43 protein-coding genes and 1 riboswitch (1 of these 44 running past the window's edge) are annotated in these 57,671 nt (G+C 53.6%); of the genes, 13 read left to right on the top strand and 30 right to left on the bottom strand.

Annotation, left to right across the window (positions count from 1 at the left end; genetic code table 11):
• The 13 genes from N0M98_RS11610 to N0M98_RS11550 all read right to left on the bottom strand — a co-directional run.
• Positions 1–344, bottom strand: the 5' end (the start) of a protein-coding gene (locus N0M98_RS11610; protein ID WP_249861565.1) for a FecCD family ABC transporter permease. 694 nt of this gene lie to the left of the window's left edge; only the first 344 of its 1,038 coding nucleotides appear in the window; it begins with the start codon at positions 342–344; its stop codon lies off the left edge, out of view.
• A gap of 1 nt (position 345) precedes the next feature.
• Positions 346–1,395, bottom strand: coding sequence for an ABC transporter substrate-binding protein (locus N0M98_RS11605; RefSeq protein WP_249861564.1), 1,050 nt, complete (start codon positions 1,393–1,395; stop codon positions 346–348).
• A 195-nt stretch (positions 1,396–1,590) separates the two neighbouring features.
• Positions 1,591–1,793, bottom strand: a riboswitch (cobalamin riboswitch).
• 22 nt (positions 1,794–1,815) lie between these two features.
• Positions 1,816–2,349 carry a hypothetical protein gene (locus N0M98_RS11600; protein WP_259617948.1) on the bottom strand — a complete coding sequence of 178 codons (534 nt, stop codon included), beginning with the start codon at positions 2,347–2,349 and terminating at the stop codon, positions 1,816–1,818.
• Positions 2,350–2,631: 282 nt separating this feature from the next.
• Positions 2,632–2,898: an aspartyl-phosphate phosphatase Spo0E family protein gene (locus N0M98_RS11595; protein ID WP_249861562.1), complete on the bottom strand. Its 267-nt coding sequence runs from the start codon at positions 2,896–2,898 to the stop codon at positions 2,632–2,634.
• Between the two features lie 125 nt (positions 2,899–3,023).
• The gene (locus N0M98_RS11590; RefSeq protein WP_283942785.1) at positions 3,024–4,229 is read right to left on the bottom strand and encodes an aminotransferase class I/II-fold pyridoxal phosphate-dependent enzyme; all 1,206 of its coding nucleotides are present in this window, start codon (positions 4,227–4,229) and stop codon (positions 3,024–3,026) included.
• A 12-nt stretch (positions 4,230–4,241) separates the two neighbouring features.
• Entirely contained in the window at positions 4,242–4,733 is a 492-nt protein-coding gene (locus tag N0M98_RS11585; protein ID WP_249861561.1) for an Lrp/AsnC family transcriptional regulator, read from the bottom strand.
• Positions 4,734–5,109: 376 nt separating this feature from the next.
• The gene (locus N0M98_RS11580; RefSeq protein ID WP_249861559.1) at positions 5,110–5,391 is read right to left on the bottom strand and encodes a hypothetical protein; all 282 of its coding nucleotides are present in this window, start codon (positions 5,389–5,391) and stop codon (positions 5,110–5,112) included.
• A gap of 151 nt (positions 5,392–5,542) precedes the next feature.
• A complete protein-coding gene (cysK, locus tag N0M98_RS11575) occupies positions 5,543–6,472 on the bottom strand; it encodes a cysteine synthase A (protein ID WP_249861558.1) in 930 nt (309 codons plus the stop codon).
• A 138-nt stretch (positions 6,473–6,610) separates the two neighbouring features.
• Positions 6,611–7,936, bottom strand: coding sequence for an MFS transporter (locus tag N0M98_RS11570; protein ID WP_259617947.1), 1,326 nt, complete (start codon positions 7,934–7,936; stop codon positions 6,611–6,613).
• A 133-nt stretch (positions 7,937–8,069) separates the two neighbouring features.
• Positions 8,070–8,582, bottom strand: a complete 513-nt coding sequence (locus N0M98_RS11565; protein ID WP_249861556.1) for a hypothetical protein — start codon at positions 8,580–8,582, stop codon at positions 8,070–8,072.
• 200 nt (positions 8,583–8,782) lie between these two features.
• Complete coding sequence (locus tag N0M98_RS11560; protein ID WP_249861555.1) at positions 8,783–9,202, bottom strand: DUF350 domain-containing protein; 420 nt, start codon at positions 9,200–9,202, stop codon at positions 8,783–8,785.
• Positions 9,203–9,345: 143 nt separating this feature from the next.
• Positions 9,346–10,023, bottom strand: a complete 678-nt coding sequence (locus N0M98_RS11555; protein ID WP_249861554.1) for a PspA/IM30 family protein — start codon at positions 10,021–10,023, stop codon at positions 9,346–9,348.
• Between the two features lie 133 nt (positions 10,024–10,156).
• A complete protein-coding gene (locus N0M98_RS11550; RefSeq protein WP_249861553.1) occupies positions 10,157–12,523 on the bottom strand; it encodes an endonuclease MutS2 in 2,367 nt (788 codons plus the stop codon).
• A 248-nt stretch (positions 12,524–12,771) separates the two neighbouring features.
• Between N0M98_RS11550 and N0M98_RS11545 the strand changes: the two genes are divergently transcribed.
• The gene (locus tag N0M98_RS11545; RefSeq protein ID WP_249861552.1) at positions 12,772–13,140 is read left to right on the top strand and encodes a phage holin family protein; all 369 of its coding nucleotides are present in this window, start codon (positions 12,772–12,774) and stop codon (positions 13,138–13,140) included.
• A gap of 232 nt (positions 13,141–13,372) precedes the next feature.
• On the top strand, positions 13,373–13,768 hold the full coding sequence (locus N0M98_RS11540; RefSeq protein WP_249861551.1) for a cupredoxin domain-containing protein: 396 nt from the start codon (positions 13,373–13,375) through the stop codon (positions 13,766–13,768).
• Between the two features lie 167 nt (positions 13,769–13,935).
• Here the strand turns inward: N0M98_RS11540 and N0M98_RS11535 are convergent, their stop codons facing one another.
• The 4 genes from N0M98_RS11535 to pheS form a co-directional block, all read right to left on the bottom strand.
• Positions 13,936–14,487: a CvpA family protein gene (locus N0M98_RS11535; protein ID WP_249861550.1), complete on the bottom strand. Its 552-nt coding sequence runs from the start codon at positions 14,485–14,487 to the stop codon at positions 13,936–13,938.
• Between the two features lie 18 nt (positions 14,488–14,505).
• Positions 14,506–19,338: a hypothetical protein gene (locus N0M98_RS11530; RefSeq protein ID WP_259617946.1), complete on the bottom strand. Its 4,833-nt coding sequence runs from the start codon at positions 19,336–19,338 to the stop codon at positions 14,506–14,508.
• 295 nt (positions 19,339–19,633) lie between these two features.
• Complete coding sequence (pheT, locus tag N0M98_RS11525) at positions 19,634–22,075, bottom strand: phenylalanine--tRNA ligase subunit beta (protein ID WP_249861547.1); 2,442 nt, start codon at positions 22,073–22,075, stop codon at positions 19,634–19,636.
• A gap of 23 nt (positions 22,076–22,098) precedes the next feature.
• Positions 22,099–23,133 carry a phenylalanine--tRNA ligase subunit alpha gene (pheS, locus tag N0M98_RS11520; RefSeq protein ID WP_249861546.1) on the bottom strand — a complete coding sequence of 345 codons (1,035 nt, stop codon included), beginning with the start codon at positions 23,131–23,133 and terminating at the stop codon, positions 22,099–22,101.
• Between the two features lie 534 nt (positions 23,134–23,667).
• Between pheS and N0M98_RS11515 the strand changes: the two genes are divergently transcribed.
• The 3 genes from N0M98_RS11515 to N0M98_RS11505 all read left to right on the top strand — a co-directional run bounded on the left by N0M98_RS11515 (position 23,668) and on the right by N0M98_RS11505 (position 26,287).
• Positions 23,668–24,213 carry an MCP four helix bundle domain-containing protein gene (locus N0M98_RS11515; RefSeq protein ID WP_249861545.1) on the top strand — a complete coding sequence of 182 codons (546 nt, stop codon included), beginning with the start codon at positions 23,668–23,670 and terminating at the stop codon, positions 24,211–24,213.
• Positions 24,167–25,369, top strand: coding sequence for a methyl-accepting chemotaxis protein (locus N0M98_RS11510; protein WP_249861544.1), 1,203 nt, complete (start codon positions 24,167–24,169; stop codon positions 25,367–25,369). Before N0M98_RS11515 ends, N0M98_RS11510 begins: the two co-directional genes overlap by 47 nt.
• A 231-nt stretch (positions 25,370–25,600) precedes the next feature.
• A complete protein-coding gene (locus N0M98_RS11505) occupies positions 25,601–26,287 on the top strand; it encodes a helix-turn-helix domain-containing protein (protein ID WP_249861543.1) in 687 nt (228 codons plus the stop codon).
• Between the two features lie 28 nt (positions 26,288–26,315).
• On the opposite strand, the gene N0M98_RS11500 is transcribed toward N0M98_RS11505, so the two are convergent.
• From N0M98_RS11500 to N0M98_RS11485, 4 genes are all read right to left on the bottom strand, one after another.
• On the bottom strand, positions 26,316–26,825 hold the full coding sequence (locus N0M98_RS11500; RefSeq protein ID WP_249861542.1) for a hypothetical protein: 510 nt from the start codon (positions 26,823–26,825) through the stop codon (positions 26,316–26,318).
• Positions 26,826–26,858: 33 nt separating this feature from the next.
• Positions 26,859–27,314, bottom strand: a complete 456-nt coding sequence (lspA, locus tag N0M98_RS11495) for a signal peptidase II (protein WP_249861541.1) — start codon at positions 27,312–27,314, stop codon at positions 26,859–26,861.
• 16 nt (positions 27,315–27,330) lie between these two features.
• The gene (locus N0M98_RS11490; RefSeq protein WP_249861540.1) at positions 27,331–27,498 is read right to left on the bottom strand and encodes a hypothetical protein; all 168 of its coding nucleotides are present in this window, start codon (positions 27,496–27,498) and stop codon (positions 27,331–27,333) included.
• A gap of 640 nt (positions 27,499–28,138) precedes the next feature.
• Complete coding sequence (locus tag N0M98_RS11485) at positions 28,139–28,585, bottom strand: hypothetical protein (protein ID WP_249861538.1); 447 nt, start codon at positions 28,583–28,585, stop codon at positions 28,139–28,141.
• A 217-nt stretch (positions 28,586–28,802) separates the two neighbouring features.
• Between N0M98_RS11485 and N0M98_RS11480 the strand changes: the two genes are divergently transcribed.
• Complete coding sequence (locus N0M98_RS11480; RefSeq protein ID WP_249861537.1) at positions 28,803–28,904, top strand: YjcZ family sporulation protein; 102 nt, start codon at positions 28,803–28,805, stop codon at positions 28,902–28,904.
• Positions 28,905–29,005: 101 nt separating this feature from the next.
• Here N0M98_RS11480 and N0M98_RS11475 read toward each other — a convergent pair whose 3' ends face one another.
• On the bottom strand, positions 29,006–29,392 hold the full coding sequence (locus N0M98_RS11475; RefSeq protein ID WP_249861536.1) for an SET domain-containing protein: 387 nt from the start codon (positions 29,390–29,392) through the stop codon (positions 29,006–29,008).
• Between the two features lie 153 nt (positions 29,393–29,545).
• On the opposite strand from N0M98_RS11475, the gene N0M98_RS11470 reads away from it, so the two are divergent.
• From N0M98_RS11470 to N0M98_RS11440, 7 genes are all read left to right on the top strand, one after another.
• Entirely contained in the window at positions 29,546–29,668 is a 123-nt protein-coding gene (locus N0M98_RS11470; protein ID WP_259617945.1) for a hypothetical protein, read from the top strand.
• Between the two features lie 17 nt (positions 29,669–29,685).
• The gene (locus N0M98_RS11465; RefSeq protein ID WP_259617944.1) at positions 29,686–32,955 is read left to right on the top strand and encodes a glycosyl hydrolase; all 3,270 of its coding nucleotides are present in this window, start codon (positions 29,686–29,688) and stop codon (positions 32,953–32,955) included.
• Positions 32,956–33,115: 160 nt separating this feature from the next.
• On the top strand, positions 33,116–34,087 hold the full coding sequence (locus N0M98_RS11460) for an ABC transporter permease (RefSeq protein ID WP_249861534.1): 972 nt from the start codon (positions 33,116–33,118) through the stop codon (positions 34,085–34,087).
• Between the two features lie 12 nt (positions 34,088–34,099).
• On the top strand, positions 34,100–34,966 hold the full coding sequence (locus N0M98_RS11455) for a carbohydrate ABC transporter permease (protein WP_249861533.1): 867 nt from the start codon (positions 34,100–34,102) through the stop codon (positions 34,964–34,966).
• 84 nt (positions 34,967–35,050) lie between these two features.
• Positions 35,051–37,378, top strand: a complete 2,328-nt coding sequence (locus N0M98_RS11450) for a helix-turn-helix domain-containing protein (protein ID WP_249861532.1) — start codon at positions 35,051–35,053, stop codon at positions 37,376–37,378.
• 211 nt (positions 37,379–37,589) lie between these two features.
• Positions 37,590–39,131 (top strand): type 2 periplasmic-binding domain-containing protein, encoded by a 1,542-nt coding sequence (locus N0M98_RS11445; RefSeq protein ID WP_249861531.1) that lies wholly within the window; start codon positions 37,590–37,592, stop codon positions 39,129–39,131.
• A 62-nt stretch (positions 39,132–39,193) separates the two neighbouring features.
• Positions 39,194–41,371 carry a glycoside hydrolase family 88/105 protein gene (locus N0M98_RS11440; RefSeq protein WP_249861530.1) on the top strand — a complete coding sequence of 726 codons (2,178 nt, stop codon included), beginning with the start codon at positions 39,194–39,196 and terminating at the stop codon, positions 41,369–41,371.
• Positions 41,372–41,477: 106 nt separating this feature from the next.
• Here the strand turns inward: N0M98_RS11440 and N0M98_RS11435 are convergent, their stop codons facing one another.
• The 8 genes from N0M98_RS11435 to N0M98_RS11400 all read right to left on the bottom strand — a co-directional run bounded on the left by N0M98_RS11435 (position 41,478) and on the right by N0M98_RS11400 (position 57,467).
• The gene (locus N0M98_RS11435) at positions 41,478–43,847 is read right to left on the bottom strand and encodes a helix-turn-helix domain-containing protein (protein ID WP_259617943.1); all 2,370 of its coding nucleotides are present in this window, start codon (positions 43,845–43,847) and stop codon (positions 41,478–41,480) included.
• A 79-nt stretch (positions 43,848–43,926) separates the two neighbouring features.
• Positions 43,927–45,045: a glucuronyl esterase domain-containing protein gene (locus N0M98_RS11430; protein ID WP_249861528.1), complete on the bottom strand. Its 1,119-nt coding sequence runs from the start codon at positions 45,043–45,045 to the stop codon at positions 43,927–43,929.
• Between the two features lie 58 nt (positions 45,046–45,103).
• Positions 45,104–46,702, bottom strand: a complete 1,599-nt coding sequence (locus N0M98_RS11425; protein WP_249861527.1) for an extracellular solute-binding protein — start codon at positions 46,700–46,702, stop codon at positions 45,104–45,106.
• Positions 46,703–46,937: 235 nt separating this feature from the next.
• Positions 46,938–47,819: a carbohydrate ABC transporter permease gene (locus tag N0M98_RS11420; RefSeq protein ID WP_249866446.1), complete on the bottom strand. Its 882-nt coding sequence runs from the start codon at positions 47,817–47,819 to the stop codon at positions 46,938–46,940.
• A 20-nt stretch (positions 47,820–47,839) separates the two neighbouring features.
• Positions 47,840–48,694, bottom strand: coding sequence for an ABC transporter permease (locus tag N0M98_RS11415; RefSeq protein ID WP_249866445.1), 855 nt, complete (start codon positions 48,692–48,694; stop codon positions 47,840–47,842).
• Positions 48,695–48,979: 285 nt separating this feature from the next.
• The gene (locus N0M98_RS11410; protein ID WP_259617942.1) at positions 48,980–50,845 is read right to left on the bottom strand and encodes a stalk domain-containing protein; all 1,866 of its coding nucleotides are present in this window, start codon (positions 50,843–50,845) and stop codon (positions 48,980–48,982) included.
• Positions 50,846–51,928: 1,083 nt separating this feature from the next.
• Positions 51,929–56,848 carry an NHL domain-containing protein gene (locus tag N0M98_RS11405; RefSeq protein WP_259617941.1) on the bottom strand — a complete coding sequence of 1,640 codons (4,920 nt, stop codon included), beginning with the start codon at positions 56,846–56,848 and terminating at the stop codon, positions 51,929–51,931.
• Positions 56,849–56,873: 25 nt separating this feature from the next.
• A complete protein-coding gene (locus N0M98_RS11400) occupies positions 56,874–57,467 on the bottom strand; it encodes a TetR/AcrR family transcriptional regulator (protein WP_249861524.1) in 594 nt (197 codons plus the stop codon).
• Between the last annotated feature and the right edge of the window lie 204 nt (positions 57,468–57,671).

Below are 57,671 nucleotides of genomic sequence, written 5' to 3'. Positions count from 1 at the left end.
AGAAAGGCCGCGCCGACGGAAGCCCCGGAAGATACTCCCAGCGTATACGGGTCGGCGAGCGGATTGCGCAGCACCCCTTGGAACGCAGCGCCGGCAATGCCCAGCGCGGCCCCGACCAGCATGCCGAGCAGAACGCGCGGAAGCCGCACCTTCCAGATGATTTGCTCGGCCGCCGGCTGCCAATCCGCCTGCACCGAACCGCCGATCACCGGCAGATGATGAGCGAGTATCCCCCAGACGTCCCGCAGCGGCACATGCACCGTCCCGATGGACAAGCTTATCGTTACGGAAAGAAAAAGGAGCAGAATGCCCGCTCCTCCCCACATCGTCAGCTTCCGCTTCATACTACTTCACCAATTCCGGATATATGCCTTTGGCTATCTCCACCAATCCCGCGGTAATGCGGGGACCCGGGCGGCTTGTCGTGTCCTTATCCACTCCGGCCAGCCGATTGTTTTTGATCGCATCCACTGAAGCCCAGCTGCTGCGCTCCTTAATAATTTGATCCAGCGATTTCTTCGAATTTTCGTCGATCAAATTTTTCGGGTACAGAATGACCTGCGGATTATCCGCTATGACCTTCTCCTCATTCAGCTGCGCATAACCGGTTATATCCGCGGAGACGTTGATGCCCCCGGCCAGCGTGATCAGCTCGTCGAGAAACTCGCCCTTGCCGACCGTCCAGCCCGGGGAAAACTCCATAAGCACCCGCTTCTTTTGCTCCGGCTTTAAGTCTTTGACCGCATCCGTTACTTTTTGGCGCTCGGCTTTCATCGAAGCGACCACTTTCTCCGCCTGCTCCTGCTTATCGAAAATTTGCCCGAACATCAAAATATTGTTCATCACATCGTCGATCGTCTTCGGTTCGACCTTGAACATATTGATATTTAGCCCGCGCAGCTGCTCCACGGCCGCCGTCTTGAGCGATACGCCGGAGAGCACAAGGTCGGCGTTGGCGGCGATCAGCGCCTCCTCGTTCGGCTTCACGATACTGCCCATTTTCGGCTTCTGCTTAGCCTCCTCGGGATAGTCGCAGAAGTCCGACACGCCGGCGATCTTGTCGCCCAGCCCAAGGGCAAACAGCGTTTCCGTCTCGCTCGGGGAAACGGAAACAATTTTGGAAGGCGCCTTTTCAAACGTAAACTCTTTGCCGGTCGCATCCTTGACCTTCAGCGGATAAACCGTCGCCTTCTTCTCCCCGCCCGCCGGAGCGGCGGTAGGAGCCGGCGATGCTTGCGTCCCTGACCCCGCCTTGGGAGGGTCGACGAGCTCGCCCTTAGCTGGTTGTTTCGCCTCGTTCGTTCCGCCGCAGCCGGCTGCGCCGAGCAGCAAAGCAAGTCCCAAAGCTGCCGCCAGCCAACGTTTCGATGATATGCGTTGTACGATTTTCTTCATTATCGGTGTTAGCTCCTCAAATTTATTTTCACGCGCTTACCGCGCGCTCGCTTCCTGCTTCCGTACAAGAAAAATCCCTCTGAGCTCCGGGGGCGGCCGGAGAAACCAGAGGGCTCACGATTGATCAAACGGCAATCAGGCTCTCCTGAAAGGCGAGAACCGTATGCGCTCGACACCCCTTTTTCCTCGAAAGGCCGGTCTTCCATCGAACAGGCAGGTTTCCTGACTTATGGGCATGATGGAGCGCCTCGCCTTCCCATTCTTGCATCCAAGAACAGTGGCATGCGGAGGCGCTTGCTCCCATATACAGTGGCGGGACCGTGCCGGACTTGCACCGGCTTCCCTTTTAACCTGCAAAGCTCTCGGCCTTGGCAGGCACCTGTTCGATACATACTATAAAGATGTTTATGCCTTAGATCCTTACTTCTCGGCAATCACTTTGATCACTTGCATCACTTTATCCTGATTCTTCGCATTGGCCGGCACGAAGGCGACCAAGTCTTTGCCATTCAATTTCTGCTCCGTGAACCATTTGGTTTTCTCTAGCGGAATGCCGTACAGATGCTTCTCGGTTTTTCCGCTTTCCTTGCCGTCCACCGGCAGGTCGAGCACGCCCTCCGGGTAGTCGTCGCCTTTGGCCGCATCGTCCAGACTGACGTATCCGCCCTGCTGCCCTATCGCCTTGAACTGCTCCATAGGAACAACAATGATCCCGTTGTCTCCGGCAGCAATTTCCACGATCAGCTTCTCCATCGAAAATATCGGAACCGTCTGCACGTTAACGGTCGGAGCTTGTCCGAGCTTCGCCTGCAGCGCAGTCTGCAGCTTATCTCCCACCTCCGTCGGAATCCCGTTGGCGCCCATCATAAAGATCGGCACATCCGACTTCGGTCCGCCGCCGCAGCCGGCCAGCACCAGCAGCAACAGCATGATTAGCATGAATTTTCCTCTCATGTTCCCTCTCCTTACAGTCATCATACGGTACGCCTCGCGCTTCTGCAGTTACTACCCTCCATCATATCATAAATGCCGACGGTCTATCAAAAAGACGAAGAACAAATCCCCCAAAAGTGACGTGATGCTCTGAAGCTTATTCCGTCCGCATCCAGCCTAGGCTGGATCGGCGTCTAACCCTTCCTCTGGGATCGTTCTATGGGTAGACTTTACTTTCGGGGGAGACCCCGGATTTCCACAGGATATGGCTGCGCTTCATTTCCTAAACAAAAAAGGAGCCGACTAACGGCCCCTCTTGCTACGGTTCATATATTCGTTAATTTTTTGATCTAACAGCATGCTGATCTCCACAACATTCGGTGAGGTCAAACTCTTCTCGGTCTGGACCAGCTGCTCCAATTTCAGACGCAGGTTATAAATCTCTTCTTCTAAAGAAGCGGTAGAAGAAGACTGTTTCTTTCTTCCAAAAATCCACTTCGGCTGCTGGTTATTCTCGCGAATCCAACCGATATTGATGTACTGTCTTAGCTGATATTCCGGAAAGGCCATTCTTCATCCCCCCTAACGCCTATCTCTAGATTCGGAAGTCTCATAAATGATCAACGATATGAAACTTCTATACTATTAAAGATACCAGTTTTTAGTTGGGATGGAAATGACTTTTTTTGTCGAATTTACAATTTTCGTATAAAATTCCCTATTCTGTCGATTGCTTCAAGCAGCTGATTGACCGAAGTCGCATAGGAGCAGCGTACAAAGCCTTCTCCGCCTAGGCCGAACACCTGTCCCGGCACCGCGGCAACCTTGGCTTCATAGAGCAAACGCTGCGCGAATTCCTCCGAGCTTAGGCCTGTAGACGCAACCGATGGGAAGGCGTAAAATGCTCCTTGCGGCTCATGGCATTCCAAGCCGATGTCTCTAAAGCCCTGCACCACAAGGCGGCGCCGCTGGTTATAGGACTCTACCATGCGATTTTTTTCTTCCATGCCGTTTTTCAAAGCTTCAAGCGCAGCCACCTGCCCCATCGCCGGCGCGCACATGACCGTATATTGATGGATTTTGAGCATGGCGGAAATCAGATCGCGATGTCCGCATGCATAGCCCATTCGCCAACCGGTCATCGCAAACGCCTTGGAAAAACCGCTGACCAAAATCGTGCGGTCCCGCATACCGGGAATCGAGGCGAAGCTGACATGTTTTTGCTCATACGTAAGCTCGGCGTAAATTTCGTCGGAAATGACGATCAGATCATGCTCTTCCACAATTTTGGCGATCGGCAGCCAGTCCTCATAGGTCATAATGCCGCCCGTCGGATTGCTTGGGTAACAAAGAATGAGCACTTTCGATTTCGGCGTAATGCTCGCTTTGAGCGCCTCCGGCGTCAGCTTAAAATTATCTTTGGCGAACGTCTCTATCCCGACCGGGATGCCGCCGCCGATCCGGGTAATCGGAGAGTATGAAATATAGCAAGGCTCGGGAACGAGCACCTCATCCCCCGGCACGACCAATGCGCGCAGAGCCAGATCGATCGCTTCGCTGCCGCCGACCGTTACCAATATTTCATCGGCCGGATCGTACGGAACTTGGAACGAATCGTACAAGTACTCGCCGATCGCTTCGCGAAGCTCCGGCATGCCGGCGTTCGGCGTATACTTCGTATTGCCGCGCTCAAGGGAATAGACGCATGCTTCGCGCACATGCCAAGGCGTGCAAAAATCCGGCTCGCCTACGCCGAGCGAAATAATATCTTTACTTGCGCTTACCAGATCAAAAAATTTGCGGATGCCCGAAGGAGGTATCTCTCTTACAAGAGGGGCCAAATAGCCCGACATCGATTTGGAGGAAGCTCCTTGATCCTGCCCTTGTTGTTGTTTGATCATCGCTTATCACCTTCACGGAGAGATTAACATACGGCGATCGTCTTCATGGTCTTCAAAAGTGATGCCGTCCTGCTTGTATTTCTTAAGTATGAAATGCGTTTTGGTCGAAAGCACGCGGTCGATCGGCGATAGTTTATTCGAAACGAAAGAGGCGACTTCCTTCAACGTTTTCCCTTCAATTTCCACGAGAAGATCGTAAGCTCCGGACATTAAGTAGACGGATTTCACTTCTGGATATAAGTAAATGCGCTCCGCAATCGCATCGAATCCGCGGCCGCGCTCCGGCGTAATCTGCACTTCGATCAAAGCGGTCACTTTCTCGTTATCCACCTTCGCCCAATTGACGATAGGCGCATATTTGATAATGACATGCGAATCCTCCAGCTGTTTGATCGCTTCCGTCACTTCCGCTTCGGAGGAACCGAGCATCGTCGCTATAAGCGCCGGAGTCCTTCTCGCATCTTCCTTAAGCAGCTCAATAATTCGTACCTTAAACTGTTCCATCGGTGGTTAACCCTCCTAAGAGTTTTGCCTTTGGCAAAACTGTCTTCGTAAGCATAAGCTTTGTTTTGCCTTTGGCAAAACTGTCTTCGTAAGCATAAGCTTTGTTTTGCCTTTGGCAAAACTGTCATCGTAAGCATGAGCTTTAAGTTTTGCTGTAGCAAAACTATCTTCGTAAGCATAAGCTTTGTTTTGCCGTAGCAAAACTTGTCTTTTCAAGCGCCGCTTACACAATCAATTTATTATTTCATATTACACCCAATGGCAGACTTTTTGCAAAATAAAATTAAGGGTGCTCGGCAAGCAGGAACAAAAAAAAGCCTGCGAGAACCGCTTCAAGTTCCCAGGCTTTCCGTCATATGATGAATGATTAACACCGTTACAGCCGATGCATCGATAACAGTTTGCGCATATAAGTTTCGATATCGCGGCTTTGATAATCCTGCAGCACCGTAATTTGATATTCGCCGCAGGTCCCCGATTCGTCCGTTACCCTGCCAAGCCCGACAAGCCGTCCCTGATCGTATGCGGCGACGACATAGCGGCTTTGGCAGTACGTTTCATACAATAAACCGGCATTCATGCCGTCCTCCGTGACAGTGGCCAACAGCTCCTCAAATTGTCCTTGTGCAGGAGGTTCATTTTCCAATGCAATAATCACACCAATCACCTTCCCACTGAATTCTTGTTACTTATAATTATACATGTATTTGTATTTTTATTCAACCTATTTTCGCTCACGCTCGTCTTCTAAGAAAAAAAGCATCCCTCGTAAGAGAGATGCCTTATGGCCGCAAGCGGAAACGAAGCGATTACGAAAAAATCCCCATGCTCAGATAACGCTCCCCCGTATCCGGAGCAATGCACAGCACGCGCTTGCCCTTGCCGAGCTTCTTGGCTACCTGCAGCGCCGTCCATACCGAAGCGCCGGAGGAAGGGCCTACAAGAATGCCTTCCATTTTCCCGAGCTCCCGCGTCGTTCTAATCGCATCCTCATCGGCTACCTGGATGATTTCATCGTATACGCCCGTGTTGAGAATTTCCGGAATGAAACCGGGGCTTGTCCCGACCAGCTTGTGCGGGCCCGGCTTGCCTCCCGACAAAACGGGCGAACCCTTCGGCTCCACTACGTAGATTTGAATGCCGGGCAGCTTCTCGCGCAGCACCTCGCCGGTGCCGGTAATCGTCCCTCCCGTGCCCGAGGTCGCCACGAACGCGTCGAGCTTGCCTTCCATTTGCTCGATAATTTCGAGCGCCGTCGTCGTCCGGTGAATGTCCGGGTTCGCTTTATTCTCAAACTGCTGAGGGATGAAGCTGTCCGGAATTTCATTTCTCATCTCCAGCGCTCTGCGGATCGCTCCCGGCATCCGTTCTTCTGCAGGGGTCAGCTCGACATGCGCCCCGTAAGCTTTCAATATGTTAATGCGTTCTTTGGTCATATTGTCCGGCATCACGAGAATTGCCTTGTAGCCTTTGGCCGCGGCATTCATCGCCAGTCCGATGCCCGTATTGCCGCTGGTCGGCTCGATAATCGTCGAGCCCGGCTTCAGCAGCCCGTCCTTCTCCGCTTGCAGGATCAAGTTATACGCCGCGCGATCCTTGACGCTGCCGCTCGGGTTGAAATATTCGAGCTTTACGTATACATCGGCGTCGTTTTCCCCTGTCATTCTGCCGAGCCGGACCGCCGGCGTCTCCCCAATCAATTCCGTAATGCTGCTTACCATCAGACGATTGTTCTTCATCCTCTTCTGCCGCTCCCTTCCGCGCCGTGTGCAGTACCGACACCTTTGGCCGCACACTTATCGTCCTTAATTGTAACGGCATGGCTCGTTTTGTCAAGGCGGGCGGTTCCCGATCTTCGCTCCTCATGAGCCTGAGCGTCAAGCTCCTCCGGCTGCTTTAGCCTGCTTGGCGGACGCGACTTTGCGCATAAAAAACCATGCTGCCAGCGGCGTGCTGCCGATGCCGAGCAGCAGCCAATTCATCGCCTGCGGCGCCGAGGTGAAAGCGACGACAACGATAAACACCGCCGTCCCCGATATGCGTCCGACGTTCAGCGCCAGCTCCCTCATGACGATGTACTCCTCGCGATGCTGCACGCTGTCGGCATTGCCGCCGATCAAATCGAATACCGACGACGTCATCGGAATCGAGTACAGCGGGAAGAACAGCCCTACGCCTATTCCGAATATAAGCAGCGTCATGAAATTAACCTTCCAGAAAAAAGGGACAATAACCAGCACTATCATAACGGCTCCGATCAGCATAGCGGCTTTGCGGTATCGCGGCTTCAGCAGCCGTCCGGCGATCATGAAGCTGACCAAGGAAACGGCGGAGGTCACCAGCGAGAAATTGCCCAGCTTCATCTCGTTTCCCGTGTGCACGTAGACGAGCAGCGCAATCATGAAGCCGAAGACGCCTTCGCGAAAGCCTTGAGCGATCAGCCCGAGCGAAACCGTGCGCCACATCGTTTCCTTTTGCCTCAAACAGCGGACGGTCAGCATCCATTCGTAATTCCCTTCGGATTTTCTTTTTTTTAGAAAAAAGCTAAAAATAACCCCAATCACAAATACGATCAGCGAGATCGTAAAAATAACGCGGTACCCGTTCGTCTGCTTCAAGTGAACGATCAGAAAACCGGATATCCATGGAGCGATCATCCCCGCCCCCGAACCGAGCAGCCCCGCCCAGCCGTTAAAGCGGTCCCGGTTGCCGGGATCGGTTACTTCAAAATAAACTACGTTGAAGGCAAGCCAGAAAAATCCCGCCGACATGCCCTGAATGACGCCCAGAAGCACATAATAGTTCACCGCCGAGGCGCCGAACCACAACACAAGCAAATAAAACAGCGCCGACACGGCGACCCCCGCCCTCAGGCAGTTCATTTTGTTATGCTCCTTCACCCATTTGCCGGCAAGCCAAAAGGTCAGCGCCATCGCCACATGATTAATCAGCGTGAACCAGCCGATGAGGGAGAAGTCCTGCTTCGCTTTCCATAAATAGACGTTCACAAACGTACCCGACAAGGCGTTAGCCGCCGCAACGAGTCCTTGAACCGTCAGCAGGAGCCGGGATTGTCCCAGAAGACGGCCTTCTTGCTTGCCGCCGTCCCGCGGCTTGCCACATTCTCCTCCGTAGTGCCAGCTCGGCCGTTCCTCTTTGCTTCTCAGCCATTTCTGCGGAAAATTCTTGATTCCCGATTGCATAAGTACTCACCTGTTATGTAGGATGTTGACGTCCTTGTTAAGCTTCCCCTTAGCTTGAAAATCATGAGGGAATGCAAAAAAAGGAAATTCCGCCTACTTTGCGAAATTCCCTTTTTCTCATTGCCGCATATCGTTATTCATCCATGCCGTGCCGCTTCAAAAGCTCGATCATGGCCATACGATCGGCCTCGGATAGCACATGCTCGACCTTGAAGCAGGACGGGCAGACGAATACCTGGGTGCCGTATCCCGCCTGCAGCAGCGGCTGCCCCAGGCCCGGCGCAGCGTTCGGAGCATAATCGGAAGCCGCTTTACGGCTTCCCGCCAGCAGCATGTAGCTGTGGCAGGTCGGGCACTCCGGCGTAACCTCCTGATGATCGAGCACCCGCTGGACGCCTTCCTCGTATTCGTTCATTCCGTCAAAATCCTCATATTCTTCTTCAAAGCCCTCGAATCCCTCGTCTTCGCCTTCGTCATCCTCTTCCGCTTCTTCGTCTAAATCCTCGTCTTCAACAGTCAAGTTGATGCTGCGGTAATCTCCGAGCTCGTTAAAGCAATGCGGACAAGTTTCCTCCGGTCCGATTTCGGGGTCCCACACAATCTCGGTTTGACACCAAGGGCACACTTGGTCATGCGATTGCGTCACCTTACATTCCTCCGCTTCGGATCTCTAGTAGCACGGCGTTTTTTATGTGCGGTTTACGGCCGCTATTCACCATGTATCTAGCCATGTTTAATAAAATAATAAGTGCCCCAGGCGAAAAACACAAGCGCCAAGGCAAGCAAACTGCCCCATAAATATTTCATAGCAAGCCTCCCGATTCATTACCGCAAACGCTGCATTTTTTAAATGACGCAGGCGCCGATGACATAAGAAATGGATACGGAAATAACCATCGATAAAAAGCCTACGGCTTTGTTATCCCGGGCAATTTGCTCGTCGATTTTGAAATACGGAGTCAAAAATTCAAAAATAAAATACGCCGCCAGCAGCAGTATGAATCCGTATCCCGCCCAAATCAGCGAATGCAGCACGGAATCGTTATTCAAAATCGCAAAGCGGAACAAATTGCAAATTCCGAATATTTTGCCTCCCGTCGCCATTGCGACCGATAAATTGCCGTTCTTGATCTCTTCCCAATCCTTATACTTGGTCACCGCTTCGAATATCGCCAGAAACACGATCAATGCTACAATAGCTACCGAGAAAAAAGCAAGCGTTTCAATATAAGGATTACCTAATAAAATATCCACCTTGTCGTTCATTCATCGACACCTCCCATTGCATGTAAGGCCTTTCAAGTTACGGCAGGGGGAAAACGCCCCGTCGATAGCTGCCGTTAACACCGGAAGAGACTGTGGCTTAGCGCCGCAGTCTCTCGGGGTTCCATTTGCAGTTATTGCGAAATTTAAGATTGCTTCTTCGCCGCCAGTTTGGCTCTCAGCGCAGCCAGCTCGTCGTCGACGCCGTCGTTTTTGCCAAGCTGATCCAGCTCGTCGTCCAAGCTGCGGCTCTTGGAACGAAGCTCGTTGCTGGCTTCCGCTTCCGCCTCCATTTGCAGCACTTTCTCGGACATCCTGTCGAAGCCTTTGGCCGCGTTATCCGAACCGAAGCCGGACATCGCCTGATTGATCTGTTTTTGTGCTTTAGCCGCTTCGGCGCGAGCGATAAGCAGATCCTTTTTATTCTTCAGCTTGGTGAACTCGTCTTTCATTTCCGACAGCTGATCGCGGAGGCGGTCTGCATTGCCTTTGGCAACGTCGTACTGCTTCTTCATCTCATCGTAACGAGTTTGATGCTCTTTCTTATCCTGAAGGGCGCGGCGCGCCAAGTCTTCGTTGCCTTGCTCCAACGCTTTGAGCGCCTGATCCTCGCGCTTTTGCACCATCTCTTGCGCTTCTTCGTACTGCTGCTTGAATTTTTTCTCGACGGCGATCTGTTTGGCTACCGCCACTTCCGCCTCGTTAATATCCTCTTCCATATCGCGCAGGAACTGATTCAGCATTTTAACCGGATCTTCCGCTTTGTCGAGCAAATCGTTGATCGAAGCCATCGTCAGGTCGCGCAGCCTTTTAAAGATTCCCATACTAAATTCCTCCCATGAATCGTTCGTTTTATTTTGACAAGCTTTGCTATCGGATTACAGTAACATCGATGTTTACACTTATACATACGGAGCAACCCTCTCGAGAGTTTCATTCCGCATGAAAAAAAATTTGTCATTTCAGTTCGGCGACGGTCACCCCGGTACCGCCCTCATTGTAATTGCCGATGCGATAGCTTTTGACATGCTTATGTTTGCGCAAAAATTCCTGAATCCCCGTGCGCAGCACTCCGGTACCTTTGCCATGAATAATGTAAACCTGCCCGAAATTGGCAAGATACGATTCGTCCAGAAAACGGTCGACTTCGATAAGCGAGTCCTCCAAATTCGACCCGCGCAGGTCGAGTTCCATCCGGGCGTTGTCGTCGCGCGTCCGCTTCAGGCTGGCTGCCGCTTGCTGCGGCTTCTTGACTTCGGTCGCAGCCGCCTTGACCAGCTCCAGAGCGTTTAGCTGCACCTTCATCTTCATGATGCCGAGCTGTACCGTAGCCTCCGAATCGCTCACGATCTCTACAATGTGGCCTTTTTGCCCGAGATTGGTCACGAGCACCTCGTCGCCGGCGCCGAGCTTCTCCGGCTTCTTCTTGGCCGGCTGGCCGCCGAGCTTCTTCTTGCGCAGCTCCGGCACCGCTTCGTTCAGCCTTCGCTTCGCATTGCTCAGGTGATGGTCCTTCACCTCGCCGGCTTCGCGCTGCATCCGCCGCAGATCGGCGATAACCTCGTCCGCCTCGCGCCGCGCCTTGGCGACCGCTTCCTGCGCTTCGCGTTCGGCCTTCTCGAACAGCTTGTCGCGCTGCTCCTCGAATTTTTGCTGCTGCGCGGCAAGGTTCTTGCGCAAGCTTTCGACCTCGCGGCGCAGCTGTTCCGCCGTCTGCCGTTCCGCTTCGGCGGTCAGACGGTTTTCCTCCAGCGTCGCAATCATCGATTCGACGCGCTGATCCTCCTCACCCACCTGCCCGCGGGCGTGATCGATAATCGACTTGGCGAGCCCGAGGCGCTCGGCGATGGCAAAGGCGTTGCTTCGCCCCGGTACGCCGACCAGCAGCCGGTAGGTCGGGCTGAGCGTCTGCACGTCGAACTCCATGCTGGCGTTAATGATGCCTTGGCGGTCGAAAGCGTAAGCCTTCAGCTCGCTGTAATGCGTAGTCGCCACGATGCGGCAGCCCATCTTATGAATGTACTCCAGCAGCGAAATCGCAAGCGCGGAGCCCTCGGCCGGGTCGGTGCCGGCGCCCAGCTCGTCGAGAAGCACCAGACTCTTCGGCGTCATTTCGCGGAGAATGCGGATGATGTTGGTCATATGGCTGGAGAACGTACTGAGGCTTTGCTCAATGCTCTGCTCATCCCCGATATCTGCATAGATCGCGTCGAATACGCATAGCTGGCTTCCTTCCTCCGCGGGAACGAATAACCCCGACATCGCCATCAGGGACAACAGGCCGATCGTTTTTAGCGATACCGTTTTGCCCCCCGTATTCGGCCCCGTTACGATAATCGTCGTATACCGGTTGCCGAGCTCGATATCCAGCGGCACGACCGAATCGGCCGGAATGAGCGGGTGGCGTCCGCGCTTGATTTTAATAAAGCCGCGATCGTTCAATATCGGCAGCGTCGCTTTCATTTCGTGAGCGAGTCCCGCTTTGGCGAAGGTAAAATCAAGCTCCGTCAAGGCGTCGATATTGCCGAGCAGCAAGTCGGCCACCTCCGCTACGAGTGCGGTCAGCATGCGCAATATTTTCTCAATTTCGGCCTCTTCCTTCAGCTTCAGCTCGCGCACGCGGTTATTCAGCTGCACAACCGCCTCCGGCTCGATGAACAAGGTCGCCCCGGAAGCGGACTGATCGTGAATCATGCCGCCGAAATGGCCGCGGTATTCTTGTTTGACCGGGATGACATAACGATCGTTGCGGATCGTTACGAGGTTTTCCTGAAGCATCTTCTGGATCGACGGCGTGCGCACCATCTGCTCCAGCCTGTCGCGGGCGCGGGTTTCGCTCGTTCTCAGCTCCTGGCGGATGCGCGCCAGCTCTGGGCTCGCCGAGTCGACCACCTGGGCGTTATCGTCAATGCACAGCCTGATTTTATCCTCGGTCGGCTTCAGTTCTTCAATCTGCTCCGTCAGCATAATTAAGGAAGGAATGGAATAATCCTCATGCACATCGTGCAAAAAACGTTTCAGTCGCCTTCCGCCGTGAATGGTCCCCGCTACGTCGAAAAGCTCGCCCGGATTCAGCATCCCCCCGATTCGCGCGCGATGCACCGCCGTCTTGATGTCGCGAATGCCGCCGAAAGGGGCGCCGCCCTTAAGCCGGTTTACGTTGACCGCTTCGTCCGTCGCCTTGAGTCTTTGTTTCACTTCCTCAAAATCTCCGCTCGGCTCAAGCCGCTCGACGCGTTCTTTGCCGAGGCCGGTCGCCGCATGATGGGCGCATTTATATAAAATGGAGGCATAATCCAATGTTTTCAATATTTTGCTGTTCAATTTACTATCCTACCTTTCGTTTCCGTTACAAACCACATCCATTATATTATATCCGAAGCCCCGGGGATAAGCTAATTTTCGGTTATATCCGTTTTGCCCCAAGCCTAAAATATGGCTCACATAATCCCGCCGGCGGAAGCCATACTATGATGTGCACCGAGTTAAACCCGTTGACAGGCCGCATCGTAAGTATGTAGCAAAAAGCTTAAAACGCATGGAATCGCCATTCCAAAGGGAGGTATCAGCCGATGCATTTGCTTGGACATATCGTCAGGTTTATCGTATCCGCTTTGGTACTGATGTTTGTCAGCTTTATTGTGCCGGCCTTCAAAGTCGGCGGTTTCTGGAGCGCCTTCTTCCTGGCTCTGGTCATTGCGCTCGTCGCTTGGATTATCGAAGGAATCTTCGGCAAGAAGATTACTCCGTTCGGGCGGGGCATCGTAGGATTTCTTACGAGCGCGGTCATTATCTGGCTCGCCCAATTCGTGGTAAGCGGCGTCTCGACAAGCTTTATCGGTGCGATCCTGGCAGCCCTTGTCATCGGGATTATCGACTTGTTCATACCGGTCAAAACGCCGTTTGAACAAGGTATTAGCGGCCGCGAGAACAAGCGTTGACCGCAGCTTCCGCCAGTAAGCGGCAAGCCGGGAAAATCAGTCTGCGGAATTTCCGTACGGCTGATTTTTTTTGAAGCATAACGGCTGCATCGGCTGTGAAAGCAGTCACTTTTCCTAGAATATGTTACAAATTCGCCTTCCATTATTCACCGGTTTGTCACTGCATTCGCTGCGGCGATCGTGTAATATGGTCTGTGTAAAGACCATAACGGTTTAACGGAGGGGTATCACTATGAAAAGAATGATCGCACTCGCCCTGGCGGCTTGCCTTGTATTCGCTCTATCCGCTTGCGGCGCGAAGAAAGAAGAAGCGCAGGCTCCTGCGTCGAACGGGGCATCCCAGGCGACTTCCGCGGCGGCAGGCCAAGAAGTAAAAATTGTCGCAAGCAACTATCAGTTCGACCAAGCGGAATATAAAGTGAAAAAAGGCGAGAATATCACCGTAACGCTGGAAAATAAACAAGGCATGCACGGCGTGCAGATCAAAGAGTTCAACGTTTCGCTGGATGGAAGCAAAAAATCGGCGACCTTCAAAGCGGATAAAGAAGGCACTTACGATATTGTATGCTCCGTACCGTGCGGGTCCGGTCATATGAGCATGAAATCCAAGCTGATCGTCGAATCGTAAAAAGAAAATCTTCATCCCGTATATACCGTATGAACAAATCCCCCAAAAGTGACTTTCGGGGGAGCCCCCGGATATCCACAGGAAATTGCCGCGCATCATTTCCTAAACAAAAATAAAACGACCGGATTCCCTGCTGTTTCAAGGGAACCGGTCGTTTCGCTTTGGCTTCAAACCGACTTCGTTTGCTGCTGCCATAATTCATGAAGCTTATCCGATACGGCAGGCAGTGCATTCAATATATAAGGGGCCGATTGCGAGCCCTTCAATAAATCTTGCACCGTATCGTTAGGGATGACCGTCATCACTTGGACGGCGATGACCAGCAGCACGGAAGCTTCGGCCATACCGAGCAAAGCCCCGCTCCATTGGTTCATCGACTTCAGCCCCGGCGTCAGAGCGATCCAATTGAGCACCCTGCCCACGATACCGAGCGCAAATTTGACTCCAAAAAGCAGCAAAGCAAATGCAATCGCGTTGTACATGTAGGTGTCCAGATGCATTCCTTTAATCAGAAACTCAAAATTCCGGTACGATTCGTATGCGGGCAAAGAAAGCGCCCCGGCGATCCAGGGCGACACTTCCTTATAAAAAGCAAACGCCACTACATACGCAATGATCAAGCCCGCGACCGACACAACTTGACTGACCAGTCCCCGATAATATCCGAGCACGATGCCCGCCGCGATCACGACGACGGCAGTCCAGTCCAGCCCATTCATGGTTCCGTCCGCTTGCAGTTATTCATTTTCGACTACCAGCTCGATCCATTCGTTGTACTCGATTTGCAGCTTTTCGTATTCGGACTTCAGTTCCTGAAGCTCCGTATATATCCGCTGCGCTTTCTCGCGATGCTCGCCGTATTCCTCTTGAAGCGCTTTGTGCTGCTCGGAATGCTCTTTGAACTGCTCCTGCAGCTCGTTATACAGCTCGACCTGCAGCTGCAATTCTTCCTGCTGGGCTGCGAACTGCAGGCGAATTTGCTCCAGTTGACCCGACAATTGTCCGGCAAGCTGCTGTCCGTCTTGCTTCTCGCGTTCCAGCTGCTCCAGAAGCCGCGCCCGCTCGGCTTGCTCGGCGATTAGATTGTGGTTGCGCCCCAACTGCTCCTCATACCGCCGCTCCAGCTCCGCCAGCTTAGAGGCTTCGCCAAGAAGCTGCGCCTCCAAAGCGGATGCCGCCTCGGCTTGTCCCTGAAGCTGCTCCTGCATAGCGTGAGCGCGCTCCTCCAGCCTTCTCATTTCCTCCAGGCTGTCGCTCTCCTGCTGCTTTAGCTTGGCCTGCAGTTCGGCATACTGCCCTTCCAGCTCGCTGTACAGCTCTTCCTGCAGCTGGATCTCCTCGAGCTGCTGCGCGCTTTGCTTGCGCAGCTCGTCCCCCAGCGTGGCCAGCTCGTCGCAGCGGCGCTGCCATTGGCTCGCCGTCTCCTGCAGCTGCAGCTGGTAAGCCTGCTGCTCGCGGAACTGCGCCAGCAGCGCGCGCTGCTCCTCTTGCAGCTGCGAAAGCTGCTGCTGCCGCTCCGCGAGCTGCGCTTCGCGCTGACCGAGCTGCTCGCGCAGCGCGGCGCTCTGCTCCTCTTGGCGGAGCAGCGCCTCCCGGCTGCGCGCTTCCTGCTCCTGCAGCTGCCGTTCCAGCTCGCTCTGCCGCGCTTGCAGCTCGTCGTACAGCTCCTGCTGCAGCGCAGCCTCCTCAAGCCGTTCGCTCAGCTTGCTCTGCAGATCGGCGCCGAGCGCTCGCGCGGCATCCAGCTCCGCCGTTAAGGCGCCGCTCTGCTCATGCTGGCGGGCGATTCGCTCTTCCAGCTCGCGGCTGGCCTCGACTTGAAGCCCGAGCTCGGCTTCGAGCTGAAGCTTCTGCTCCAACTGCTCCTGCAGCAGCTGCTTCAATTGCTCCTCCAGCGCCTCCGCTTCGCGCTGTGCGGCGCGATGCTGTCTGGTCAGCTCCTGCTTATGCTCCAGCTGCAGTTCGTATTCTTTTTGCTGCAGCCGGATTTGCTCATTCAATTGCTCTGTCAGGACGCTAAGCTCCTCATAGCGCTGCTGCTGCCGGGCCGCGTCGCCTTGCTGCGTTTCAAGCTGCGACCGCAGCGCCTGCAGCTCGTCCTGGCTCTGCGCGAGCTCCTGCTCCAGTCCGCGGATACGCTCGCCTTCGCTGCTGATTCGCAGCTCCAGCTGTGCGGCCTGTTCCCTCAGCTCGGCCGCATGCGCCTGTACTAGCCCGGCCTCGAGCTCCAGCCGTTCGCGTTCCTGCTTCTCGCGCTCAAGCTCGGCCCGCAGCTCCGCTTCGCCCGCCGCGTATTGCTCCAGCTTCTCCGTCAGCTCAGCCTCCTGCATACGGCTCAGCTCCTCGAACTCCGCCGCCGATTCGCGCTGAGCTGCAAGCTCCCGCTCCAGTGCCGCGATACGTTCCGCTGCTCCGCTCACGCGTGCCTCCAGCTGCGTGATCCGCTCGCGCTGCTCGGCCCCTTCCGTCCGCGCCTGCTCCGCTTCCGCTTCCAGCCGGGCGCGTTCTGCTTGCTCGCGCTCCAGCTCTGCCCGCAGCTCTGCTTCGCGCGATTCGGCCTGCGCCGCCTGCTCCTGCAGCCGTTCCAGCTGTTCCCTCTGGCGATCCGTCTCTTGCCGCTGACGGTCCGTCTCTTGCTTCCGGCGCTCCAGCTCGGCTTGCAACTCCGCTTCGCCCGCCGCATAGCGCTCCAGCTTCTCGGTCAGCTCGGCCTCTTGCATACGGCTAAGCTCCTCGAACTCCGCTGCCGACTCGCGCTGCGACGCAAGCTCTTGCGTAAGCTGAGCGATCCGCTCGGCCGCTTCGCTTACACGGGCCTCCAGCTGCGCGATTTGCTCCTGTCGCTCGGCATCTCGCGTCCGCGCCTGCTCCGCTTCCGCTTCCAGCCCGGAACGCTCCGCACGCTCGCGTTCCAGCGCCGATTGCAGCTCCGCTCCGCGCGATTCGGCCTGCGCCGTCTGCTCCTGCAGCCGCTCCAACTGTTCCTGCTGTCGATCCGCCTCTTGCCGCTGACGATCCAGCTCCGCCTGCAGCTCCGCTCCGCGCGATTCGGCCTGCGCCGTCTGCTCCTGCAGCCGCTCCAACTGTTCCTGCTGTCGATCCGCCTCTTGCCGCTGACGATCCAGCTCCGCCTGCAGCTCGGCTCCGCGCGCTTCGGCCTGTGCCGCCTGCTCCTGCAGCCGTTCCAACTGTTCCTGCTGTCGATCCGCCTCTTGCCGCTGACGATCCAGTTCTTGCTTCCGGCGCTCCAGCTCGGCTTGCAGCTCCGCTTCGCCCGCCGCGTATTGCTCCAGCTTCTCGGTCAGCTCAGCCTCTTGCATACGGCTCAGTTCTTCAAACTCCGCTGCCGACTCGCGCTGCGACGTAAGCTCTTGCGTGAGCTGAGCGATCCGCTCGGCCGCTTCGCTCACACGGGCCTCCAGCTGCGCGATTTGCTCCTGCCGCTCGGCATCTCGCGTCCGAGCCTGCTCCGCTTCCGCCTCCAGCCCGGAACGCTTCGCTTGCTCGCGTTCCAGCTCCGATTGCAGCTCGGCTCCGCGCGCTTCAGCCTGCGCCGCCTGCTCTTGCAGCCGTTCCTGCTGACGATCAGCCTCTTGCCGCTGACGCTCCAGCTCGGCTTGCAGCTCCGCTTCGCCCGCCGCGTACCGCTCCAGCTTCTCCGTCAGCTCGGCTTCCTGCATACGGCTCAGCTCCTCGAACTCCGCCGCCGATTCACGCTGCGACGCAAGCTCTTGCGTGAGCTGAGCGATCCGCTCGGCCGCTTCGCTTACGCGGGCCTCCAGCTGCGCGATCCGCTCCTGCCGCTCGGCATCTTGCGTCCGTACCTGCTCCGCTTCCGCCTCTAACCCGGAACGCTTCGCTTGCTCGCGTTCCAGCTCCGATTGCAGCTCGGCTCCGCGCGATTCGGCCTGCGCCGCCTGCTCTTGCAGCCGTTCCAACCGTTCCTGCTGACGATCAGCCTCTTGCTTCCGGCGCTCCAGCTCGGCCTGCAGTTCCGCTTCGCCCGCTGCATACCGCTCCAGCTTCTCCGTCAGCTCGGCTTCCTGCATACGGCTCAGCTCCTCGAACTCCGCCGCCGATTCACGCTGCGACGCAAGCTCTTGCATAAGCTGAGCGATCCGCTCAGCCGCTTCGCTTACGCGGACTTCCAACTGCGCGATCTGCTCCTGCTGTTCGCTCCTTTGCGTCCGCGCCTGTTCCGCCTCCGCTTCCAGCCGGACGCGCTCGGATTGCATCCGCTCCAGCTCCGCCTGCAATCCGGCTCCCAACGTCTCGGCCTGTGCCGCCTGCTCCTGCAGCCGTTCCAATTCTTGGTGCTGACGATCCGCCTCTTGCTTCCGAAGCTCCAGCCCCGCGCGAAGCTCCGCCGCCTCATTCTGCGCTTGCTCCGCTTTGGCCGCAAATTCCTCCTCCTGCAAGCGGATCAATTCCTCCGCTTCGGCTGTCGCGTTGCGCTGCGCAACCAGCTCTTGCTCCAGATCGAAGCTGCGCTCCTGCTCGCTGCTCAGCTCCGTCTGCAGCCGCTCCCGTTCCTGCTTCGATTGTTCCAATTCCGTCTGAAGCCGGGCCGCTTCCTTGCGTGCCTGCTCCGCCTGCGCCGCAAATTGTTCCTCTTGCAGCCGCTGCAGCTCTTCAAGCTCGGACGCCGCCGCACGCTGCTCTTCAAGCTGCTGTTCCAGGCCGCTTGCACGTTCCTGCTCGCCCTTGATTTGCTCGCCAAGCCGGTCGCGCTCTTCATTCAGCTTATCAAGAGCCGACTTCAATGCAGACGCTTCCTTCTCCGCCTGCTCCGCTCTCGCCGTCAGCTCCATCTCCTGCATCCGGCTCAGCTCTTCAAACTCGGCTGCGGCTTCGCGCCGCTCCCCGAGCTCGCGCTCCAGATTTCCGGATCGCTCCTGTTCCTGCTTCATCCGCTCTTCGAGCTGCGCATGCTCCTGCTTCAGCCTCTCGGCCTCTTCTTGCAGCCGCTCGGCTTCGGCTTCCGCCTGCTGCGCTTTCTCCGTCAGCTCGGTCTCTTGCATCCGGCTCAGCTCCTCAAGCTCCGCCACGGTAAGGCGCTGGGCCGCCAGCTCCTGCTCCAGCTCGGAACGGCGCTCTCGCTCGCTGCGAATCAAGCCTTCCAATTCGCTCCGCTTCAGCTCCGACTGCTCCGCTTCCGTCTGCAGCTCGGCGATCCGGGCCTGCGCCTGATTCCGTTCCTCCTCGGCTCTTTGGCTGCTCGCCTCCAGTTCCTTCAGCATCTCCCTCTCGACTTCAAGCTCCTGCAGCAGCACCGCATGGCGTTCTTTCAGCTGGGAGAACTCTTCCTTCGTCTTGTCGAGCTGTTTCTGCTTCTCGCGCAGCGCCTCCATGTCGTCTTGAATCTTGAAATAGTCATCTGCGATATGTACAGCCGCCAATACGGCAATTTTCGGTGTATCCAAACGCGGGGAGCCCGCAGCGATTTTATGCATCTGTTCGTTGACTTGCGCGATTACTCGTTTCATATTCGTGGCGCTGGTTTTGGCCACCAGCTTGTACTGGTTGCCGAATATGTCCACCGTCATCCGGATTTTATCTTCTTGGGTCACAAGCAAGCTCTCCTTTCGAACCTTATCAGAAGCGGTTTTCATGTTCCGATTCGAGATACGATGTGTCGCAACGAGTGAAACTTGGACAGAATCCGGAACCTCGCCGGCAGCTTCCGATACGGCGCTTCTCGGCTTGAAATTGCGCTCGCGAAACGTACCGCAGGAAACTGCCGCGCATCATTTCCTGGAAGTAAAAAAGACTTCCCCGTATCTCCATAAACAGTTCGATACGAGGAAGCCTTTTTCCTGCTGTAGCAGGCGACTTTATGACAATTTCCGAGTTTCCCCCGAAAATCTATTTTCTCAGTTCGGCTCCGAACGATTGTTCGAGCGCCGAGACGACCTTGGCGTGCAATTCGCTTACTTCTTCGTCCGTCAGCGTCCGCTGCGCAGTGCGGTATACGAGCGCCAGCGCAACGCTCTTCTTATCCGCTCCGAGACGCTCTCCCGTATAGATGTCGAACACTTGAATCGACTCAAGCAGAGCTCCGGCCACTTCTCGCACTTGCGCGATCAGATCGCCGACAGGCACCTCCCGGCCCACTACAACGGCGATATCGCGCCCGATGGCAGGGTAACGCGGCAGCAGCTTATGGGTGATCGACTCGTCGGCTTGAGACGTCAGCGCTTCGAAATCCACTTCCAACACATACGTGTCGGCCAAATCCTTCTGCTGCTGAAGCGCCGGATGCAGTTGTCCCAGGTAACCGATAATGGAAGTTCCTTCCGCCGTTTGCAGCGTAATGCTCGCCGTACGCCCCGGATGGAAGCCTTCCGGCTGCGCCGATTGATAGCCGATGCCATCGATGCCCAGATAGGCGACAAGGCTTTCGAACACGCCCTTCAGATCATAAAAGTCGACGTCTCCGGATTTGCCCGACCAATGCGTTTCATGGCGTTTGCCGGTCATCAGGGCGGACAGCAGCAGCTTCTCTTCCGGCAGCTTGGTCAGCGTCGCTTCGTCTGTAACGAACGCTTTGCCGATCTCGAAGATCGCCACATCGTCCGTATTGCGGTTGCGGTTATACACCGCCACGTCCAGCAAATGCGGCAGGAGGCTCGTGCGCAGCGTGCTGCGCTCTTCGCTCATCGGCATCGACAGCGCGATCGGCTTGGCTTCCGTATAAGAGCCGGGCAGCTGGCCGATTTGATCGGGATGAGTGAACGTGTAGGTGATCGTTTCGTGAAGTCCTTTGCCCGACAGCACATTGCGGGCGATGCGGCGAATCGCCTGTTCCCGGGTCAGCGATCCCGGCGTCGTTACGCCGCTCATCAGCGTCGTCGGAATGTTGTCGTAGCCGTACAGTCTGGCGACTTCCTCGATCAGATCGACCGTGCGCGTAATATCTCCGCGGCGGCTCGGCACATGGACGGTCAGGACGTCTCCCTGCACATCGGCGGAGAAGTGCAGCCGGTCAAAAATCGCCTGCACCTCTTCCAGCGACAGCGCCGTGCCCAAATACTGATTGATCCGGCCGACGCTCAGATCGATCTGCACCGGAGCGTGACGCTCCGTCACCGCCTCCACGATGCCTGACGCCACCTGACCTCCGGCGTACTGCGCCATCAGCGAAGCGGCGCGGTTCAGAGCGGGAATGACCGCCTCGGGATTGACTTCCTTCTCGAAGCGAAGCGAAGCTTCCGAGCGCAACCCGAGCTGGCGGGATGTTTTCCTTACGGTACCGCCGTCGAACTTGGCCGATTCGAGCAAAATCCGCACGGTGCCGTCCGTCACTTCGGAGTTTTCTCCGCCCATCACGCCTGCCAGTCCGACCGGCTTCACGCCGTCGGTAATCAGCAACATATGCGGTTCGAGCGCGCGCTCGGCGCCGTCCAGCGTAACGAGCTTCTCGCCCTGCTTCGCCATCCGCACCTCGATATGGCCACCTTCCAGCTTGTCGGCGTCGAAGGCATGCAGCGGCTGGCCGTATTCCAGCATAACGAAATTGGTGATGTCGACGATATTGTTGATCGGCCGAACGCCTGCCGCCATCAGCCGGTTCTGCATCCAGAGCGGAGACGGCCCGATCTTCACATTCTCGATATAGCGCGCTGCATAATGCGAGCATTGTTCCTTTGCGGCAATCTCTACGGAGATGTGGTCCGCGGCCTGCGTCCCCGAACCGTCCAGCCCCTGCTCCGCATCCGGCAGCCGCACCGGACGCCCGAGAATGGCGGCGATCTCATAGGCGGCGCCGAGCATGCTCAAGCAGTCGGAACGGTTAGGCGTCAGATCGAAATCGAGCACCTCGTCGTTAATGGCGAGCACATCCAGAATGCTTTCTCCGACGGGCGTTTCCTCCGGAAGCACCAGAATGCCTTCCTGAATTTCCTTCGGCAGCAGCTTGTCGTTAAGACCGAGCTCCTTCGCCGAGCAGATCATCCCTTGCGACTCTACGCCGCGCAGCTTCGCCCGCTTGATGACCAAGCCGTCCGGCAGCTTCGCGCCGACGACCGCTACGGGCACCTTTTGCCCTGCGGCTACGTTTTTGGCCCCGCATACGATTTGCAGGTCTTCCCCTTGGCCGACATCCACCGTGCAAACGCTCAATTTATCCGCATCGGGATGCTTCTCGCGGGATTTGACGAAGCCGACGAATACTTTCTCGACCCCTTTATTGCGCTTCTCCACAATGTCCACTTCAATGCCGCTTCGCGTCAGCTTCTCCGCCAGCTCGTCGGCCGTATATCCGTTCACGTCCACATATTGGGACAGCCATTGATATGATACTTTCATGTCGTTCTGATCGCTCCTCTCGATTACAAATGGGCGAACTGCTTCAAGAAACGAAGGTCGTTCGTATAAAAATGGCGAATATCTTCAATATCGTACTTCAGCATCGCTACGCGCTCCACGCCCATACCGAAAGCGAAGCCGCTGTATTCCTCGGGATCGTAGCCGCCTTTTTCCAGCACGTTCGGATGAACCATGCCCGCGCCGAGAATTTCCAGCCAGCCGGATTGCTTGCATACGCGGCAGCCCGAACCCTTGCACATGGCGCAAGTCACGTCGACCTCGACGCTCGGCTCCGTGAACGGGAAGAAGCTGGGACGCAGACGAATTTGCGTATGATGCCCGAACAGCTCGCGCACAAATTGCAGCAGCGTCCCTTTCAGATCGCTCATCCGAATATTGCGGTCGATCACCAAGCCTTCGATTTGCGTAAACATATGGGAGTGGGTCGCATCGTCGTCGTCGCGGCGGTATACTTTGCCCGGACAGATGATTTTGACCGGCACCTCGCCTTTCATCTTCTCCATCGTGCGCACCTGCACCGGAGAAGTTTGCGTCCGCATCAAAATTTCTTCGGTAATGTAGAAGGAATCCTGCATATCCCGCGCCGGGTGGTTTTTCGGCAAATTGAGCGCTTCGAAATTATAATAATCCTGCTCGACCTCCGGCCCTTCCGCGACGGTGTAACCCATGCCGATGAAAATATCCTCGATCTGCTGAATGACCTTATTGATCGGATGCGTCGCACCGATTGGGGACGGTCTGCCCGGCAGCGTAACGTCGATCGTCTCCGCGCGCAGACGCGCCTCCGTCTCGGCCTTCTGGTACTCCTCCTGCTTGCTTTCGATCACCGCTTCGATCGCGCCGCGCACCTCGTTGGCCACTTGGCCGATGATCGGGCGCTCCTCCGCGCTAAGCGAGCCCATACCGCGCAAAATTTCGGTCAACGGCCCCTTTTTGCCCAAATATTTGATTCTCATTTCAGCCAGCTGCTGTTGGCTCGTAACTTGCGCCAGCTCCTGCAGCGCTTCGGCCTTCAAAGCTTCCAACCGCTCTTTCATCGTTCATCCTCCTTATGAAATGTGCTGAATCGTCCTTTTGCTGCCGCGTTTTCCCCGAGCCGAAACCATGCTCCGGACAACAAAAAAAGGCTTTTTCTCCCGTATAAGGGACGAAAAAGCCGTGGTACCACCCTTGTTAGAAGAGCGCTTGCCTCGCAGCTTCCGGCGCAAATGCCGGATAAACCGAGAACAAAGCGTTCCTTCTCACTCATTGAATGTAACGGTTCCGAACATAGACGTTCTCGCCGGTTTCTTCCTACTTGCTCGCAGCCGGCATGGGCCGCAGTTTCAGAAGACTGCTCAGGAGCGAACTTCGACAGCCTGTTTCTGTAGAACCGCTCTCAATCTCCGGCGGCTCCTCCCTGTATAGAAGTACTGCGTACTTTTCTCCGTCAACGCATTTAAACAATATGCAACTTTACACTGTATTATATGAAAATTAAGAGAGCGATGCAAGCAGGATGTTATAAACATTTGCCGGAGATTTGTCGAAGATATACATAGTACCTACTTACTATATTATGAGGTGACGTCATGCGGTTTACTGTAGGCAAAAAATTGCTGCTGGGATTCGGTATTGTATTGTTATTATTGTTTGCGTTAGGTTATTTGTCCGTCAAGACGATGGACTATATGAAAGGCCGAGTCGACAGCATCACCGCCGTTTGGGTGCCTGGCGTCGAATCGATCAACGAATTGAATTTTGAAGCGGAACATGTACTCAATTTGACCTACAGGCATAAGGACGAAACTGATGCGTCTACTATGGACGTACTCAGCAATAGCATCGCCCAGCTGTACGACAAGTTTGACACAAACCTCGCCGTTTATGAAACGACGCTGCACTCGGATGGCGAAAAGGTCCAGTTCGAGCAGTTAAAAGCTTCTTGGAAACAATTCAAGGATAACAATAAGCTGGCGCTTGAAGCGAGCCGCAGCAACAACCGGGACAAAGCTATGGAGCTGCTTAACGACGGGCAGAAGCTGTTCGACGATATGCAGACGAGCTTCAACGATCTGAAGAAGCTGAATCATGACGGCGCCATTGCGGCTGGAGACGATGGTCGCCAGTTCCTATAAAGGCGGCAGAGTGTTCATCTATGCGCTTATGGCGGTCAGCGTGCTGGCCACTGTCTTCGTGCTCTGGATCATGCACGTGCGCGTCGTCGTCGTATTGCGCAAAGTGACTGCTCAGATTATGCAAGTAGCGGAGGGGAATCTGTCCGTTCAGCCGGCCAAGGTGCGCAGCAAGGACGAGCTGGGCGATTTGGCGGGAGCCGCCGCTGCGATGGTCGTCAATCTGCGGCTGACCGTCGAGCAAACGCGCGACGCATCGTCCCAGGTCGCCGCCTTGTCGGAAGAGCTTGCGGCCGGAGCCGATCAGGCCGCGAACGCGTCGAGGCAAGTCGCCGCCGCGATCCAGGAAGTATCCGGCGGCTCGAACGAGCAGCTCGCCAGCACGGAGGAAACGGCCAATGCGATGGAGGAGATGGCTGCGGGGATCGGGCGGATTGCCGAAACATCCTCCGCCGTATCGGAACGGACGGTAGAAACGTCGCATCATGCGGAGAACGGCAGCGACGCGATCGAACGGGTCGTCCGCCAGATGGGCTCGATTCAAACGTCGGCCGGACAGACCGCGGATTTTATCCAGCGGCTTGGCGAACGGTCGGAGGAGATCGGCAACATTTTGACGATGATCGCCGGCATCGCAAATCAGACGAATCTTCTTGCGCTTAACGCTTCCATCGAAGCGGCCCGAGCGGGCGAGGAAGGCAAAGGCTTTGCCGTCGTCGCTGCGGAAGTGAAGAAGCTGGCGGCCCAATCGAGCGCATCCGCGGAGCAAATATCCGGATTGATCGACGAAATCCGCTCCGAGACGAGACTCGCCGTAGAGGCGGTGAATACCGTAACGCATGAAGTGAGCGAGGGCATAGCGGTCGCCGAAACGACGCAATCGATGTTCGGCCGCATTCTCCAGGACATTCAACGGATCAACCATGAGATTCAGGAAGTATCGGCTACTTCGGAGCAGATGGCCGCCGCTACGGAGCAAATCACCGCTTCTATCGCCTCGACGGCGATGATCGCTCGCAGCGCGAGCGAGAACACCCGAAGCGTCGCCCAGGCTTCCGGAGATCAGCTTGCCTCAATGGAGGAAATCTCCGGTTCGGCCGCGCATCTCTCGAAGCTGGCGGACGACCTTCAGAATACGATCCGCACCTTTAAGCTGTAACGGCTTATGCCGCTGCAGGCGCGGCAGCATCCGGAACTCCTTTTACATGAAGGCTTTGAGCAAAGCGGCGCAGGCTTGGCCGTCTTCGCTTAAAGCCTATTTTTCATCAAAAAATTTTATATTTCTATGTTTTTCGTGCAAAATTACGTTTATAATGGTACTTATAGTCCGAGGCTTCCGCATGCTGCCGTTTTCGCATTTTTGAGGCCCGATCCGGAGGGAGGTTCGAGAGTGAGTATTTTATCCAACTTTGGCCAAAGGGTGAGAGAGCTTCGGCTTAAATCCGGCATGTCGCAGGAGGCATTGGCCGCCCGGGCCGGTTTGGATCGTTCGTACATAGGAGGCGTGGAGCGGGGAGAGAGGAACGTTTCCTTGGAGAACATCGCGAAGCTGACGGAAGCGCTTGATGTCGACATGAGCTATTTTTTCGACAATGAACGGTTCGAGCTGCACTCCGCTTATATGAAAAGCGAATTTCGCAAAGCGTTAAGCGAGCGTTTCGTGTACAACATCGATTTTGAAGAAGAGGTCATCTCCTGGCAGGTCAAGGGCGTGCTGAGCGCCGAGGACATTGTCAAAACTTCGTTTGACTTGAAAATCGCCTGCACGTATTTGTCCAAAGGGAGAATCAAGCTGCTGATCGATAACCGGGGCATGATGGCGGATGGCCATCCGTTCGTGTTCACGCCGGAAGCCAATGAGAAAATCGAGGAGCTGCAGAAATGGATGCTGCCCCACTGCCAGAAGGTGGCGGTGCTTTGCAACTCCAAGCTGATGAAAAATCAATTGGACCGGCTCAGCCAGCGTACGGGAATGAACGGCATCTCCCGACATTTCTATGAGGAAAACGAGGCGGAGCTGTTGGCTCAAGCCTACAGTTTTCTCGAAATCCCTCACAACCGGCTGATTTCCGGATAACTCGTCGGGGGTGCAGAACCCCTTTCTTCTATTTTACATACGTATGCATGTTTTTAATATATTCGTGCACAAGCTGCCGGATCGACTCCAGCTTCTCCTCCGGCTTCCCTTGGTTCTCAAGCGCTTGAAGCACGAGCTGAACGTACTGCCGCCCCTGCTTCTTCGCTACCGCGTTCATCTCGCTGTAATCTTGGAGATAGGCGGGAATAAAATAACATTCCAGCATATCCATCGAGAACGCGTAATCCCCCGCTTCCCGTTCCGACCATACCTTAAGCTTGTCGTAAAGCCCGCTCAATGTAATAAGACCGAGACGGTAAGTTCTTCGGGAAAATTCGTATTCCTCTTCAGAGATAGCCCCCTGCTCCCGCTGCTTTGTATTTTTTTCGTCTAGGAAATATAACGCCCCTCCCCATTCGGAGGTAAACTTCAGCCAAAATGCCAAATCGCCGCGTTCAATCGTAATTCGAACCACCTCATTGAAAACCATGTCCGGATTTTCTGCAAGTACGAGCCGTGCTTGTATTTGTTTATCCATCGTTTGCGCTCCTTTTTTTGTTTACATTTGTTTTTAGGATGAGCCTGTTTTTTTGACAATGCCGATCACCGCACTGACGATGACGAGCAGCACTCCGATGTTAATGGCCACATCCGCCAAATTGAGAATGCCGTGACCCGATGTGAATTCCAGGAAATCCGTCACTTTTCCGAACAAAATCCGGTCAATTGCGTTGCCTGCCGCGCCTCCGACCAGAAACCCCATGCTAAGATCCATCCATCTGCCCTTGATCTCGCCCTTGGCCCGGTAATAGAGCACTCCTGCAATAAACAGTACGGCAAACAAAGCGAACAATCGGCCGTATCCCGGAAACAGACTGTGCGCCATGCCGCTGTTCTCATAATAGGTAAAATGCAGGACGGGGTCCCAGAACGGGACGGATTGCCCGACCTCCATGGAATTGCGTATCCATATTTTGGCCCATTGATCAATGGCCGTTACGATAGCCGCCGTAATATAAAACAGCATGAAGAACCCTCTTTCGTCATGATGGAGCCAGCTTCTCCAGCTCTTCAATCCCCGATTCGTCGGTGTAATAATTGCCGTCCAGCTTAACGCATGCCAGCCGCTCGCGGGCGAAATGCTCCAGCACCCGCTCCAGCTGCAGCCCTAGCAGGAGACAAGCGGAATCGATCTCGAATTTATGCTTCATCTCAAATTCCCATCCTATTCGCGAGAATGACGGAGGCCGGCTTTTTATCGCTGCCGCCTTATTTATTTAACCATCTTGCCGGCGCAAAGTCCATGTCATTGCTTTAATACGGGCAGTGAAAAGCGCGGCTTACGCAAAACTTGCGTTATCCTCCTAAATAATGTAACTTATACAAAGTGCATAATCGCACAAATAGTAGATAAATAGATTTATAGATTAAATTGGGGAGTTGAGTTGAAATTATCGTTAAAATTTTCAAAAATGTGTCTCTCGTCGTGCTCAGTTTCATTATTAGTTATTTTCTCATTGGGGGCGCCGTACTGGACCTGCTGTTCCGGATCAAAAGCTTCATACGCCCGACCTGAAGCAGCCTGCATGCCGCCGGCTGAATGTATCGTCCGCATGAATTGATTTAAGTTCTCCTCCTGCTGCGCATTCCTTCCTTGTTTCCGGCATTATTATGCCGTTCCTTGCATCCCCTTTTATTCATCCGTGATCCGCTGCTTTTATGCTTCAACCTTGCCGGCCTTACGGCTGCCGCTTGAGCGTGAGCGATCCCGCCCACGGCACGGGCCGACGCACGCGCGCAGGGGGCGACTTTCCATACGGGAATAAACCCCCCGGCTTCTGCCAGAGGGTTTTACGTGAGCACATAGACGAAGTGCCCGTATACGACCTCCAAATCTTTCACGGAAATGTCCAGCCGGGCAGCCTGCTCCTGGAAGGTCAGTTCCGGGTTTTCCTGCAGAAGCTTCAGCAGCGACTCCGTAATGGCGAGGGGAGAGCTTTCGAAATGCTGCTTCAAAATTTCAAATTCGTTTTGCGCACGGTTGCTCTTGATCAGACCGAAATGCGCCAATTTCCTGATCGTACGCGAGACGTCCTCTGTAGACAGGTCCATAAAATTGCTTAACACCTTAAGCGACAGATGGCACACCCCGTCCTGATTCCGTTTGGACGAAAGCAGCTTCAGCAGGTCTCTGCACTGTACGATTCGATGCAGCGATTCTTGAATCACGTTCGATGTAGCGGCCGGTTGCATACTTATCACCATATTTTCGATAAATTCATCGGCTTGCGCTTTCATTCGCGCCCCCTGTAGCAAGGCGCAGCCGTACAAAAGCGGCCGAATGGCACCCTTCGATCTTACCATATATTTACACGATCAGCCATACGTGGGTTTTCTGATTCCAGTATCCCGCAAGTACATCCGTCCAATCCGTTTGCACCTGAGCGGCATAACTTAACTTGGGGGCTAAAACACCCCTGAATGAAATGCAAGCTAAGCTGAGGAGGAGATTCGAATGGGTGGATTAGGTTGCGGAATTGGCGGAGCTTTCACAAGCACCGGCGTTATTTTGGTTCTGTTCATTCTGCTTGTTATCGTAAGCCGCGCCTGGATCTAATACAGCCGGCAAACAAAGCCCGTCTCTGACTTAAGAGACGGGCTTTTCCTATTCCTTCCTTATGAAGAAACTATGAAGTTTTCGAACAGCCCGCCGCCTCGTTAAGACTCGTCCTTGCGTTCAAACCATAGAGGATCGTCGCAGTCGATATCGCCATTGTAATTAATGAGAATCTCTTCGCCGGCGCGAATATCGGTATAAGCGTAAAAATCGACCGTATGATTGTCAAAATTGAGTTCATAGTCGGCGTTAGGCGTATACGAGTGGTTAAACAGCATGCCGTAGCCGAGCAAAATCGCCGAATGGTTGGCGCCGTATTCAAAGGCGTAATCCGCCAAAATCGTTTTCTCTAAAAACTCGTGCTGCTCATTCGGATAAGGAATGACCGGCGCCTCGTGGATGAGCTCGCCTTTGGCGATGTCTCGCGTAGCGAACACTCCCCGGTTGAACTCTCCGTCGCTTAGCTTGGAAGTTTTGATCTCAATCATCGTTAATCACCTGCGCATTTCTCTTAATTAAAGGAATTAATGATTTATTGTACCGTACTTCAGCCTGTATGGCAAAGTTTCTTCTCCTGCCCGCTTCTCTCTTGAACCGCCGCCGTTGATGCACCGCGTACGGAAGAGGAGGATCGCGCAATAATGTACAAGTCTGCAAAAATGTCGGAAATCCGCTCCACCGGCATGCCGCCCCCCTTACAAAAAAATGCGATTGTTGACCATAAACGCCTCCCTTATAGTGTTGTGAAAACCATTCATTTTTAATTCGGGAGGCTGTGCACATGTTCGATATGCAGCAATTTAAAAATCCTTCGGCTGATTACCGGATTCATCCGTTCTGGTTTTGGAACGGCGATATGGAAGATGACGAAATTCGCCGTCAAATCGACGAGATGGCCGACAAAGGTTTGGGCGGCGCCTTCGTATGCGCGAGACAAGGGCTGAACATCCCTTATTTATCGGACGTCTGGTTCCGGAAAGTCAAGGTTGCAGTGGAGGCGGCCCAAGCGCGAGGACTGTACATTTGGCTGTACGACGAATACCCGTACCCGAGCGGCATCGCCGGCGGCGAGGTAACGCTGGAGCATCCGGAAGCGAAGCACTACACGCTGGCTCATCACGCGCAAAGAGCGGAGGGCGGCGAACGCTTGTCGGTCGAGCTGCCGTGGGCGCGCATCTTGTACGCCAAAGCGATTCCGGTGCTGCCGTCGGGCCGGAAGCTGTGGGACGAAGCCGTCGACATCCGTTCGTCGATCGGTAACTTTCAGACGGAGCCGATATTCCAGAAAGCGGGGCTTACCGCGTACAACCAGAAACGGTTTTTCACTTACCGTACGGTGCAAAAGCTCGAATGGACGGCTCCGGAAGGCCAGTGGGAAGTGCTGATCGTTCAGGAGAAGGAAATCGAGGATTTCAAATATTACGGCACCTTCGTCGACCCGTGCAACCGCGAAGCGATGGCTACCTTCATCCGTCTGACGCATGACCGGTACGCGCAGCATTTGGGCGAATATTTCGGCGGCACGATCAAAGGGATGTTCACCGATGAAATCGGGCTGCTCGGCAGCATTCCGTGGTCTCCGCAGCTGGCCGCATTTTTCAAGCAGCAAAACGGCTACGATCTATGCGACCATCTGCACGCCCTGCTCTATGCGGATGCGGACAACGCGGCGCAAGTCCGTTACGACTACTACCAGTCGGTTCACCTGCTCCTGCTCGGAGCCTATCATAAGCAGGTCCATGATTGGTGCGAGCGTCACGGGCTTGACTACATTACCGAAGTCCCATCCGTAAGGATGACGACGCAGTTGTACAGCCATATTCCGGGAGGCGATTCCGCGCACGAAAAGCTCGGCCGCTCGCTCGACTGGATTTTGGATCAAAACGCGGGCAATTTCCGCAGCGATCCGAAAATGGTCAGCTCCATCGCCCGCCAATTAAACCGGGAGCGCAATCTGATCGAATGCTTTCACAGCGTCGGCTGGTCCATGACCTTGCAGGACGCCAAATGGATGATCGACCGGATGGCGGCGATGGGCACGAACTTATTCAACTTCCATGCCTTCTTCTATACGCTCGACGGGCTTACCAAGCATGACGCGCCGCCGTCCCAGTTTCTGCAAAACCCGTATTGGCGGCATTTCCGGCAGCTCGGCGATTACACCGGCCGGATCAGCTACGTGATGAGCTCGGGTGAAGCCGACATTTCCGTCGCGGTGCTGCAGCCGACCACATCGCTGTGGACGCAGATGGGCAACCCGTTCCACGGCTTCCAGTACGGCGGCAAGAACCCGGAGGAACAGCAAAAGCTCGAAGATTTGAAGCGATGGTGGAGCGGCGTCTGCAGCGAGCTGACGAAAAGCGGCAGAGATTTCGATCATCTCGATCCCGAGCTGCTGGCGGAGGCCGACGCGGCCGGCGGCAAGCTCTCGCTCGGCAAAGCCTCCTATTCGGTGCTGATTATGCCCCCGATGACGAATCTGGAGTCCGCCGCCTGGCGCAAAATCCAGCTGTTCGCCGAGCAAGGCGGTATCGTGATCAGTCTCGGGCAGCTGCCTTATGAGACAATCGAGCCCGGACAGCGGCAGCAGGATTCGGAATCGATCCGGCGGCTGTTCGGTTTGACGGAGCCCGTGCGCGAACAATTCTGGAGCGGCGGCAATACGGAACCCGATTGGGTGAAAGGAGCCGGCAGCGTATACTTCCTGCCTTGCACGGCAGCTTCGGAGACGCAGCAGGCCGTGAAGCGGATGAGCGCCCTGCTCGGCGAGCTGCAGCCGCAAGCCGTGCAGCTTTTGCCCGCATGCGGCGATTGGGGCTTGCTGACGCAAACGCGCAAGCTGTCCGAAGATACGGCGCTGGTGTTCATCAGCAACCAAGAAGGAACGCCGCGAGACATCACGCTGCGGGCGTCCGAGCGGCTTTGGGGCGACGCGCGCCTTGAAGGCTGCGACGCCGAGTTCCAGCTGCTGTCGCTCGACCGGGGCGATGCCGCGCCCGCCCAAGGAACCCGCGACGGCTCGGCCTGGCTGCTGCCGCTGTCGCTGGCTCCGTACGAGTCGAAGCTCGTACAGCTGAAGCGCGGCAAGCCCGCCGCTCTGCCCGCCGCCGCACAGCCTTGGCAGCTGGAAGCGGACGCAGCCGCTCCATGGCGGCTGTCGGCCCTGCAGCCGAACGCGGTGCGCTTCGACACGTTCCGGCTCGCCGTCGGCGATGCCGGCTCGGAAGCGAAGCGCGCTCCGTTGGAAGCTCCGGCCGTTACGGCGAAGACGTTTATCGACCAATGCGCGGATTTGGCGGAAGCAAGCGCTCTGCCGGTACAGATGTCCCAGCTGTTCGGCACGCCGATGAAGATCGCCATGTCCTACCCGCTGCAAGCCGTATACTCGGCCGCGTTTACCGTCGATAAGCTTCCGCAGCGAGCCATGCTCGTCTTGGACAAGGGCGCGCTCAGCGGCAGCGGATATTTTCGGATCAACGGGCACCGGGTCGATACGGACGCGTTCAAGCCGGTATTTTTGTACGATCCCATGAATATCGGTTGCGACATCGCCTCGTATTTATGCGAAGGGGTTAACGAGCTTGAAGCCGCCGTAGAAATTCGCCATGACTGGGACGGTTTGGTCGATGCGGTATACCTGACGGGCGACTTTCTCGTCCGGTTCGACGAAGAGCGCCGCCCCGTTATTGCGGCCCCGGCGGAGCAGCAGCTGCCGCTGACGGCAGGTCCTTACCCCGGATACCCTTATTATGCCGGAACGTTCTCCTTCGAGCGCGAGCTCGTTCTCCCGTCGATCCCGGCCGGAGGTTCGTTCGAGCTCAGCTTGACCCATAGCGACGACGCCTTCCATGACAGCGCGGAAGTACTCGTCAACGGGCAATCGCTCGGGGTGTGCGCCTGGTCGCCTTACCGCTGGCTAGGGGATGCCAAGCTGCTGCAAGAAGGCAGCAACCGAATCGAAATCCGTGTCACCAATACGCTGATCGGTCTGCTGGAGGGCAAATATTTCGACTATGCGCAGCATGAGCTAAAGCCCGTTCCGGCGCGGTAATTGACGCTTTCGTCCGCATAAAAGTCGCAATCGGCAAAATAATCGAAGCCCCGTTTGCCGGTTGCGGCCTCGGCTGCGGCAAAACTGTACGATTGTTTGCAAAGGCAATATCGTTTACGTTGAGATAGAGCTTAGGCTATAAGGAAGGGGAAGAAGATAAATGACCATGTTAAGACAGCAGCAGCAAGCGGCTCCCGCTTCGCCTGCCCGCTCCGGCGAGAGCCGTCTGGGCAGACTTATCAAAGATATGTCCAGGGACAAATATTTATATTTGCTGGCTTTGCCCGGAGTTTTATTTTTTCTTATTTTCAAATACGTGCCGATGTGGGGAGTCGTGATCGCGTTTCAGAACTACTCTCCGTTTGCCGGAATTATACACAGCGACTGGGTCGGATTCGAGCATTTCCAACGATTTTTCTCCAATCCTGAATTTATGCTGCTGTTCCGCAATACGATGGCGATCAATTTGCTCAGCCTGATCTTTTTCTTTCCGCTGCCGATCGTGCTGTCGCTTATGCTCAACGAGCTGCGCAGCGTCTTATATAAACGGGTCGTGCAATCGGTCGTCTATATGCCGCACTTCTTGTCATGGGTTATTATTTCCGGCCTGACGTTCCTGCTGTTCGCCAAAGGGGAAGGCTTGGTCAACAAGATGCTGGAAGCGATCGGGCTCAGCCGCATCGACTTTCTGACCAACTCCAATTTGTTCTGGGGCATGCTGACCATGCAGTCCATCTGGAAAGAATGCGGCTGGGGGACAATTCTGTTTCTTGCGGCCATGGCGGGAATCGATCCTCAGGTGTACGAAGCGGCCAAAATCGACGGCGCGGGACGGATTCGCCAAATGTGGAACATCACCCTCCCGGCGATCCGCAGCGTCATTGTCATTCTGCTTATTTTGCGCCTCGGCCATATGATGGACGTCGGCTTCGAGCAAGTATTTCTCATGTATAACGGCGCCGTCTCGGAAGTGGCCGAAGTGTTCGATACGTACGTCTACCGGGTCGGGATTCAGCAGGCGCAGTTCAGCTACAGCACGGCCGCCGGCTTGTTCAAATCGGTCGTAGGCCTGGCGCTTGTCGTCGTATCCAACTGGATCGCCAAAAAATTGGGCGAAGATGGCGTATATTAAGGAGGAATCGAAGTGAAGCTAGGTATAAGAGACCGTCTATTCGATATAGTCAATATTATTTTGCTCGGCGTGGTCACCGTAGTCACTTTTTTCCCGCTGTATTACGTATTCGTCGTTTCGTTCACGGATGCGACGGAATATTTGAAGAGCAATTTCGTGCTGTTCCCGAAGCAGTGGTCGCTTGATTCTTATAAATTTCTTTTGTCTACCGGAGCTTTTCCCCGCTCTGTCGGCGTCAGCATCTATATTACGCTGGTCGGCACCGCCCTCAGCCTTGTCGTTACCGCTGCGCTCGCTTACGCGCTGTCCAGAAAACGGCTGCGCGGCAGACAGCTGATTTTGCTCGGCATCTTGATTACCGTCCTGTTCAACCCCGGCATGATTCCGAACTACATGCTCGTCCGCGAGATGGGGCTGATCAACAGCTTGTGGTCGCTCATTATCCCGGCGCTGGCGAGCGGGTGGAACGTCATTTTGATGAAAGGCTTCTTCGACAGCATTCCCGCCGAGCTGGAGGAATCCGCTTCGATCGACGGCTGCAACGACCTCAGCATTTGGGTCCGCATTATTTTGCCGTTATCGCTGCCGTCGCTCGCCGCTTTCGGACTTTTCTACGCCGTGGGTTACTGGAATCAGTTCTTCAATGCGTTAATTTACATTAACGACGCCGAGAAATGGCCGCTTCAGGTGATGCTGCAGAACATTTTGCTCAATGCCAATAACTCCGATCTGATGACCGATGCGACCGCCGTCGCCCCGCCGTCCGAAACGCTGAAGATGGCCGCGGTCATTATCGCCACCGTGCCGATTTTGCTCGTCTATCCGTTCTTGCAGAAGCATTTCGCCAAAGGGGCCATGGTCGGCTCCGTCAAAGGATAAGCTTGCCGCCGTCAGGCCATGGGGAGGATTCCAGCTCAAGTTTGTCGAAAAAAGGGAGAAATACAACTGGAGGTCGAATGCATCTTGTCTGGAATTGTCAAACCATGGCTGGAAATGATCCGCAAATATAAGTATAACAGTCGGTTTTTCCGCAAAATTCTCGTTCTTATTCTGCTTATTGCCAGTATTCCCGGATTGATTATCGGCGTTAGCATTTACGGTATTGCGACGAACAATCTGGAGGAAGCGCTGCAGCGCCAGCATCAGAATCAAATCCGCAACCGCGCGGCCAACCTGGACGAGCAGCTCGCATATTTGGAGATGACGCTCTCCCATTGGGCGTTCGATCCGAAATTCGACGATAATCTGAAACATATCAGCTTCTCGTATCAATTCGAACAGGTTCAAGAGCTGTACCGGACGCTGCTGGTCATGGAAGGAGCGCATCCTCTGCTGGAGAAGGTGCAGTTGTATCTGGACGCGCCGCGGCCGCTTACGATGACCAAGGACGGATACGCCTATCTTAGCGATGCTGCGAAAATCGAGAGCTACGACTCGTTCCTGGCCAATAACAAATCGATGTTCTGGACGAACGACATTCCCGGAGAAGCTGCGGATACAATTTCGCTAGTCACTAAAATACCCGGAGGCAGCAGCCAGCCGTTCGGCGTCATTATCGCCACCGTCAACAAAGAGAAGCTGAATCAAGTATTGAAAACGCTGAATCCGTATGAGGAAGGCGTTACACTGCTGATGACCGGCGACGGAAGCTGGCATTTGTCGACGAACGGGAATACGTTATCCAAGATGGAGCAATCGCTGCTGCAAGAATACGACAAGCACAGCGCCACGACGGATTCGTTCCTGTATGAGTACGATCAAACGACATACTCCGTGTCTTACGGGCAAATTTCCCGGCTCGGCACGAAGTGGATTTACGTTTCCGCGGCGCCGCTGACTTCGATCACCGCTCCCGTCATCGCCGTCTCCAAATGGATTCTGATCGTCAGCTTGACCGGGCTGATGCTCGCTCTTCTGCTCTCCTGGTTCGTGTCGCGCCGCATTTCCTTGCCGGTGGAACGGCTCGTCGGCCTGCTGACCGGCGATAAAACCGTTGAAGTGAGCGACGAATTCGACCTGATCGAGAAGCAGTGGAAGCATCTGTCCAAAGAAAGCGAGACATTGAAGCATAAGCTGCAGGAGCAGCTTCCGGCCTTGCAGGAAGGGTTCTTCCTCCAGCTGGCGCAGGGGTATCTGCTCTCGCTGCAAGAGAAGGATATTCAGGAACGGATGAAATACTACGGCTGGGAAACGGAAGACCGCAAATTCGTCGCCTTAATGTTCCAATTGACCGGATTCTCCAATTTGGAGGGCCGGTTTTTGCACGGGGACGAGGATTTGGTCACCTTCGCCGCGGCGAATATTATTAGCGAGCTTACGAAAAAGCAGTACGAGCAGGTGGAAGTCATTAACTTCCACAACTTTTCGATCGGCGTGCTGCTCTCCCTGCCCGGCGAGCATCCATCGTCATGGCTTGAAGACGATTTGGACGCGCTGTGCGCGGAGCTGATGCACACCATCAATCAAATATTGAATATGCAGGTCACCATCGCCGTCAGCAGATGGATTTATAATGTCAAGCAAATTCCGCATCTGTTCGAGGAAGCGAAGCAGGCGCTGGCCTATCGCGATTTGCTCGGCGAGGACAATCAAATTATTCGTACGGAACGAACGCTCAGGTCGAACCTTTCCGAGGCCAGCAATTACTACCCGTTCACATTGGACAAAGATATCGTGGCCGCCATCCGGAACGGACAGGAAACCGATGCGGTCGATTTGATCAAGCAGTTTATGGACGAGCTGTCTACGGGCGGCTCGACGGAATTTGTCATTCAGCAGGGCATGCTTCAGCTGCTCGGCAGTATCCGGTACGCGGCGATGCAATCCGGGATGAATCCCGTGCAATTATTCGGCAGCGTCAATTTATTCGATCAGCTGGCGCAGATCAAAGAGCCGGACGAAATGCTCCGCTGGTTCCAGCGCAAGGTCATCGGCGTCTTCGTGCAGGAGATGATCAGCCGGCAAAACATTCATTTGAAGCAGATCGTCGACAAGGTCGTCGTCTATTTGCGGGAAAATTATATGAACGCTTTATCGCTCGAATCATGCGCGGACCTGTTCGGGACAAGCCCTTACACGTTAAGCCGCGCCTTTAAGCAAATTAACGGCGTGAACTTTATCGATTATTTGACGAACATCCGCATTCAAAACGCCAAAGCCTTGCTCAAAGAAACCGAAATGAAAATTAACGAAGTGGCGGAAAGCGTCGGTTATCAGCACAGCTACTTCAACCGCATCTTCAAAAAATACGAAGGGATTACGCCGAGCCAATTCCGCGAATTGAACCGTTAAATCCCTTCTCCAGCCTCCTTCCGGCAGCAATGTGCAAAGAGCAATATAGTCCAAGCCTTAACGAAAAACTCGGGCTGGGACAAGGCCCGACAAGGTCGCGGCAAGGTACAAAAAAATACGATTGTCGATCAGCGGCGGATGTACTACTCTCAGTCCAGGAGCCGTGAAGGCTTGCAAACAAAGATTATCGATTGTATGAGGGAGGATCATCATGAAAAGCAAAAACAGACGCAGAATGGCCGCAGGATCGCTGGCGCTCATCCTGACTATGTCGGGGCTGCTCGCGGCTTGCGGTAAAAATAGCTCAAAGGATCAGGCCGGCGCGTCGGGGCCGCTGGAGGTCAGCGTCATGACCATTCTGCTCAGCGCATCGCCGCCGGCCGCCGACAATCCGATCAAGAAAGCGATTGAAGAAGCGACGAACTCCAAGCTGAACATTCAATGGGTGTCCGGCAACAACTATACGGATAAGCTGAATGTGACCTTGGCTTCGGGGGATATTCCGGATTTGGTGACCATCAACGATCCGTTCTCGTCGGTATTTCGCAATGCGGTGTCGCAAGGAGCGTTCTGGGATTTGACGCCTTACTATAAGGAATACCCGAATCTCGGCTCCAAAATTTCCGATACCGCCTGGGAATTGACCAAAATGCAGGACGGCAAAAACTACGGCATTCCGCGTCCGCGTCCTGCCGAAGCCGACCAGTTCCTGGTCATCCGCAAAGACTGGCTGGACAATCTCGGCCTGAAGGTGCCGACGACAACCGATGAACTGTATACCGTCATGAAGGCGTTCGCCGAGAAGGACCCGGACAAAAACGGCAAGAACGATACGATTCCGTTCGCCGCCTATTTGAACGCGCCTTCGGACATGGCTTCGCTCGGTGCCATCGAGAACAGCTTCACCGGCGCCAACGTGAAAAACGACAAATGGAAGCTGCAGGACGGCAAAATCGTCAATACGGCGTTTTTACCGGAAACCCGCACGGCGATTGAATACATGACCAACATGTACAAGGACAAGCTCATTCCGGAGGACTTCGCTTCGATGAAGCTGTCGCAGGCTTCCGACTTGTTCAAGGCAGGCAAAGCCGGCATGATCGTGGAGAAAGCCGGTACGATGAACGATTACTACGAGAAGCTGAAAAAGGTCGATCCGAACTTCAAGCCGACGGACTTCTATCCGATCACGAGCATCAACGGCTTTAATCCGAAAGGCCCCGGCTTCTCCGGTATGCTGTCCATCCCGAAATCGGTGCCTGAAGCCAAGATGAAGCAAATTCTTAAGCTCGTCGACACCTGGATGAACGACGACGTGTTCGCCATTCAGCAGTACGGCTTCGAGGGCACTCATTATACGGTACAAGACGGTCAAAAAGTGATCAACACGGAGAAATTGGCCGCGGATAACGGGCCGGATTTCAACCAAATCGTCTATGTCGCCGATCCGTACGCGAGCTCGACCAAAGTCTACTTCCCTAAAGACGCCAACGATTTGTTCAAGTCGATTCAAGACGAGCGGGCCAAAACCAGCGTAGCGGACATCAGCACCGGCTTGTATTCGCCGACGGCCGTCAGAGCGCTGCCGGAATTCGAGAAAAAAGCGCAGGATTTGAAAACAAAAATCATCCTGGGCCGCGAGCCGATCACCGCTTGGGACGACTTCACAGCCAAAATGAAAAACGACCCGGATATCGTCAAGATGAGCCAGGAATTGACCGAAGCTTATCAGAAGCGCGCCGGAGGCAAATAAGATTAACTTTGCGGGCGGGACTTCACTCCCGTCCGTTCCATTTTTCCGGGGAGGAATGAACCATGACAGAGCGTTACATCGACGAGAATGAAAGTATCTTCAAAAAATGCGGCGGCGAGGTCGGAGAGATTCTGGCTACTATCGCCGGCAGATATGTCGGCAATCATCCGCCGCATCCGATCGCCTATCGCGCCTTTTGCGCCGACGGAATAACTAAGAAGCACGATTACAGCTATCATTTTAATTTTGCCGAGCGGTTTCCCGCGATACGGGGCGGTCAGCTCGTCTACGCCTGGTCGAAATATTGGAGCGATCTGGCCGCTCCGTTATCCTTTATTCTGTACTGCTACGGACCGTTTCGTTTGTATGCCAACGGGGAATTGATCTACAAGACGAACATCGCCGACGAGCTGAACGACCGGCGCCGGACTGTCGTCGCTATCCCGATGAACAAAGGCTGGAATCATCTCGTATTCGAGTTTATGAAGACCGAGGGCGGCTGCGGCGGCTCCTTCGGGCCGGGCTCGTACAAGAGCAACCCGATCCATGTGCTGGCTCCGTCCCCGGAGAGAGAAGGCCACGAAGGCTGGATATATTCCGAGCCTCAGAACGAGCCTTGGCCTGAGCTGCCCGGCGCGGGAACGACCGAAGCAGGCAGCGGCGCGGTATGGTATCCCAAGCTGGAGTGGAGCGCCGAGGAGCAGGCGGCAGGAGCGCTCGCACGCATATTCGGCGATCAGCCCGAACCGGGCCGCTTCTACCTCGCCTGGACGAAGCTCCGCTCCTTCGCGCAGGAAGCTCGCGAGGTGGAGCTTACAGGCAGCGCGATGGGACGGACGGAAATTTACGTGGACGGCGAGAAGCGGCTTGCGCTGGAGTCTCCCGGCGAGTTCCGCATTCCACTGCGGCTTAGCTGCGGCCTGCACGATCTCGTCATCCGCTGCGAGGGAGCTCAAGACAGCTGGGGCTTCCGGCTGGACGAGCTTCCGGCCGGAGTGCGCTTCGCCGCTCCTTATCCCGTCGAGGGCAGCAAGGACGCTTGGCTGTACCTTGGGCCGCTTGCCGAAGAAGACGCGGGGCCGGACGTCGCCTCGGGCTTCATTCGCTCGCTGATCCAGACCGGCAGCGGCGGCACGTTCTGGCGGCTCGATCAGCCGAACACTTGGGTCCGCGCGTTCGCGGAAAACGCGCTGTTCGGCAAATGGAACTATCCGCTCGGCGTGACGCTGTACGGGCTGCTGCAAACCGGCAAGCTGCTCGAACGGAAAGACTTGCTCGATTATGTGTACAGCCATATCGAAACATGCACGACGTTATATCCGTACGCTTTGTGGGACAGGGACAAATTCGGAGCGTCCGGCGTGCTGAACACGCTCGCAACGCTCGACAGCTTGGATGACTGCGGCTCGTTCGGAGCGACGATGCTGCTGGCGCTGCAGGACCGGCCGATTCAGGGGGCGGAGCCTATCGCGGAGGTCATCGCCGATTATATCAGCAACAAGCAGGACCGGCTGCCCGAAGGCGCGCTGTACCGCAAGCCGAAGCATGTCGACTTCCCGAACGCCACCTTATGGTGCGACGATCTGTACATGAGCGTTCCGTTCCTGTGCCGGTACTACCGCCGGACGGGAGATATTCGTTATCTGGAGGACGCCGCGAACCAGTTCGCGCAGTTCAAGAAGCTGCTCTACATTCCCGAGCTGCAAATTATGTCCCATGTATACGACTTCACCTTCGACAAACCGACCAAGGTCGCATGGGGACGCGGCAACGGCTGGGTGCTGTTCTCCCTCTCCGAGCTGCTCCGCGAGCTGCCGGAAACTCACGCGGCTCGGGAAGAGCTGCTTGCGTTCTTCGGCCAGCTGTGCGAAGGATACCTGCGTCTTCAAGGCGTGAACGGGCTATGGCATCAAGTGCTGACCGATCCCGAATCGTACGAGGAAACCTCCTGCACCTCGATGTTTCTGTATGCGTTCGCGCGCGGCGTCCGGTTCGGCTGGATCAAGAATACGGAGCCTTATATCGAAGCGATTGACAAAGGCTGGACCGGCATGTCCAAAGTATCCATCGACAAGTTCGGCAACGTATACGGCGTATGCAGAGGCTCCGGCTACTCCTTCAGCACCGGCTACTACAAGGACGACTTGTCCTGGCTGCTGAACGACACCCACGGCATCGGCATCGTCCTGCTGGCCGGCATCGAAGTGCTGCAGCTGGAGCAGTGGCTGGCGAAGCTGTAGACGGTAAGCTGGCCGCGCTTGACGGCGAAGATCGGACAGTTCGACACCGGCAAATATAGACAATAAAAGAGCCAGGACCGTTATTACGACGGTCTTGGCTTTTTCATTATTCCCCGATCATGTCCGATACCTTGCCGATGCGCAGGCTTTCCTTGTATTGACCCGGAGTGACCGATTCATATTTTTTGAAAATTCTTATAAATGTGTTGGCGCTATTATAACCGACCTGATCCGCAATCTCCTGAATCGGATCATCCTCGCTGGCCAGCAGTTCCTTAGAGCGTTGAATACGCAGTCGGTTCAAATAATCGGAGAAATTAGTTCCTGTCTGCTGCTTGAAAAAAGTGCTCAAGTACGGGGAGGATAATTGAAAATAATCCGCAACCTTATTCAAGGACAGTTCTTTGTCGGACAGATGCCCGGCAATATACTGAATGCAGCTATCCCGCAAATGATGGTTTCCCTTCGCTTTCTTCTCATGGATGACGCTGCAAAGCCTGTCAAACAGAGACAAGATGGCGAGGAAGATCGCTTCGACGTCCTTGCTGTGGTTAATATCCCGGAACACGTCCGTATCGTCATCGCAAATATCCCGATAATCCAATTGGATTTCCTCCAAAATTCGGAAGAAAGTGCTCACCATGCCGTAGAAAAGACAATTCGCCATCTCCGGAGAAAGCTTGCGTTCCCTGAAATTGACTTCATAAATTTGGTCCAGCAAACCTTGAACGGAAGGAAAATCTCCTGTCTTTACGCAAACAATAAGATGATTTTCCTTTTCCGGAGGATAGTAGAAATGGTTAGGATTACTGCGGGTTTGTTCAAAGTAGTTGATCCGGCTTCTTCCTCGAATCAGTCCGTAATTCAATGCGATTATCGCCTCATTATAGGATTGATGGACCATCTCCAGACTCGGGCAGCCGCTTCCTACCCCGATGCTGATTACGATATTAAATTTTTTATTCAAAAATTCCTTGAGCTGCTGCAGCAAATGGTCCAAAGGATGCGCTCCAGCCGTCTCCGCAGCCGCATCGTGATTGATCAGCAGCGCTACTTTATCCTCCTCAATTTCCAGTGCAAATCCGTCCCCGATACTTCGGATCATTTCCTCGCCGATGTTGCAAACGACAAAGCGCGGCCGGCTTTTCCCCGTCGACGAATGACGCTGCATAAAACCGCTGAAATCGTCGATATTCAGCACAGCTACCGTATAGCAGCCGCAGGGAAATCGGATTCCGTAAAATTCCAGCAGCTCATTTACTTCATCGAAGTCTATCGTATTGTTCTTCAACAGTCTTAAAAGGAAGTGAACCTTCAGCACGGGGAGCTGCTTGTGCAGCTGACTCTCCAGCAGATGATTGTCGGTATGCATCCCCTGAATATTGCTGAGGATCGTTTCATATTCTCCTTTTTGCTTTACCGTCCGGTCTTTCCTGTTCGTCAAAATCCACTGAACCGTATTGCGAATCGGCTTATAATGTTGAACGGAAAAGATATAAGCCAAGGTGATCCCCAGCACAACGCAGATGAACAGAGCGACGGAAAACAGGATGTGGAGATAGGAAATTTTCTCCATCAATACGCTGACCGGCAGAATGGTTACATATTTCCACCCGTAGGCGCTGGAAATCGTAGAAATTGCAATATACTTTTTTCCATCGTAATTGAAAAACATATGGTCCTGTCCGCTATTGAAAATCTCGTCGTAATTCACAGGAACCGGTTCAATGGAGCCCGGTGCCGCAGTAATCACCTGGTTGTTCCTATCGAGAATGGCGCGGTAGCTTCTGCCGTCCATCTCTCCCCTGCCGAAGAAATCCCACATCCTATCCTCCGGCAGCAAGGAAATCAACACGGCGTGATTGCTCATTCCATACTGGGTAAGCGGTTGCAAATAGGTGATGAGCTTCTTCCCTGACTTGTTGGCTCCCATAGTATTAACGACTGGCCAGAGCTGACGCTCCTTGGCGCTTCGCAGCCGTGAAATCCAATCGGAGAACGGAATGGCCGCATTTCTCATAAACGTTTCGTAAAAAAAATCCGGGTCGTACTTCGTTACATTGGAGACGATAATATCGTTTTTTAAAGAATACATCATAATCTCATCGGAGAAGCTCTTGATCGCATTGGTACTCGCAATATTAAGCTCGCGGATAATGCTCTTCAGTTTAATATTGGCTTCCACGATATCCGGCTCCCGATCCGACGTAAATTCGTAGACGTTGGGGTTATTCGACAGTTCAAAGGCGATTTGATCCAGCTGCTTCAAGTTCATATCGATCGTATCGCGGGCTTGATTGATGCTCGTAATGCTGGAGCTGACGGTTTCCTCCTCCAACGTGCCCAACAGCTTTCCGTAAACGATGAAAGAAATCATACCGAGAGGAATGATCAGGATCAGGGTATAGGACACAAAAAACCGCAAGAACAGTTTTCTTTTTTGAAAATGGATCATGAATTTCCATAGGCCGCCCATCCCGATCACTTCCCCCTGCTCGTACTAAAAACGCTTTCTCTCACTATAGCATAAATCGGCGTTGACGATTAGATTACCCTTACATATGACGGTCTGCGAAATCCATAAAGCAGTTCCAGTCGTACCGCGTCAAATCATGCTTTCCCGTTCTCAAATGATACCCGATCCTGCCTTCGTGTATCGGCACTTCCGGCAGCGGAGATCCCTCTGCTTCGAATCCGAGGAAACCCAGCAGCTTATAAACGGGATTCGCATGCATGCAAGCAAGGAATTCCGATGCGGGATCGGCCCATATGTCTTCGGTCGCGCTTGCAACGTAGAGCAGCCGCGGAGCGATGAGGGCAAGCAGCATATGCTGATCCACCGGCAAATCATGCTCTCTGCCGTTAAAGCCCTTGTAATTTTCGCAAAACCAGTGAGGAAACCGCTGGTTAATATCTTGCACGGTTTCGCCTTGTTTGCCGCGGGTAATGGCAGCCCCGGTGCAGCCGGAGTCGTTGCTCACTACCAATGCGAAGCGCTCGTCCTGCGCCCCGCACCAAAGAGCGGTTTTCCCCCCGCGGGAGTGCCCGACGACGGCAACCCGCGCTTCATCGATATCCGGATCGGCCTCGAAATAATCCATGACCCTGCTGGCGCCCCACGCCCACGCGCCGATCGTGCCCCAGGCATCGGCCGGCCGCGGAGCCTCCGCCGCTTCCCATATGCCGTGTACCCCATTGCGGAACCCGTCATCGAAGTCCGGGTCCGCATCCTGAACATGGAACACAGCTGCAGCATACCCCCGCGACACGATGTCTTCCGCCGGCCAGAAGGGGCTTTGCACCTTCCGATCCGGGTCCATATTTTCCTGTTCCCGATTGCATATCAGCAAAAAAGCCGGAACCTTCTTCCCCTCGGTGATGGGTACAAAAAGATAGAGATGGATGACTCCCGTTCCCCCGGGTCCGTCAAATCTGATGTTTATTTTCTTCCTTACCGCTGTTCCGTTCATCCATCCTCCGCTTTGATCCGCCACTTCAAAACTTTGGCTGCGCGGACGGCCTATCGGGCATCTTCCATAGACATGCTGCCGGAACAACTCGACAATCTCGGATCGCCGCTGCTCGCGCCACTGCTTGGGAGATACAATCTGCTCTCCCCTATTTCCAATCAGAGGGTCCGGTAATATCGGTTTATCGGGTAGACGATAATTCATTTTCTCACTCGCTTTCTTTTTTATATTATTGAATATCCCTTTCAGGGAATCTTAGAGGCTATTTTCCCCGCTTCTGATAACGGTCAAAGGCCGCTTGGTAGGTCTTGGTCAGCTGCTCGATTCCCATATCCTTCAGGCGCTGAGTAAATTTGTCGTAGTTGTCGAGAGGCTCTTTGCCGGTCGTAAACTTATCGAACATTTCCTGAGCATACGTATCGATGTCCGTTTTAATGCGCGCTACCTGCTGGGTTTCCTCCGCCGTGAAGGTCAAGCGGGGCACAATCAAGCTTACATCGGCGGTGCGCCAATGATCGGCCGCCGGATAACCGTAAGGCATCATAAGCTGCCGGTGATACTGGACATCCTGCGCCATCGCCCAGCCGTTCAGCGCCATCGTATATTTGCCCAAAGCGGCGGAAGACGACAAGCCGTCTTTATTTTTATTGATCAGATCGGTATTCTCGGCCTTCCCGTCTTTCATGACATAAGTCATATTCTCTACGCCTAGGTTAAAGAGCATGTTTCCTTCTTGACCGTATGCATAATCCAGCCAGGCTACAATTTCCTCCGGATGTTTGGCTTTCTTGGTTACGGCCGCACAAGGCGCCAACACTTCATACGTGTAGGAGCTGTTCAGCGAGTAAGGCTTGCCGGCCGGTCCTGTCGGCCAGGAAACACCCTCCACACGGAACTTCGGATCGCGTCCGGATTCAACCATAGTTCTCATAAAATTACTTGGCTGCACCGCGAATAAAGCCCCGGATGTACCGCCGGTTACCTTGGCATCCTGCTTTTCCCTGTTATTGAGCATATAGTCCGGATCGATCAGCCCCTCGCTGAAAAGCTTATTGATAAAGGCAAGTGCATCTTTGAATTTCGGGTTCATTGGCCCGTACTTGATCGTGCCGCCGTCCACATAGAAATCATACGATAATCCCCAGGCGCCTACCAGATTGCCGATGCCGTTATTCCCTATAAACTTCTGGCCTGTCATGGGCCAACCGCTCGGGTTTTGCGCCTTGAACGCCTTCAGCATGCTGTACCAGTCATCGACGGTCGCCGGCTTCTTCAAATTAAGCTGCTCCAGCCAATCCATCCGCACTTGAGGCCCGTCCGTAACCCGGAGCGAATCCTGAAGCCGCAGCATCGGCATGCAGTAAAATTTGCTTTCATCATCCATGCTTTGCTTTTTGGCTTCCGGATTTTCGTTCATCAGCTTCGTGAAATTCGGCGCTTTGCTGCTTATATAAGGCGTTAAATCAACGATCACGCCATCATCCACATATTTCTTCATCCCGCCCGGGGCGCTGAACCAGTCGTACACGATCACATCCGGCAAATCGTTGGAGGCGATCATCAAGTTAAATTGCTCTTTACTCTGCCCTGCCGGGGGATGAATCCAATCCACCTTCACCCCGGTTTTTTTCTCCATTTCCTGGAACACGAGATTTTCTCCGTAATTTTTGATCGATTGCGCCGCCCAAGAGCCCATCTCCGTGAACACTTTAATGCTTTGCAGCTTCTGTCCCGCCTCTCCCTGCCGGTTTCCTTCCGCGGAATGTTCCGCCGCCGGGGACGTGCAGGCCGACAGCACGCTTAAGCTCATGATCACGGACAACGCACGTGTAGTCAATGGATATCTGAATTTCTTTTTCATAGGAACCTCCTGGAATATTGGGCTGTACTACATACAAGGGTCGCGGAAAACGTTCACTGCACATGCTAAAGCATCTTACGATCGCTGTCGTTCTCAGATTTCTTGAATAGGTAAGCCCGTGAAACGGGGAAAATCCGTCTACAAAGGCGACCGCTTACGCTGCTCCAACTTTCTATCGACTCTTCGGCCGCTTGTTCACCGCTTCTAAAGCCGCAAGGTCGCGATCATCCGCCGCTTACTCCTTAATCGCGCCGATCATCATCCCTTGCACAAAATACTTCTGCAGAAACGGATACAGAAACAACACCGGAAGCGACGACACGATGATGGTGGCGTATTTGAGCGGGATGGTTTCCTGCATACGGTCCACACTGTCGGTTACCCCGACCAGCATGGAGGAATCGTTAAGGATCAGAATTTCGCGCAAAACCATCTGAATCGGGAACATTTCCCTTTTTCTCAAGTAAATAAGAGCATCGAAGAATGCATTCCAATGCCCTACGGCATAGTACAGCAAAATGACCGACAAGGCGGGCAAACATAGAGGAATCACGATGCGGAATAAGATGAAAAAATCGTTAGCGCCGTCGATCTTCGCCGACTCCTCCAGGCTCGGGGGCAGCGCCATAAAAGCGGTCCGCAAAATAATCAAATTCCACGTACTGATCGCTCCGGGAACGATCATGGCAAAGATTGTGTTGATCATGCCTAAATTCATCACAAGAAGATATGAAGGAATCATCCCCCCGGAAAAAAACATCGTGAAAATGATGAACTTCATCATCGTCTTTCTGCCCGGCAAATACGTACGGGATAAGCCGTAAGCCGCAAAGCAGGTCAGGAGCAAATTCAGGGCCGTGCCCAGCACCACATAAATCAAAGTATTGAGGTAGCCCGTCCACAGCATGGGGTTGCTGAACACTCTTTTGTAAGATTCCAGCTGGAAGCCCCTTGGTCCGTAAAGAAGCTTGCTTCCGACGTTCAGCGATACTCCGTCCGAGATAGAAGCGAACAGTACATACAGGCAGGGGTATGCCGTAACCACGACTAACAGCAAAAGCAGCAATACGTTGAATAAATCAAAAAGCCGGCTGGGAACGGATTCATTGCGCAGCATCATAGTTGCCTCGTCGCCTCCTACCATAAACTGTTTTCGCTTATTTTGCGGCTGATCGTGTTCGCCAGAATGAGCAGCGTAAAGTTGATCGCCGAATTGAACAGACCGACCGCCGTGCTGTAGCTGTAATTCATATCCTGCAGCCCTTTGCGGTAAACAAAGGTGGAGATGACGTCCGCCGTTTCATAAATAGACGGATTGTACATGAGCATTACTTTCTCAAAACCTACCGTCATCATGCTGCCGATTTGAAGGATCAGCATAATGACGATGATCGGCGTAATCCCCGGCAAGGTGATGTGCCTTAATTTGGCCCAACGCCCCGCGCCATCCACATTGGCCGCTTCGTACAAGGCAGGATCGATCGCGCTTAGCGCCGCCAGATAGATGATGCTTTTCCAGCCCAGATGCTGCCAGACGTTGGAGCCGACGAAGATGGAATAAAACAGATTGGGCTCCGTCATGTAAGATACCGGTTCTCCCCCGAGCTTGGCGACCAAGGCATTAATGATCCCATCCGAGGAAAAGAAGTCCAGCACCATACCTACCGCTACGACGACCGAAATGAAATGGGGCAGGTAAGTAATGGTCTGTACCGTGCGCTTGAACATCCGACTTCGCACTTCATTAAGCAGCAGGGCAAGAATAATGGGGGCCGGAAATCCGATCAGCAGCTCATACAAATTGATGGTAAGCGTATTCCTGACCAGCCGCCATAAGTAGACGCTTTCAAAAAAGTCTTTAAAGTTGGCCAAGCCTACCCACGGACTGTCCATAATTCCGCGTGCGGGGGTATAATTTTTGAAAGCGATAATTGCGCCGGCCATAGGTACATAATGAAAGAGGAAATAATAGACAAGTACCGGCAGCAGCATGAAATAAACGTACTTATGCTTGACCAATGTTGAGATTGCAGTTCTCAAGGCGTCACCTCTCTAATGTGAATTTACAATCAAGTCTACGGACGGAGACGACGGCTGTATATATTTATATTTTCTAGGCATGTACCGTCTTTCATCTTGCAATCACGAATTTTTCCGGAGATATTCCATTTTTAAGATGGATCTGTCTCCAAGGCGGAAAAACGAACAAATCCCCCTAAACAATAAAAAAACCATCCCAGGCCGAACATAAACCCAGGATGGTTGGAAATATTTGTATTATATATTTTCGCTAAACGGCAAAAAGCGATCCTTGCTGATCTTATCCTTTTCCGAAGCGTTCAGCACCGTCACGAACACCGTTTGATCGATTTCCACACAAACAAATTGATACCCGCTGTCTTGAATCATCTCGTTGATTTCGGCCAATATACCTACGTCGATAAAATCATTCATATATTGAGGATGAATCGTCCGTTTCTTTCCGTTCAACATAAAGCTGATCTCGACAGGTCCTTCCTTCGACTTCCAATTTTCTTGTATTTCCGTAGGCTGGAAGGCGCCGCGCGAAATATCGCTCCACTGCTTCAGCGTCCTCGCATAAATCTCGTTCCCTTCGCCGACATCGGCTTCCGTGTCTTTGAGCCATACTCGCTTCTTGTCTTCTCCGAGAATGTACAGCTCGGCCAACGAATCATAATATTCGGAAGAATCGAAGGGGTCCCAATTCTCCCCTTTTAACTCCTCATGCACCTTTTTGAATTTATCGTCAAATTGCTGGCCGGATAATGATTGGTCGCCCGCGAAAAATCCCAGCTCCCGATAATAGCGCGCTGCATCCAACACCCGCTCTACCGGCTTCAAGGCGCCGAACTTTTCTTCACTTAGCTGATCCGTCGTCTTCAATTCCTTAAGCGACTGCAGGATGTTCTCGTAATCTTGTTCGGTTTCCGTCCCGATAGCGTCTGTGCTTGCCACACCCATTCGGAAAAAGTTATATTGGCCTTCCGCTATCGTTAGCACATATTCATACTTTGCGCCGTTAGCCGATTCCATCGAATACGAGAGCTGCCGCGCATTCATATGATCGACGGTGATCGATTTGGTCTCGGAAGGCTTAATATTGACCTTCTCCAGCGATTCTTTTAACGCCGCTTCATAATCGTCCAGCGTGAACCCGTCTTCAATATCCGCTTTGCGCTCAACAAAGGCCATCAACACCTTGCTTCCGTTTTCCATATATAAATCATAGTTAATTTTCGATACGGGCGATTTGGCGACCCATTTGCCCCCTACCTTTATGCTGAACAAGCCGCTTGGAGCCGTTATCGTCCGATCAGGCCACAAGTAGACCGCCTTGGCCCGTTGATCCCAGGTGGCTTCCAAATGGGAAGCCTCGCTTACGAATCGAACCGGCACCATCATGCTGCCGTCCACATTCCGCGGTGCGACCTCTAAGGTAACGGTATCGCCGTTTAAGACAGCTTCCGTATGGTCTGCCTGCATGATCAGTGAAGTTCCCGCTTTCTCGGCCCTTATACTCCTCGTGTCCTCATCCCACTTCACAGCAAAGCCCAGCTTTTCAAAGAGGGGGCGAAATTGGACCAGCGTCGTACCGTCATCGATGATCGGCGCCCGTTCAAACAACACCCTGACGTCTTGAACGAAGACGGATACGCCGGAGATGGTGTCGGTTTCTGCCTGGCCGCGATTCACTGCCACTCCAGACTGCTCAAAACGGCTTACCAGCGACTTGGACGGAGCGTTAAGAGCGCTGCCGTCAACATAAAGATGCTTCAGTTTGTTCATTGAGCTTACGGCGGTAATATCTTCGATCGGATTGCCTTCCAAGCCCAGCCATTCTATATTTAGCTTAGCGAGAGGAGCAATGCTCGTGATCTTGTTATCCGAAGCGAGCAGGTCGGTCAACGAATTCATCCGCGACAGGCATCCGATATCCTCAATCTGATTGTCGCTGACAACCAGCCTTTTCAGCTTGTATAGCCCCGCTACCGGACAAATATCGCGAATTTGATTGTTGTTCAAAACCAGAAACGTTAAGTTATAAAGGCTGCCGATCGGCTTTAAATCGGAAATATTTTCGCCGGGTATAAACAAAGTTTGCAGGTTAAAGGCATATTCCAAGCCCTTTAAGCTATGTATCTTTTCCTTCCCATCCGTGAATAAGGATGTCAAATTCTGCAGCGCTTTGAAGTCCAAGACCGCGTCCGAACCCAGCTTCAGCTCATTCCGTACGGCTTGCTCCAGAACCGAGTCCTCGAAGTGAATGGAAGTTTTTATTTGCTATAGTTTCAATTCGATTGGCCTGACAATCGTGCGATAACTTCCTCTTTTACGCTAAATCACTCATCTCTTCTTCATCGTCAATAGTGACAAAATGGCCCGCGGACTGTATCACCGTCGAAGGATGACGTAACGCCTATTCATTCCATTTTTACAATTAATGGTTTTATTTTAAATAATTTGTAAATAATATCCTTAAAACGATAAAGAGGAGTACATTGTAATGATTGCATTTGTTCATCTTGTGCTGCATCTATTGCCATATGCATATACATGCGCCCTCATTGATGAAATTATATATAAAGCAATCCGCGATTTGCGCAAACATTGAATAATTAAAAAAGAGAACCTATTTCAGGTCCTCTCCGGCAGCAGTGGGCGTTAAGCTTGCTTCCAAATCGAAGCCTGCAACGGGTTCAATGAAAGCAGGGAACGGGATTTGCGGTGCTGAGGCGGGTCACTGTCATGGATATTGATATGGTCCGGAAAGTTGCCTTCCTCCGTACCTGTTCCTACATTAGTAATAGTGCGGTTTCTTACGCTTGAAAACAGCTCGGTGTCAGTCAGTACACGCTTAACGTCCTCGTATTTAAAAACATTCCATGTGTCCGTGCTTTCATCATAATAAATCGGATTGTCGCACGGCATTTTCTTGTAGCAAGTTAACGGGAAAACTCTTCGGATTTTGTTGTAAAGCCGGTTATCTCTGAAAGCGAAACAACTCCATACTCCACTGCATGTATCCCTTTAATCAATATGAATCAATATGATTTAATATGGATTGAAAATCCATTTTTATTCAGCGTCTCAATTCGTATATACATTTTACCTGCAATAATAGGCGATTGACCGTCAAGGTCAATCGCCTATTACATCGAGTATTAGCAGCACCTTTTATGCTGCAACGTGAACGTTTCGAAACAGTCAGCCCGCCCTGTCACTCTCCAATTGTTTGAGCATTCTTAGCAGCATGACTGTTGCTTCTCCTCGCGTTGCTGTTTCATTCGGTGCAAATTGGTTCGAACCGCGGCCATCTACTATTCCAAGCGTTCTAGTCGCCTTTATCGCTCCTTTTGCCCATTGTGGTATCGCTTCGTCATCGGCAAAATCGGTAAACGCATTAGCGTTAATTTCCTTCTTGAGCGCCCGCGCGATCATTGCCGCCATCTCTGCACGGGAAATGTAGTCATTGGGACGGAAGCTGCCGTCTTCATATCCGTTGACGATACCTGCCTGAACGACCTGCTCTACTGCCGTTATTGCCCATCTCCCTATTTGATCGTTATCGGTGAACGTCAAGGAGGAAACCTCCCCTTTCAGTTTCAGAGCACCTGCCAGCATAACCGTAAACTCGGCGCGGGTGACAGGATTGTTCGGTTTGAATGCGCCATCCGGATATCCGTTGACAATGCCATTTGCCGCAGCACGATTAATATCATTTTCTGCCCAGTGTCCCTCAATGTCGATTAATGAGGCCGCAGATGGTTTAGGTTCTTGCGGTTCGGGAACCACTTTCTCTATGACAAGCGTATAAGTTCTCCGGGACCCATCTTCCGCTTGAACAGTAATCGGAATGATGTTCTCTCCCTCTTCCAGCTCGATTTGAATGCCATCGCTAATCGTCTGCTCTTGCCATGTCGCTTTGGCAGCCGTATGATCTACAGTTGCCCTCACCTCAATTTGTTTTGCTTCCGTTCTGGCCCTGTAAGAGTATGTCTCCATCGTAAACGACGGCGTTAGGGAAAGGCGTTGGCCGTCTGTCCATATTTCGAACGTTTTCAAGCTGGCATTACTAGATAAGCCGCCTCCCGAGCTAGAGGAAGAACGCGCAAGCGTCCTCACCGTTCGACTTAACCCAAATTCACTCTCATTCCCCGCTGCATCATAAGCTGTTACTTTGAATGTATACATGGTATTTGCGCTCAAGCTGTCAATACTCGTTCCGTAGATGCTTCCGCTGACCGTCATGTGCTCCGTACCATTCATGTATATCCGGTAGCCAGTTACCCCAACATTATCCGTTGCCTTTGGCCAAGACAGTTGCACACTCGTACGCGTTACGCTCGAGACGATCAGTTCGCTGTCTTCTGACCATGTCGGCGTTTCAATGTCCGGTTCAGGCTGCTTCGGTAAAGTGGTCACCTTTATACTCAAGCCTGGGGCACTCTCGTTACCCGCCGTATCATAGGCAGTGACTCTAAATGTATACGTGGTGTCTGCGCTCAAACCGTCAATAATCGTTTCGTAGACGCTTCCGCTTACCGTCATCCGCTCCGCACCATTCATGAATATCCGGTAGCCGATTACCCCGACATTATCTGTCGCTGTTGGCCAAGATAGCCTCATGCTCGTTTGCGTGATGTCTGACGCCGCCAATTTGCTGCCATCCGGCCATTGTGGGACTCCAGTATCCTGTTCTTGCGGCGTCGTATCCACGATTGGAATATTCAACGTCTGCGGCGATCCCGCGCTGAACGCGAACGTCAAGGTCAGCGATCCGACCGACTGCTGTGCCAAGTATTCCTTACGGATCGTCAACGTGTTACCCACCAGCGTATAGTCCTCATCCGCCGTCAACTCATCGGAACCGTTCTTGATGCTAATTAGCGTATTTCCGTTCAGCGTAACGATTGTACTCATATCCGCTTGTTTTGCCGGGTTCTTATCGAAGCTGCCGTTGATCGAGCCAATAATCGCAAGTGCTGGAAGGCGAATCATACTGCTTGTAACGGTGGAGTTCAATCCAAGTGCATCAAATTGTAATCGGGCGCCTCTAACATCTCCCGTATAGGACGCTCCCAGGTCCTCAAAAATCGCCATTCCATTTTCAGCTATTTTGATTGTCGTGCCCGTCAATCTCCAGTTTTCGATGCCCATTTTCGATACTCTAACTGGCGTAGCATTATCTTTACTTAAATTTCCGTAATCATCAACAAGCCATACAATCGGCTGCGGGTCAAATAACCCTGTACGATCATCGAATCCTGTGCTGTCGGCCTGCAGCTTTAAGTTCTTCGCAGCCCGCGGTTCGGGTTGAACGACAACAGGTTCCACATTCGGTTCCAAAAGACCCTTGATATGAAAATGAAGCGTCTGCTGTAAAGCTGCGTGCAAAACAAGCGGCACTGTAGCGACTCCATCTCTAAATTGCACCTGAATCGTTTTTTGCGCACCACTCAGCGTCTCTCCTCCAAAAGAACCTGCCGTCCCATCCGGCGCTGCTTCATAACCTTTAAGCGTTACTTCTGTCGGCTCGTTAAACGAAGTATTTATGCTGCCGTCTTCGTCATGAACTTCAAAGCGAATGTTTACCTCGGAGCCCGCTTGTACCTCTGATGCTTCCAGCTCAGCTATTGCTTCGTATGGCTCCTGGACGAGTTGATAATAGGCACTTCCATTAACCGAGTCAATAAAAGGACCCTCAACGAGAGTATCGGCTTTCAGATTAACGACTGGCCGTACGCCAACCTTTAAGTTGCCGGATTTAATACGAAGGTCACCGCTGGCATTGTTGACTAAATAATAAAGATAAGAAAATAGGCTATTTTGCGATCTCGTCCAATAATACTCTGATTCGTTGCCGCTGGCCTTTCGGTCGTTAGCATTCTTGAAGTAAGGAATGACGTACTGATCTTCGCCGTACACAGAAATTAGTTCTGAAGCCGCTAAAATAAAGAATGTCTCCTCTTGCAATCCGTCGCCTTCGGATAAATTGGGATAGCTCGTTATCGAAATCGCATTGCGAAACGTTGCGGAGAATGCCGGATAGAACGATTCTCTTAGCCACCCGCGAACAGGTGATAGACTCCAGGGCTTCATCATCCCTTCCTTGATAACTTCATTTGTTTCAGCTACAATTTCTTCCGAGATGAACAAGCTGGTACCGCGCTCGTATTTGTCCTTGTCTACAAGAACCCAGTTGATAGGCGCCGTCTTGTATACTTCAGCATCCGACAATCCCGCTTCGATTGACCCGGCCGTGAAATAATCCCATTCCCGGTTATCGCGAATTTTTGTGCCGACCGGCAAATCGCCAACGCGCGCTACCTTAGGCGCCTCCCAAGGCAAGGCTACAGTCGTACTTTCAATGGGCGGCAAGCCATCCGCTTCAAATCGAAGCTGCGCTCCCGTTACCGCCGCTCCGCTCGTTGCGCCAAGGTCGGTAAAAGTTACGCTGCCTGAGCTTGCTGCTGCCGTTGTTGTTCCTGTAAGATTCCAGGCTCCCGAGTCCTTCTTCTTTACCGTAACAACCGTACTGTTGTCACCCGCGCTCTTGTTGCCGTAAGCATCGAGAAGTGTAACGACAGGCTGCTGCGCGAACGCGCCTCCATTGCTGGCCGGAGCCTTAATGTCTGTGGTTAGCTCCATCGAGGCAGCACTTCCCGCTCTTGGCGTGATGATCAACGGATTTGTCTGCGGCGATGCCACGTCCGCTACACTTAGGGCGATCGTTTGTTCTCCCGCTTTGTTCAGCTTAAGCTTTACCGTGGCAGCGCCGTTGTTAAACATGACGCCGATCGTGTTCGGAGATGCGCTTAAGGCCGTCCCGTTCAAGCTGCCATAGGAGTTGTCCGGCGCTTGCAAGTATCCGGAGATCGTCACCTCATGCTCCCCGCTAAACGTCGTATCTGTGAGCCCATTCGCATTTTTCACAAAGATTGTGATCGTATTATTCACATTCGCACCGACTTCAGGGTTGTGCGAGTCGGCGAATGCTTCGACGGTTTGCGCACCCAAGCTTAATTTCCGGACCCGTTGGTTGAACACATCCGCAATGTACAGCTCTCCATTGTTTGCCGCCGCTAAACTAAAAGGATTGAAAAATTGAGCTGACGATGCCGCTCCTCCATCTCCCGAATATCCTTGAATCCCCGTTCCGGCGATTGTACTGATCGTCCCGGATGCATCCACTTTTCGGATGCTGTAGTTTCCTGCATCCGCTATATACAGCTGCCCATAACGATCTACCGCTACTCCCGAAGGATAGGTTAATTGGGCTGACGTTGCCGGTCCGCCATCTCCCGAGTATCCAACACTTCCCGTACCGGCGACCGTGCTGATTATCCCGGATCTGTCTACTTTTCGGATTCGATTGTTAGTAAAGTCCGCTATGTACAGATTGCCGCTGTCGTCTAGCGCGACGCCAGTCGGGCTCCTCAGCTCGGCTGATGCGGCAGATCCTCCATCTCCCGAATCTCCAGCAATCCCCGTACCGGCAACCGTACTGATCGTCCCCGACGCATCTATTTTCCGAATCCGATGATTAGACTGGTCCACAAAATACACATTGCCATCTTTGTCCGTCGTCATTCCGCTAGGATAGCTCAACTTAGCTGATATGGCAGATCCTCCGTCTCCCGAATAGCCAAAAACCCCCGTACCGGCGACCGTGCTGATCGTCCCGGATGCATCCACCTTTCGAATTCGGCAGTTTACCGTATCTGAAATATACAGATTGCCGCTGTTGTCTACCGCTACTCCCATTGGGTAGTTCAACTCGGCAGCTGTCGCAGGTCCCCCATCTCCCGAAAATCCGGCACTCCCCGTGCCGGCGACCGTACTGATCGTCCCCGACGCATCTACTTTCCGAATCCGACTGTTTTCGTAATCGACAATGTACAGATTGCCGCTGCTGTCTACCGCCACTCCATATGGATTTTTCAACTGAGCAGCTATCGCAGGTCCTCCATCCCCCGAAAAGCCGCCGGTACCCGTGCCCGCTACCGTATCAATAATGTATATGGCTGCAGCGTGGGCTTTTCCCCCCAACCATTCAGGCAGCAGTGACATGATCAACAGAAAAGCCAGCATGATTGCAATTCGCTTCTTTACCTGCTTACGCATTGGTTTCCCCTCCCAAGACAAACATCTATGGCGCTGCAATTCCATATAAAAATAGACGCACAACCTCATCCGCCAAAATCTCCGGCTGTTTAAATGGGCGGGCTTTTTGTGTCGCGATAAAGCGCTCCATCGTGCCCACGATGCTATCCGCAACGATCCCCATGTCCATGTCTTTACGGAAATAGCCTGCCTGCTGCTCCGACATTAGGTTCGCACGGATCTCATCGGCCAGTTGGTCTTTAATCTCCGCCGCCTGGGGAGCAACCGAAAAACCGATGCTGGCCAGATGAGGTTCTTCGATGAAAAAACGGAAAAACGGCGTAAGTCCCTCTACAATTCTTTGACGGATGAATGCTTCTGCAATTCCCGGTTCAAGGCGGCTTTTCTGCGTGTAGTCGCCCAAGCGGGAACGAAATAAATGGACCAACTCATGAAACAACGCTTCTTTATTCTCGAAGTAAAGATAGAAGGTTGGCTGGGTAACCCCCGCCTTCTCAACGATGGCGCTTATCTTCGTCTCGTGATATCCCCGCAAGGCAAATTCTTCTGCGGCGATGCTTAACAGTAGTCCTCGACTTTGCTCACCGCTCGCTCCTTTCTTCCTCCCTCTCTGACCCATACCTATCGATCCCCCATAATCAAATTATATTACTTTTAAGTATTATATTATTATCCCCTTCTCGATTTTGTCAAGGAACTGATCGGACAAGGTTACTTTCTATAGCCTCAAAAAGCGAAGCGGATAGGAGGCTGTTCATTAACTGCCGCCCCCCAGGCCGGGCGCACATCAAAAAGGAACAGAAGCCGATATGCGGCAATCTGC

This window comes from Paenibacillus doosanensis (assembly GCF_025060755.1).
GTDB classification, from domain to species: Bacteria; Bacillota; Bacilli; order Paenibacillales; family NBRC-103111; genus Paenibacillus_S; species Paenibacillus_S doosanensis.
The sequence above is the reverse complement of the archived record's forward strand: the minus strand, read 5'-3'. Positions and strand labels throughout refer to the sequence as shown.

Excerpts from the sequence above, each read along its gene's own strand:
- N0M98_RS11605 (WP_249861564.1), bottom strand. The coding sequence starts at position 1,395 with ATGAAGAAAATCGTACAACGCATATCATCGAAACGTTGGCTGGCGGCA.
- N0M98_RS11600 (WP_259617948.1), bottom strand. The coding sequence starts at position 2,349 with ATGAGAGGAAAATTCATGCTAATCATGCTGTTGCTGCTGGTGCTGGCC.
- N0M98_RS11595 (WP_249861562.1), bottom strand. The coding sequence starts at position 2,898 with ATGGCCTTTCCGGAATATCAGCTAAGACAGTACATCAATATCGGTTGG.
- N0M98_RS11590 (WP_283942785.1), bottom strand. The coding sequence starts at position 4,229 with ATGATCAAACAACAACAAGGGCAGGATCAAGGAGCTTCCTCCAAATCG.
- N0M98_RS11585 (WP_249861561.1), bottom strand. The coding sequence starts at position 4,733 with ATGGAACAGTTTAAGGTACGAATTATTGAGCTGCTTAAGGAAGATGCG.
- cysK (WP_249861558.1), bottom strand. The coding sequence starts at position 6,472 with ATGAAGAACAATCGTCTGATGGTAAGCAGCATTACGGAATTGATTGGG.
- N0M98_RS11570 (WP_259617947.1), bottom strand. The coding sequence starts at position 7,936 with ATGCAATCGGGAATCAAGAATTTTCCGCAGAAATGGCTGAGAAGCAAA.
- N0M98_RS11560 (WP_249861555.1), bottom strand. The coding sequence starts at position 9,202 with ATGAACGACAAGGTGGATATTTTATTAGGTAATCCTTATATTGAAACG.
- N0M98_RS11555 (WP_249861554.1), bottom strand. The coding sequence starts at position 10,023 with ATGGGAATCTTTAAAAGGCTGCGCGACCTGACGATGGCTTCGATCAAC.
- N0M98_RS11545 (WP_249861552.1), top strand. The coding sequence starts at position 12,772 with ATGCATTTGCTTGGACATATCGTCAGGTTTATCGTATCCGCTTTGGTA.
- N0M98_RS11540 (WP_249861551.1), top strand. The coding sequence starts at position 13,373 with ATGAAAAGAATGATCGCACTCGCCCTGGCGGCTTGCCTTGTATTCGCT.
- N0M98_RS11535 (WP_249861550.1), bottom strand. The coding sequence starts at position 14,487 with ATGAATGGGCTGGACTGGACTGCCGTCGTCGTGATCGCGGCGGGCATC.
- pheT (WP_249861547.1), bottom strand. The coding sequence starts at position 22,075 with ATGAAAGTATCATATCAATGGCTGTCCCAATATGTGGACGTGAACGGA.
- pheS (WP_249861546.1), bottom strand. The coding sequence starts at position 23,133 with ATGAAAGAGCGGTTGGAAGCTTTGAAGGCCGAAGCGCTGCAGGAGCTG.
- N0M98_RS11515 (WP_249861545.1), top strand. The coding sequence starts at position 23,668 with ATGCGGTTTACTGTAGGCAAAAAATTGCTGCTGGGATTCGGTATTGTA.
- N0M98_RS11510 (WP_249861544.1), top strand. The coding sequence starts at position 24,167 with ATGACGGCGCCATTGCGGCTGGAGACGATGGTCGCCAGTTCCTATAAA.
- N0M98_RS11500 (WP_249861542.1), bottom strand. The coding sequence starts at position 26,825 with ATGGATAAACAAATACAAGCACGGCTCGTACTTGCAGAAAATCCGGAC.
- lspA (WP_249861541.1), bottom strand. The coding sequence starts at position 27,314 with ATGCTGTTTTATATTACGGCGGCTATCGTAACGGCCATTGATCAATGG.
- N0M98_RS11490 (WP_249861540.1), bottom strand. The coding sequence starts at position 27,498 with ATGAAGCATAAATTCGAGATCGATTCCGCTTGTCTCCTGCTAGGGCTG.
- N0M98_RS11485 (WP_249861538.1), bottom strand. The coding sequence starts at position 28,585 with ATGAAAGCGCAAGCCGATGAATTTATCGAAAATATGGTGATAAGTATG.
- N0M98_RS11480 (WP_249861537.1), top strand. The coding sequence starts at position 28,803 with ATGGGTGGATTAGGTTGCGGAATTGGCGGAGCTTTCACAAGCACCGGC.
- N0M98_RS11475 (WP_249861536.1), bottom strand. The coding sequence starts at position 29,392 with ATGATTGAGATCAAAACTTCCAAGCTAAGCGACGGAGAGTTCAACCGG.
- N0M98_RS11470 (WP_259617945.1), top strand. The coding sequence starts at position 29,546 with ATGTACAAGTCTGCAAAAATGTCGGAAATCCGCTCCACCGGCATGCCG.
- N0M98_RS11465 (WP_259617944.1), top strand. The coding sequence starts at position 29,686 with ATGTTCGATATGCAGCAATTTAAAAATCCTTCGGCTGATTACCGGATT.
- N0M98_RS11460 (WP_249861534.1), top strand. The coding sequence starts at position 33,116 with ATGACCATGTTAAGACAGCAGCAGCAAGCGGCTCCCGCTTCGCCTGCC.
- N0M98_RS11445 (WP_249861531.1), top strand. The coding sequence starts at position 37,590 with ATGAAAAGCAAAAACAGACGCAGAATGGCCGCAGGATCGCTGGCGCTC.
- N0M98_RS11440 (WP_249861530.1), top strand. The coding sequence starts at position 39,194 with ATGACAGAGCGTTACATCGACGAGAATGAAAGTATCTTCAAAAAATGC.
- N0M98_RS11435 (WP_259617943.1), bottom strand. The coding sequence starts at position 43,847 with ATGGGCGGCCTATGGAAATTCATGATCCATTTTCAAAAAAGAAAACTG.
- N0M98_RS11430 (WP_249861528.1), bottom strand. The coding sequence starts at position 45,045 with ATGAATTATCGTCTACCCGATAAACCGATATTACCGGACCCTCTGATT.
- N0M98_RS11425 (WP_249861527.1), bottom strand. The coding sequence starts at position 46,702 with ATGAAAAAGAAATTCAGATATCCATTGACTACACGTGCGTTGTCCGTG.
- N0M98_RS11420 (WP_249866446.1), bottom strand. The coding sequence starts at position 47,819 with ATGCTGCGCAATGAATCCGTTCCCAGCCGGCTTTTTGATTTATTCAAC.
- N0M98_RS11415 (WP_249866445.1), bottom strand. The coding sequence starts at position 48,694 with ATGCTGCTGCCGGTACTTGTCTATTATTTCCTCTTTCATTATGTACCT.
- N0M98_RS11405 (WP_259617941.1), bottom strand. The coding sequence starts at position 56,848 with ATGCGTAAGCAGGTAAAGAAGCGAATTGCAATCATGCTGGCTTTTCTG.
- N0M98_RS11400 (WP_249861524.1), bottom strand. The coding sequence starts at position 57,467 with ATGGGTCAGAGAGGGAGGAAGAAAGGAGCGAGCGGTGAGCAAAGTCGA.